The 57,671-nt window shown below is 46.8% G+C and carries 44 protein-coding genes (1 of these 44 running past the window's edge); 31 read left to right on the top strand and 13 right to left on the bottom strand.

What is annotated here, in order from left to right; translation table 11 throughout:
* The 3 genes in view from pheS to K0504_RS12890 are tightly spaced (at most 27 nt apart) and all read left to right on the top strand, a layout consistent with a single transcriptional unit that may run on beyond the window.
* Window positions 1–188 carry the final stretch of a phenylalanine--tRNA ligase subunit alpha gene (pheS, locus tag K0504_RS12900; protein ID WP_220104611.1) on the top strand. The gene continues 793 nt to the left of window position 1, outside the view, so 188 of the gene's 981 nt are visible here — the last part of the coding sequence; its start codon lies beyond the left edge, outside the window; its stop codon occupies window positions 186–188.
* Window positions 189–215: 27 nt separating this feature from the next.
* Window positions 216–2,597, top strand: coding sequence for a phenylalanine--tRNA ligase subunit beta (pheT, locus tag K0504_RS12895; protein WP_220104610.1), 2,382 nt, complete (start codon window positions 216–218; stop codon window positions 2,595–2,597).
* Window positions 2,598–2,599: 2 nt separating this feature from the next.
* The gene (locus K0504_RS12890; protein WP_220104609.1) at window positions 2,600–2,896 is read left to right on the top strand and encodes an integration host factor subunit alpha; all 297 of its coding nucleotides are present in this window, start codon (window positions 2,600–2,602) and stop codon (window positions 2,894–2,896) included.
* 15 nt (window positions 2,897–2,911) lie between these two features.
* Here the strand turns inward: K0504_RS12890 and K0504_RS12885 are convergent, their stop codons facing one another.
* Entirely contained in the window at window positions 2,912–3,787 is an 876-nt protein-coding gene (locus K0504_RS12885; protein ID WP_220104608.1) for a DUF1853 family protein, read from the bottom strand.
* Between the two features lie 137 nt (window positions 3,788–3,924).
* Between K0504_RS12885 and K0504_RS12880 the strand changes: the two genes are divergently transcribed.
* From K0504_RS12880 to phrB, 3 genes are all read left to right on the top strand, one after another.
* On the top strand, window positions 3,925–4,128 hold the full coding sequence (locus K0504_RS12880; RefSeq protein ID WP_220104607.1) for a DUF2517 family protein: 204 nt from the start codon (window positions 3,925–3,927) through the stop codon (window positions 4,126–4,128).
* A 93-nt stretch (window positions 4,129–4,221) separates the two neighbouring features.
* Window positions 4,222–5,196 carry a YbgA family protein gene (locus tag K0504_RS12875; protein WP_220104606.1) on the top strand — a complete coding sequence of 325 codons (975 nt, stop codon included), beginning with the start codon at window positions 4,222–4,224 and terminating at the stop codon, window positions 5,194–5,196.
* A 12-nt stretch (window positions 5,197–5,208) separates the two neighbouring features.
* Window positions 5,209–6,678, top strand: a complete 1,470-nt coding sequence (gene phrB, locus K0504_RS12870; RefSeq protein ID WP_220104605.1) for a deoxyribodipyrimidine photo-lyase — start codon at window positions 5,209–5,211, stop codon at window positions 6,676–6,678.
* 24 nt (window positions 6,679–6,702) lie between these two features.
* Here phrB and K0504_RS12865 read toward each other — a convergent pair whose 3' ends face one another.
* On the bottom strand, window positions 6,703–7,944 hold the full coding sequence (locus K0504_RS12865; RefSeq protein ID WP_220104604.1) for an Lcl C-terminal domain-containing protein: 1,242 nt from the start codon (window positions 7,942–7,944) through the stop codon (window positions 6,703–6,705).
* A 172-nt stretch (window positions 7,945–8,116) separates the two neighbouring features.
* Between K0504_RS12865 and K0504_RS12860 the strand changes: the two genes are divergently transcribed.
* Window positions 8,117–8,317 carry a hypothetical protein gene (locus K0504_RS12860; protein ID WP_220104603.1) on the top strand — a complete coding sequence of 67 codons (201 nt, stop codon included), beginning with the start codon at window positions 8,117–8,119 and terminating at the stop codon, window positions 8,315–8,317.
* 35 nt (window positions 8,318–8,352) lie between these two features.
* On the opposite strand, the gene K0504_RS12855 is transcribed toward K0504_RS12860, so the two are convergent.
* The gene (locus tag K0504_RS12855) at window positions 8,353–9,699 is read right to left on the bottom strand and encodes a GH1 family beta-glucosidase (RefSeq protein WP_220104602.1); all 1,347 of its coding nucleotides are present in this window, start codon (window positions 9,697–9,699) and stop codon (window positions 8,353–8,355) included.
* A 330-nt stretch (window positions 9,700–10,029) separates the two neighbouring features.
* Between K0504_RS12855 and K0504_RS12850 the strand changes: the two genes are divergently transcribed.
* The 8 genes from K0504_RS12850 to K0504_RS12815 all read left to right on the top strand — a co-directional run bounded on the left by K0504_RS12850 (window position 10,030) and on the right by K0504_RS12815 (window position 16,573).
* On the top strand, window positions 10,030–10,464 hold the full coding sequence (locus K0504_RS12850; RefSeq protein ID WP_220104601.1) for a nuclear transport factor 2 family protein: 435 nt from the start codon (window positions 10,030–10,032) through the stop codon (window positions 10,462–10,464).
* The gene (locus K0504_RS12845) at window positions 10,464–11,279 is read left to right on the top strand and encodes an SDR family NAD(P)-dependent oxidoreductase (RefSeq protein ID WP_220104600.1); all 816 of its coding nucleotides are present in this window, start codon (window positions 10,464–10,466) and stop codon (window positions 11,277–11,279) included. Before K0504_RS12850 ends, K0504_RS12845 begins: the two co-directional genes overlap by 1 nt.
* Window positions 11,276–12,562: an NAD(P)/FAD-dependent oxidoreductase gene (locus K0504_RS12840; RefSeq protein ID WP_220104599.1), complete on the top strand. Its 1,287-nt coding sequence runs from the start codon at window positions 11,276–11,278 to the stop codon at window positions 12,560–12,562. Before K0504_RS12845 ends, K0504_RS12840 begins: the two co-directional genes overlap by 4 nt.
* Complete coding sequence (locus K0504_RS12835; protein ID WP_220104598.1) at window positions 12,559–13,296, top strand: DUF1365 domain-containing protein; 738 nt, start codon at window positions 12,559–12,561, stop codon at window positions 13,294–13,296. Before K0504_RS12840 ends, K0504_RS12835 begins: the two co-directional genes overlap by 4 nt.
* 3 nt (window positions 13,297–13,299) lie before the next feature.
* The gene (locus K0504_RS12830) at window positions 13,300–14,571 is read left to right on the top strand and encodes an SAM-dependent methyltransferase (RefSeq protein WP_220104597.1); all 1,272 of its coding nucleotides are present in this window, start codon (window positions 13,300–13,302) and stop codon (window positions 14,569–14,571) included.
* An 82-nt stretch (window positions 14,572–14,653) separates the two neighbouring features.
* The gene (locus K0504_RS12825) at window positions 14,654–15,187 is read left to right on the top strand and encodes a DUF2878 domain-containing protein (RefSeq protein WP_220104596.1); all 534 of its coding nucleotides are present in this window, start codon (window positions 14,654–14,656) and stop codon (window positions 15,185–15,187) included.
* Between the two features lie 89 nt (window positions 15,188–15,276).
* Entirely contained in the window at window positions 15,277–16,002 is a 726-nt protein-coding gene (locus K0504_RS12820) for a chalcone isomerase family protein (RefSeq protein WP_220104595.1), read from the top strand.
* Window positions 15,989–16,573 carry a DUF3833 domain-containing protein gene (locus K0504_RS12815; RefSeq protein ID WP_220104594.1) on the top strand — a complete coding sequence of 195 codons (585 nt, stop codon included), beginning with the start codon at window positions 15,989–15,991 and terminating at the stop codon, window positions 16,571–16,573. The genes K0504_RS12820 and K0504_RS12815 overlap by 14 nt, the downstream gene beginning before the upstream one ends.
* Window positions 16,574–16,632: 59 nt before the next feature.
* Here K0504_RS12815 and K0504_RS18590 read toward each other — a convergent pair whose 3' ends face one another.
* Window positions 16,633–17,160 carry a type II secretion system protein gene (locus K0504_RS18590; RefSeq protein WP_220104593.1) on the bottom strand — a complete coding sequence of 176 codons (528 nt, stop codon included), beginning with the start codon at window positions 17,158–17,160 and terminating at the stop codon, window positions 16,633–16,635.
* Between the two features lie 1,216 nt (window positions 17,161–18,376).
* Between K0504_RS18590 and K0504_RS12805 the strand changes: the two genes are divergently transcribed.
* Window positions 18,377–21,415 carry a TonB-dependent receptor gene (locus K0504_RS12805; protein ID WP_220104592.1) on the top strand — a complete coding sequence of 1,013 codons (3,039 nt, stop codon included), beginning with the start codon at window positions 18,377–18,379 and terminating at the stop codon, window positions 21,413–21,415.
* Window positions 21,416–21,939: 524 nt separating this feature from the next.
* Here K0504_RS12805 and K0504_RS12800 read toward each other — a convergent pair.
* From K0504_RS12800 to K0504_RS12770, 7 genes are all read right to left on the bottom strand, one after another.
* Window positions 21,940–22,353, bottom strand: coding sequence for a type 2 periplasmic-binding domain-containing protein (locus K0504_RS12800; RefSeq protein ID WP_264082968.1), 414 nt, complete (start codon window positions 22,351–22,353; stop codon window positions 21,940–21,942).
* An 11-nt stretch (window positions 22,354–22,364) separates the two neighbouring features.
* Window positions 22,365–23,582 (bottom strand): hypothetical protein, encoded by a 1,218-nt coding sequence (locus K0504_RS12795; protein ID WP_220104590.1) that lies wholly within the window; start codon window positions 23,580–23,582, stop codon window positions 22,365–22,367.
* Window positions 23,583–23,642: 60 nt separating this feature from the next.
* Window positions 23,643–25,262, bottom strand: a complete 1,620-nt coding sequence (locus K0504_RS12790) for a methyl-accepting chemotaxis protein (RefSeq protein ID WP_220104589.1) — start codon at window positions 25,260–25,262, stop codon at window positions 23,643–23,645.
* 711 nt (window positions 25,263–25,973) lie between these two features.
* Window positions 25,974–27,434 (bottom strand): exodeoxyribonuclease I, encoded by a 1,461-nt coding sequence (sbcB, locus tag K0504_RS12785; protein WP_220104588.1) that lies wholly within the window; start codon window positions 27,432–27,434, stop codon window positions 25,974–25,976.
* 196 nt (window positions 27,435–27,630) lie between these two features.
* A complete protein-coding gene (locus tag K0504_RS12780) occupies window positions 27,631–28,113 on the bottom strand; it encodes a gluconokinase (protein ID WP_220104587.1) in 483 nt (160 codons plus the stop codon).
* Window positions 28,114–28,130: 17 nt separating this feature from the next.
* The gene (locus K0504_RS12775; RefSeq protein WP_220104586.1) at window positions 28,131–29,375 is read right to left on the bottom strand and encodes an NRAMP family divalent metal transporter; all 1,245 of its coding nucleotides are present in this window, start codon (window positions 29,373–29,375) and stop codon (window positions 28,131–28,133) included.
* 146 nt (window positions 29,376–29,521) lie between these two features.
* Window positions 29,522–30,286 (bottom strand): SDR family NAD(P)-dependent oxidoreductase, encoded by a 765-nt coding sequence (locus K0504_RS12770; RefSeq protein ID WP_220104585.1) that lies wholly within the window; start codon window positions 30,284–30,286, stop codon window positions 29,522–29,524.
* A 499-nt stretch (window positions 30,287–30,785) separates the two neighbouring features.
* Here K0504_RS12770 and K0504_RS12765 point away from each other — a divergent pair, with 499 nt between their 5' ends.
* From K0504_RS12765 to K0504_RS12735, 7 genes are all read left to right on the top strand, one after another.
* A complete protein-coding gene (locus tag K0504_RS12765; protein ID WP_220104584.1) occupies window positions 30,786–31,793 on the top strand; it encodes a substrate-binding domain-containing protein in 1,008 nt (335 codons plus the stop codon).
* 316 nt (window positions 31,794–32,109) lie between these two features.
* Entirely contained in the window at window positions 32,110–33,903 is a 1,794-nt protein-coding gene (edd, locus tag K0504_RS12760; protein WP_220104583.1) for a phosphogluconate dehydratase, read from the top strand.
* 97 nt (window positions 33,904–34,000) lie between these two features.
* The gene (locus K0504_RS12755; protein ID WP_225918130.1) at window positions 34,001–35,053 is read left to right on the top strand and encodes a polysaccharide lyase family 7 protein; all 1,053 of its coding nucleotides are present in this window, start codon (window positions 34,001–34,003) and stop codon (window positions 35,051–35,053) included.
* A gap of 189 nt (window positions 35,054–35,242) precedes the next feature.
* On the top strand, window positions 35,243–37,459 hold the full coding sequence (locus K0504_RS12750) for a polysaccharide lyase 6 family protein (protein ID WP_404823007.1): 2,217 nt from the start codon (window positions 35,243–35,245) through the stop codon (window positions 37,457–37,459).
* An 80-nt stretch (window positions 37,460–37,539) separates the two neighbouring features.
* Window positions 37,540–37,974 carry an RbsD/FucU family protein gene (locus tag K0504_RS12745; RefSeq protein WP_220104581.1) on the top strand — a complete coding sequence of 145 codons (435 nt, stop codon included), beginning with the start codon at window positions 37,540–37,542 and terminating at the stop codon, window positions 37,972–37,974.
* Between the two features lie 97 nt (window positions 37,975–38,071).
* Entirely contained in the window at window positions 38,072–39,199 is a 1,128-nt protein-coding gene (locus K0504_RS12740) for a polysaccharide lyase family 7 protein (protein WP_220104580.1), read from the top strand.
* A 114-nt stretch (window positions 39,200–39,313) separates the two neighbouring features.
* On the top strand, window positions 39,314–40,153 hold the full coding sequence (locus tag K0504_RS12735; RefSeq protein ID WP_220104579.1) for a hypothetical protein: 840 nt from the start codon (window positions 39,314–39,316) through the stop codon (window positions 40,151–40,153).
* A gap of 44 nt (window positions 40,154–40,197) precedes the next feature.
* Here the strand turns inward: K0504_RS12735 and K0504_RS12730 are convergent, their stop codons facing one another.
* Together K0504_RS12730 and K0504_RS12725 are read right to left on the bottom strand one after the other, a co-directional pair.
* Entirely contained in the window at window positions 40,198–42,561 is a 2,364-nt protein-coding gene (locus K0504_RS12730) for a putative bifunctional diguanylate cyclase/phosphodiesterase (protein WP_220104578.1), read from the bottom strand.
* A gap of 13 nt (window positions 42,562–42,574) precedes the next feature.
* Window positions 42,575–43,606: an ABC transporter substrate-binding protein gene (locus K0504_RS12725; protein ID WP_220104577.1), complete on the bottom strand. Its 1,032-nt coding sequence runs from the start codon at window positions 43,604–43,606 to the stop codon at window positions 42,575–42,577.
* Between the two features lie 487 nt (window positions 43,607–44,093).
* Here K0504_RS12725 and hrpA point away from each other — a divergent pair, with 487 nt between their 5' ends.
* The 8 genes from hrpA to K0504_RS12685 all read left to right on the top strand — a co-directional run bounded on the left by hrpA (window position 44,094) and on the right by K0504_RS12685 (window position 57,382).
* The gene (gene hrpA / locus K0504_RS12720; RefSeq protein WP_220104576.1) at window positions 44,094–47,972 is read left to right on the top strand and encodes an ATP-dependent RNA helicase HrpA; all 3,879 of its coding nucleotides are present in this window, start codon (window positions 44,094–44,096) and stop codon (window positions 47,970–47,972) included.
* 158 nt (window positions 47,973–48,130) lie between these two features.
* The gene (locus K0504_RS12715) at window positions 48,131–50,866 is read left to right on the top strand and encodes a GGDEF domain-containing protein (RefSeq protein ID WP_220104575.1); all 2,736 of its coding nucleotides are present in this window, start codon (window positions 48,131–48,133) and stop codon (window positions 50,864–50,866) included.
* A gap of 7 nt (window positions 50,867–50,873) precedes the next feature.
* The gene (locus K0504_RS12710) at window positions 50,874–53,276 is read left to right on the top strand and encodes a GGDEF domain-containing protein (RefSeq protein ID WP_220104574.1); all 2,403 of its coding nucleotides are present in this window, start codon (window positions 50,874–50,876) and stop codon (window positions 53,274–53,276) included.
* Window positions 53,277–53,328: 52 nt separating this feature from the next.
* Entirely contained in the window at window positions 53,329–53,601 is a 273-nt protein-coding gene (gene yccX, locus K0504_RS12705) for an acylphosphatase (protein ID WP_318837973.1), read from the top strand.
* A 114-nt stretch (window positions 53,602–53,715) separates the two neighbouring features.
* Window positions 53,716–54,621, top strand: a complete 906-nt coding sequence (locus tag K0504_RS12700) for a hypothetical protein (RefSeq protein ID WP_220104573.1) — start codon at window positions 53,716–53,718, stop codon at window positions 54,619–54,621.
* 27 nt (window positions 54,622–54,648) lie between these two features.
* Complete coding sequence (locus K0504_RS12695) at window positions 54,649–55,029, top strand: VOC family protein (RefSeq protein WP_220104572.1); 381 nt, start codon at window positions 54,649–54,651, stop codon at window positions 55,027–55,029.
* Between the two features lie 348 nt (window positions 55,030–55,377).
* Window positions 55,378–56,448 carry a polysaccharide lyase family 7 protein gene (locus K0504_RS12690; protein ID WP_220104571.1) on the top strand — a complete coding sequence of 357 codons (1,071 nt, stop codon included), beginning with the start codon at window positions 55,378–55,380 and terminating at the stop codon, window positions 56,446–56,448.
* A gap of 241 nt (window positions 56,449–56,689) precedes the next feature.
* Window positions 56,690–57,382 carry a type 2 periplasmic-binding domain-containing protein gene (locus tag K0504_RS12685; RefSeq protein ID WP_220104570.1) on the top strand — a complete coding sequence of 231 codons (693 nt, stop codon included), beginning with the start codon at window positions 56,690–56,692 and terminating at the stop codon, window positions 57,380–57,382.
* Window positions 57,383–57,671 lie beyond the last annotated feature (289 nt).

Genomic DNA, 57,671 nt, shown 5'->3' with positions numbered 1-57,671 from the left:
GGTTGGAAGTTTTAGGCTGCGGCATGGTGCATCCAAATGTACTGCGTAGCGTTGGCGTTGACCCAGAAAAATACACCGGTTTTGCATTTGGTATGGGCGTTGAGCGCCTCACCATGTTGCGTTATGGCGTGAATGATTTGCGGGCGTTTTTTGAAAACGATCTGCGTTTTCTGAAGCAATTTAACTAAGCCGGTAAGAAAGAGAGAACACAGACGATGAAATTCAGTGAATCTTGGGTCCGCGAATGGGTTAACCCCGCTATTAGCTCTGATGAGCTAGCTGAACAAATTACCATGGCCGGCTTAGAAGTAGACGGCGTTGAACGTGTGGCTGGTGAGTTTTCCGGCGTTGTGGTGGGTGAGGTTGTTGAATGCGGCCAACATCCTGATGCCGATAAATTGCGCGTTACTAAAGTGAATATTGGCGCCGATGAGCTGCTCGATATTGTGTGTGGCGCAGCTAATTGCCGCCAAGGATTAAAAGTTGTGGTGGCTACTGTTGGTGCAGTGCTACCGGGCAATTTCAAAATCAAAAAAGCAAAATTGCGCGGTCAGCCATCAATGGGCATGTTGTGTGCGGAAGCCGAGCTCGGCATGGCCGACGAATCAGACGGTATTATGGAATTAGCCGCTGATGCACCAATTGGCGTGGATATCCGCGAATACCTCAAACTAGACGACAACACCATTGAAGTGGATTTAACACCAAACCGCAGTGATTGCTTAGGCATAGCTGGGTTAGCACGTGAAATTGGTGTGTTGAACAATTGTCCGGTAACAGAACCAAGCTGGCAAAATGCCGAGGAGACGTTAACCGACACGGTTTCAGTCACTCTCGATGCGCCGCAAGCGTGCCCGCGTTATTTGGCGCGAGTGATCCGTGGCGTTGATGCCACGGTCAAATCACCGCTTTGGTTGGTTGAAAAACTACGTCGTTGTGGTGTTCGCAGTGTTGATCCTGTGGTTGATGTCACTCAGTACGTATTGCTTGAGTTTGGTCACCCGATGCATGCATTCGATCTCGATACCATCGAAGGCGGTATTGTGGTTCGTATGGCCAAGCCAGAAGAAAAACTGACTCTGCTTGATGGCAACGAAGCAACCTTGCGCGACGACACTCTGGTCATTGCCGATCACAACAAAGCACTGGCTATGGCTGGTATTTTTGGTGGTCAAGACAGCGGTGTAACGGCTGAGTCGAAAGATATTTTGCTTGAAAGTGCATTCTTTGCGCCGCTGGCAATTGCCGGTAAAGCACGTAGCTATGGCTTGCATACGGATGCATCGCACCGCTACGAGCGCGGCGTTGACTTTGAACTGCAACGCAAAGCGATGGAGCGAGCGACTGCATTGTTGCTTGAGATTGTTGGTGGTGAGGCTGGGCCGGTTGTTGAGGCTGTCAGTGAGCAACATTTGCCGCAAGTAGCGCCAATTACCTTACGCAAAGTTAAACTTGAAGGTCGAATTGGTATTCGCTTTGAAGACACGCAAGTTGTCGAAATTCTTACCCGTTTGGGCTTGAGCGTTACCACCATTGATGGTGGCTGGACAGCCACTGTGCCGTCTTACCGCTTTGACTTAGCCATTGAAGAAGATTTGATTGAAGAAGTGGCGCGTGTCTACGGCTACAACAATATTCCAAATGTTGCGCCTGTTGCATCGCTGGTGATGAATCGTCATCCAGAAGCGGATGTCACAGAAGATCAGCTCAAGGACACGCTAGTCAGCCGAGGTTATCAAGAAGCCATTACCTACAGCTTTGTTGACCCTAAAGTTCAAAAGGTGTTGTTCCCTGACGCCGATGATTTAATTTTGCCTCACCCGATCTCTGCCGATATGTCGGCGATGCGCGTGAGCTTGTTGCCAGGCCTTCTGCAAACGCTGAAGCACAACCAAAACCGCCAACAAAACCGTGTTCGGCTATTTGAACTCGGTTTACGTTTCCTACCTGAATCCGAAACTCAAGTTGCGCAGCATAAAATGCTTGCTGGGGTGATTGTCGGTAGCCGCTTTGACGAGCACTGGAGCGAAGGCGCTGGTGCGGTTGACTTCTATGATGCGAAAGGTGACGTAGAGGCTTTATTAGCTAATTTGGGCGGCCTAGAACCCTTTAGTTTTGTTGCAGATAGCCATCCTGCGCTGCATCCGGGCCAATGTGCTGCGGTTTATCGCGGTGACAATTTAGTTGGTCATGTAGGGGCATTGCACCCAAGTTCAATTAAATCACTCGGAATTAAAGGAAAAATCTTTGCTTTTGAGCTATTAATTGAAGCGCTGGGTGAAAAACTGATTCCAAAAGCACAGCCAGTTAGTAAGTTCCCTGCTAACCGCAGAGACTTTGCGTTTGTGCTTGAACAAGCTGTTGCAAGTCAAGATGTGATCGACTTAGTGAAAAAAGTTGGCGGGAATCAAGTCGTTAACGTAAACTTGTTCGATGTGTACCAAGGGGAAGGGGTTGCCGAGGGTCAAAAGAGCCTTGCGATCTCAATTACCGTACAAGATTTGGAACGAACACTTGAAGACAAGGAAATCAGCGTCTTAACTGATAATGTCATCACAGCGGTAACATCTGAGTTCAACGCGACACTAAGGGAGTGAATATGGCGCTCACTAAAGCGGACATGGCCGAAATGCTTTTTATGAAGCAAGGCATCAATAAAAAGCTGGCCAAAGAAATGGTGGAGAACTTCTTTGAAGAGATCCGTCAAAGTCTGGAAGAGGGTGAGCAGGTTAAATTATCAGGCTTTGGTAATTTTGATCTGCGAGTAAAAAATGAACGTCCGGGGCGCAACCCAAAAACCGGTGAAGATATTCCTATCTCATCGCGCCGCGTTGTGACCTTCCGGCCGGGACAAAAGCTAAAAGCCAGAGTTGAGAATGCTAAGCCGATTGACTAATTAGCTTATCAACTCTTACATCAAGCAGCCGCTAGCTAGCATTTCGGCTGCTTTTTTTTGTGCTTTTTCCGGCCAATCATCGGGTACGACGAAGCATTTTATATATCCGTCATCTTGATTTGCTGACCGTGCCGTCTGTGCTGCTAGGAACATAGGTTGACGAGGAGGCGAATCAATTATGCTATTGCTATCGCAAGACGTGGGCGACAGCCAATTTAATTTGTGTTGATGTTGCCAGTCATGGCTTGCTGCAATGGTTTGCCAATCGGAGTAGCGATACCAACAACCGTTCTGCACTCCTTCGCTCAGTGTTGCTGGGGCCTGCTGAAACACCAATCCTTGAGCAAGTATTCGCTTTCTAGCAATTTCGTTGATGCCGAGTTGAGTCAATAGCGCTTTTGAAGCCGGCTGATCACCAAGTGCAATTTGTCGGTTTAGTAATTTTTGTCGTTTGCTAAGCCAGTCATCATTTAAATTCGGCCCCAACCAAATCGCCTGTTCGATATCGGGTAATACAACGGCCAAATAGAATTTACATGCTAATTCCCAATGTTCAATGGTCTGGCTAGATTGGTGCTCAAGTAGAAAATCAAAGGCGCCGATTGTTTGGCCATGAGCTGAAACTTGGGTGTTATGACTAATTAGCCGGTAATCCGGGTGTACGTCGATGAGTGCTAACCAGAGCTGTTCAACGTAAAGGCCCAAACGAGAAGAAAGGGGGCGCTCAACTCGAGCTGCAATTTCGTGCCAGTCGATTTTGGTACTCGCAATCTGCTGCCCAAATGTTGTTAGCCAAGTGCTGTCCACTTGGTGGGGGAGCGTTTGATCTAGGATGGGAATGCGAGTCGTTAGCGCCTTAAGATCTCGAATAATTTCGTTATTTTCTTTCATATTTCAATATTTACGTGAGCCATGTCGACACCTAACTTAGTAGGCAGATCAAAAAGTAGGTAATAAAATATCATTTGTGATTGCCATCACAGTTTATCTGGTCTAACCTGTTTGTGTTTCAAACAGGAGGCAATGCTATGTTCAAGTTCTATTCACCTATCGTGGTTTTTTTACGTCGTGTTGTTCTATTAATTGCAGGCATCGTTGTTATGCCTGTTGCTGTTATTTGCAACAAATCTGCTCAAGTTGGTAGCTTCTTTCACCGAGCTTGGGTCAAAAGTGGCGACAAGCCAGTTTGGTTGCAATGCCAAGAAAAAGCGTCAGGCTTTATCCAATTCTGATAGCTGGCAATACAGCTAAAGAACAAACGAACTGATCTATTTACAATCGGTTGGCGTATGCTGAGTTAATGCAATTTAACCGGCGAGCCACGGATGAAAATAGTTCAAACTCAATTTAAGCCAAACACGATTCAGTTGGGCATTAGCGCATGCGTTGTTGGTCAAGGCGTGCGTTTCGACGGCGGTCACAAGCGACTTGGTTTCGCCGATCGAGAGTTGAGAGAGTACGTGTCTTACGTGCCCGTGTGCCCTGAAGTTGCTATTGGCCTGAGCGTTCCCCGCCCAACCATTCGTCAAGTCGAAGCTGATAACCAAATTCGTGTCGTCGGCTCCACCGACAAATCAATCGATGTCACCGACGATCTTCACCAATACAGTGAACAGCAAGCGAAACAGCTAAGTGGCCTGAGTGGCTTTATTGTGTGTGCCAAATCGCCTAGCTGCGGAATGGAACGCATCAAAGTATATCACCCTGAGGGTCATACCTTGCGCCATGATTCAGTTGGCGTATTCACCAAAGCTCTGATGGAAAAGCACCCGCTGTTGCCGGTCGAAGAAAATGGTCGCCTGTGTGATCCCGTGCTTCGCGAAAACTTTGTGACCCGTGTTTTTGCCTATCATGCCTGGCAGCAGCTCGTCGCGTCCGGCCTCACATCTGACAAACTTATTAAATTTCATTCGCGCTACAAGTTTCTGGTCATGGCCAACCATCAAACGTCGTACCGTACGTTAGGTCAGCTAATCTCTGATTTGAGTAGTAATAGCCTTGATGATGTGGCCGATGAATACATTACTGGCTTGATGTATGCGCTGAAACAGCGAGCTGGGCGCAAAGGCCATACCAATGCCTTGATGCACTTACAGGGCTACTTTAAACGCTCAATTGGTACTAATGAGCGACAAGCTTTGGCGGATGTGATTGATAAATACCGCCAGGGCATATTGCCGCTGATGGCGCCGATGACTTTAATCCAACATTTACTGGTGAAGTTCCCAAACGAATACCTGAGCCAACAGGTATACATTAAACCGCATCCGGAAAAGCTGGCATTACGGCAACAGTTGTAACGGGGCGAACGAATGACAACTAAAACATTTAAACGAGCATTGGTGTGGTTTCGGCGAGACTTGCGGGTACTCGATAACCCAGCACTAAGCCAAGCGTGCGAGCTTTCTAAGTCGGTAGTGGCTGTATTCGTTGTATCGCCAGTGCAATGGCAGAAACACCACAAGAGCGCTATTCAAATTGATTTCACTCGGCGCCGCTTGCTGGCATTGAAATCAGAATTGAGTGAGTTGAATATTGATTTGAAGGTGTTGATTGCTGACGACTTTAATCAACAACTAGACTGTGTGCTTGATTGCGTTGAGAGTTGGCAAATTGATGCCGTGTTTAGTAATCGAGAGTATGAAGTCGATGAAGTAAATCGCGATCAGCAATTTTTGAAATTGTTACGCCAAACTCCGGCCAAGCCAGCCTGTTACTCCTATGAAGAGCGCTGCATCATTCCGCCGGGGCAGATCGTAAATGGCAGTCATGCGCCTTACAAAGTGTTTACGCCGTTCAGCAAAAATTGGCTTAAGCAGCTTGCCACGATGGGTTGGCACTGTTTGGCCAAACCCAACAAATTAGCCATTCATTCCAATACCTTTGCTAGTGCTGCTGAGCTGGCTGAACACTGGCATTGCTCATTAGCTGCAGAAGACTGGCCAGCCGCAGAGGGGCTTAGTAAAGACTATGCGGTAGCAACGCCGGATATTCTTGCTCAACTTAGAACCTTTGCCCGCGAACAGTCGCAAGATTATCAGCAACAACGCGACTTTCCGGCACTTGATAATACGTCGAAGCTTTCGCCGCATTTGGCAATTGGTAGCTTGTCAGCAAAGCAATGTTTAGCTCGGTTATGCCATGAACACGGCGCGCCATGGGAGTTGGCCGAGGGACCGAAAACTTGGTTGAATGAGTTGATTTGGCGCGAATTTTATTGCCACGTGATGGTCGCTTGGCCTCACGTGTGTATGAATCAAGCATTTAATCCAAGGTATCAGCAGATCCAATGGCCAAACGACAGCCTGTTGTTTGATAAATGGTGCCAAGGAAAAACTGGGTTTCCGCTGGTGGACGCGGCGATGCGCCAGCTCAATCAAACTGGCTGGATGCATAACCGTTTACGGATGATTGTGGCTTCATTTTTGTCAAAAGATTTAATGATCGACTGGCGTTGGGGCGAGCAGTATTTTATGTCGCGCCTTATCGACGGTGATTTGTCGGCCAATAATGGTGGCTGGCAATGGGCGGCCTCGACAGGCACAGACGCCGCGCCTTACTTCCGAATTTTTAACCCAGAAACACAATCAAAACGATTTGATGGATCAGGCCTGTTTATACGCCGCTTCATTCCCGAGTTGGCCGATTGCCCAACGGCGCTATTGCATAAAGCCGGTGCTGGCGGTCATTACATTGCCCCGATTGTGGATCATGGTGAACGTCGCCAGATGAGCTTAGCGCTCTACAAAGATCACCATGAGCAATTGGCTCAAGCGGGTTAGCGGTTAGCGGTTAGCGGTTAGCGGTTAGGGAATATCAATTTGGCGCACGGCTCTGGCAAAATTATAAATACGCTCGGCATCAGCCCCCATTGGTCCGTTGGCTTGTTTGGTATCGTATCGCACGGCGCCAGCGCCATGGGTGTCTTTACCGTCTGGGCCTACAGCGTAGCCAAATGCGACATACCAAGCCCAATAGGGTTTACGCTTTTCCTCAGGGCCAAATTTGGAAAAGTATGCCGAGGTACTCGACCAGAAATAGGCGTCATTATCCGTGGTATTAAAGACACTCGAATCGATGGCAGGGTAAACGCCAGAGTAATCAACAATACTCTGTAATTCTTTAATGTTGGGGAGCTTCCAGTCGGTGTAACCGGCAACCATGAGATCTTCGGCATAATCCAGTGCTTGTTGCCAATCGAGCGCTTGTCCAGAATCTTGTTTCATCCACATCAACCCAGTTGCTAAATCTGTCACGGTGCCGTCGTGGTTATCAACAAATTGATTGACGCCATATTCATCACCTTGCACGCAACGAACTAACTTATAGGCTGGGTTCCCTCGAGGTTTGCGGCGTTGATGTGCACTATTACCTTTATCGCTACTGTCGCCCGTCGTCTCGCCATCTGCGCCTTTTAATGCAACCTCGCCTGAAGCGCGTTCACGTTTGGGTGGCGGTGGCATTCGTTGATTATCGCCGTCACCGGTTGGGTATCCTTTGACATGACCGGTACCAAAATTCACACCAAAGGCTGTTTCTGCTCCACCATGAGTGGTGCCAATGTGATAAAAGTTACTCGACCAAAACTGTAAGTGCTTACCTATTTCTTGATCACCAAGGCTAAATACGTCGGTATTGAGGTAGGGCCAGCCCTCGGAAAAATCTTCGATGGACACTAACTCTTTTACCGTTGGCAAGCGCCAGTCTGACTTATCGGCCAGCGTCAGGCCCTGACAATAATCGCCCGCTTGTTGCCACGACATGCGCTGTTCGGCTGGCACGCGTTGCCACGTCAAATTGGTGTTGGTATCAACAACGGTTTGTTGTTGGTTGCTAATCGCGAATGAAAAGGGCGCGCCTTGATAGTGCGCATCTTGGCCCCATAGCGTTAAACCCTGTTGGGTGGTGAGTAAAACGCCTTGAGGCGTATAGGCTTGGTGTTGCCCAGTATCAACTAACACTGATGTCGCGTGCATCGATGTATCGTCAGAATGCGCATGGCAGCCGCTAAGCACGACAATCAAAACAGACAACACGAGTGGTTTCATAGAAACAGTCCTAGCTCATCATTATTTCATTATTGTTAATATGGGTATTATGCCGTTGAAAATGTGCAGAAGTTGCAAGCAGCCGAGATGCAATTGTGGAGAAAATGAGAAATTTATGATTGCCAGCGACTAATTATTGATTAAAGTGCTAATACAAGAGAGGAGATGAACAATGTTTGCACAAATAGCATTTGCTGCACTGGGCTGCGCCATGCTGTATATCGGTGTGATTGAACAGGACTGGTTCAATTTGTTGCTTGGCGTACTGTTGTTATTGTCTGCTCTGTCTCGTTTTTATGCTGTCAGAACCGGCAATACGGTTGGTGATTGGTGCCTCAATTGGATGAAAAGCCGAACCGGTAACAAGTCCTGACGCTCGGCTTTTCTGGTTCATGATATATGCCGTACTTATAACACCGAGTTAGACGCCATCACGGCTTTGTAATAGTGGCCGGACTCTTTCACGATGCGTTTCTGTGTATCGTACTCAACACGAATAATGCCAAAGCGTTTGGTGTAACCAAATGCCCATTCAAAATTGTCGAATAGTGACCAGACATAATAGCCTTTGAGCGGCACACCTTCGGCAATGGCTTGGTGACAAGCTCGCAGGTGCGTGCGTAAAAACTCAATCCGATCCATATCTTGTACTGTGCCGTCACGCTCAACCTTGTCGGCCGCAGCCATACCATTTTCAGTAATGTAAATCGGCAGATCACCAAAGTAATCTTGGGTAAACTTCAGTAACCAATACATGGCATCTGGTGTGATCGGCCAGCCCATGTCTGTGCGTGGATAAGCATCAGGCATGTCGATAACTTCAAACCCTTGCTCGTTGTCGCTCGGGCGCACTGGTGGGTGGTTGTAGAAGTTGTAGCCGATGTAGTCCAGCGGCTGACTGATGATCGCCATGTCTTCATCAGTATATTGTGGTAAATCACCAAAATGGCGTTGATACGCTTGCTCGTCATATTTCCCGGTTAACAGCGGAAACAAGATCTGCGCATTGCGATCTTTAAAGGCTTTGCGCGCAGCGGCGATATGAGCTTCGTCACGGTGCAGTGGCCACGGCGCATAAAGATTATCAACAATACCTACTGTTGCGTCTGGAATGTTTTGTCGAATCACTTGGGTTGCCAAGCCATGACCGAGCAGTGCGTGGTGCACGGTTTGGTTGGTAATCGCGTCGGGCTCAAGGCCGCCTGGAGCGTGTTGATCGAGTTTATGGGCCATGGTGGTGAAGCACATGATTTCATTAATCGTGCTCCATTTCTTGACGCGATCGCCTAATGCTTTGGTTACAACGTCGGTGTATTCAGCAAACAGCTCCGCAACACGGCGCGACTTCCAGCCGCCATAATTATCTTGTAAAGCCTGTGGCAGATCCCAGTGGAATAGGGTGATCAGAGGTTCAATACCCGCGGCAATTAAGTCATCAACGAGTTGGCTGTAAAAATCCAAGCCTGCTTGATTAACGGCACCTTCACCGGTTGGCAGAATGCGCGGCCATGCAATTGAAAAGCGATAGTGCTTAAGGCCCAATTGCTTCATCAATTCGATGTCTTGTTTGGTTCTGTGGTAGTGATCGCACGCCACATCACCAGTGTCGCCATCTAAGGTACGACCGGGTAACCGGCTGAAGGTATCCCAAGTCGACATGCCGCGACCATCTTCGTTATAAGCGCCCTCAATCTGGTAAGCCGCGGTGGCAGCTCCCCATTCAAAGTCGGCTGGAAATTGATAGCTTGACGCCATGATTAAACCTCTGAGTGTTAATTATCTGGCGCCATTTAACCATAAATGCGAAAAAATGAAAGCGTTTTCATTTTGTTTTTCACGCCGAATTACAATTTTTAATATGGCTCACGGAAACGCCATGTGGACGGGCCCTTTAAAAGATATACCTGTGCCACGGTTTTGAGCGTGGTGACTAAAATCGATAACGAATTGATCCGAGTTAGAAATTTCTACGTTTTTAAGGGCATTAGGCGAGATGCTGTTAGACTCAAAAGGTCAGTTTTTCGCGTTTTTTCACGTGCTTTCACGTGGTGTCAGCAACTTTGGTTTGCATTAAAGGCGGCATCAATGAAATGGATTGAACAATTCAAGGCTATGTACCAAAACCTCAATGCCAGTAACTTGGCGTCGTTGGATCAGTTTTATGCGCCTCAGGCGGTATTTATTGACCCTTTTCATCAGGTTGATGGCTTGGCAGCCATCCGAAGCTATTTTAGTAATCTCTATGCCAACGTCGACAGCATTGGCTTTGACTATAACTGGCAGTTGGTTGAAGCCAATCAAGCGGTTATAGGCTGGACGATGCGCTACCGTCACCCGCGTGTGAATCGCGGCCGCACAGTGCAACTAGAAGGCGTCAGTCGTATTGAAATTGCCGAACAATTGATTGTGCGCCATCAGGATTATTTCGATGGCGGCGCCATGCTGTATGAACACCTACCATTACTCGGATCAGCCGTCCGCTATCTCAAGCACCGTATGGTGGACTCGGAGGTATCCTAGTGCCCCTTAATAAACCTCAATCGCGCCAACTGACAGTGCTTATCACTGGGGCAACCTCTGGTGTCGGCTATCAGTTAACGCTGGACTACTTAGCCTCAGGCGCCAACGTGATTGCCATTGGCCGTAACGTTGCCCAATTGGTGGACTTGCAGCAGCTAGGTGCCGACACCATCTGTTGTGATTTGACCGATGAGCGCGCGGTCGCAACCAGTTGTTTAGAGTTGGCGCGTCGTTATGCCGCCATTGATGTCTTAATTCTCAATGCGGGCGTTTGCCACTATGTCGATGATGGTCAGCTCAAAACGAGTGTTTTGCAGCAGACGCTAGATATTAATGTGGTGGCGCCGGTTCGGTTGTTGGAGAACCTATCCGACTTATTAAGCAGCTCACCGGACGCGAAAGTTGCCTTCATTGGCAGTGCGTCGGTGTATCTACCATTTGCCCGTGCCGAGTTTTATGGCGCCTCGAAAGCAGCACTACAATACCTAGCGCACGTGCTTCACAACACCTTGGCCCCGCGCGAGATTAAAGTCACCAACGTCATGCTTGGCTTTATTGATACCCCTCTGACCCAGAAAAATGATTTTGATATGCCAATGCTGGCGTCAACGCAAGCGGCCAGTGCAGCAATTCGAGCCGGTGTTGAAAAAGGAAAAGCAGAAGTGCATTTTCCTCGTTTGTTTTGTGGCGTGCTCCGACTTATCCATAAGCTGCCGGTCTCAGCCCGATTATGGCTAGCTAGCAAGCTGAATCAGCCAAGTCGCCGATCGAATGGTCATCAAACGCCCCAACACAAGGATTTATCGAATCTATGAAAATCGCGGTTATCGGAAGTGGAATTTCAGGGCTCGTTGCAAGTTATTTGTTGCGCAAACATCATCAGATCACGCTGTTTGAAAAAAATGATTACTTAGGCGGCCATACCGCGACGAAAGAACTTGATGGCGAACATGCTGGCCGCGCCATTGATACGGGCTTCATTGTATTTAATGACCGGACATACCCAAACTTCCAAGCATTTTTAGCGGCGCTAAAGGTACCGTTTCAAGAAACGGACATGAGCTATAGCGTGAGTAATCAAGCGGCCAACCTAGAGTACAATGGCCACTCTTTGTCGAGCTTGTTTGCGCAGCGCCGCAATTGGTTAAATCCAAAGTTTTATCGATTACTGTACGACATTAATCGCTTTAACAAACTGGCCAAGCAGAGCTTTGATGAAGGCGAATTAGATGAATCCATGAGCCTGGCTGATTATTTAGATCAACATGGTTTCAACGAGTACTTCCGTGTCAATTATCTAATGTCGATGGGCGCCGCGATTTGGTCGTCGTCGATTAAAGAGATGAATGAATTTCCGGCGTTGTTTTTTGTTCGCTTTTTCATTAACCATGGCTTGCTCGATGTCGTTAATCGGCCGCAATGGTATGTCATAACGGGCGGCTCTCATCAATATGTCAAAGCATGGCGAAACTGTGTGGAAGGAGAAGTTGCATTTGCTTCAGGCGCCGTTGCTGTGTCTCGTCATTACGACGGCAACGAATTAGCCCATGTAAGTGTTGAACACGCCAATGGCAAAGACGATTTTGATGCCGTTATTTTTGCTTGCCATAGCGATGAAGCGTTGCGCTTATTGGGCCAGCACGCGTCAGAGCAAGAACGACAGGTGTTAGATGATATTCCGTTTCAGGCCAATGACGTGATTTTACATACCGACATTTCACGGCTACCTAAACGCCAAGCGGCCTGGGCTGCATGGAATTACATGCTTGATGACAGTGACGATCCGCAAGCAACGCTAACCTACAACATGAATATTTTGCAGGGGTTAAGCGGTGATACGACCTACTGCGTGAGCCTGAATCAGGCCGATCAAATCGATCCGCAGCATGTGATTGGTCGTTACGAATATCATCACCCCGTATTCAACCGAACGAGCTTTAAAGCGCAACAACAACGGCAACTGATTAATGGCCAAGACGGCTGCTTCTTTTGCGGTGCCTATTGGTACAACGGCTTTCACGAAGATGGTGTTCGTTCGGCACAAGATGTATCGAAACTGCTTGGAGGCGATGTGCTAGTCGCTGGAGCCGGCCGATGAATTCAAGCCTCTACCAAGGCGTTGTTCGCCATCGTCGAACCCGACCCAAGCAGAATAGTTTTTGCTACCCAATGTTTATGCTCGCAATTGATCTGGATGAGCTGTCGGAGCTTCACCAATCGATGCGCTGGTTCTCTGTTGATAGCTTTAATTGGGCGCAATTAAAGCAAGCCGATTACTTTCCAGCGAAAGGCAATATGGGCATTAAACAAGCGGCTGTTGAAACGTTAAAGGAGCTAACGGGCTATGAGTGCGATGGCCGTATCGTGATGGTGGGGCAGCTTCGTTATTTGGGGATCTATTTCAGCCCCATCAATTGTTTTTATTGCTACGACGCGAGCGGAACATTGCGCTATTTGCTTGCCGAAGTCAGTAATACCCCTTGGTTACAAAAACACTATTACGCAGTGAATTGCCGTAATGAAGAATACCAGCAACGCAAGTCCTTCCATGTGTCGCCGTTTATGGATTTGGCGATGACGTATCACTGGCGTATTAAAGAGCCTGCGAGCAAATTAAATCTCCATATCGAAAATCATGATGAGCAGGGCAAATTGTTTGATGCCACGCTGGCGATGATCCAACAACCGCTCAACTCTCGTAACTTAACTCGAGCCTTGATAAAAACGCCCATTATGACGGTCAGCGTCGTGGTGAAAATATACTGGCAGGCGCTCAAGTTATGGTTAAAAGGGGTGCCTTACGTGCCTCATAAAATGGACAACAGGAGTTAAGGCATGGCAAACGATTCCACTCTAGCTGATGCGACCAAGTCACTGAATAGCGATGGGTCGGTGATCCAAAATCAACATGATGAGATAGCACCTTCGCTACTAACTCGGTTGTTATTGAAGCCTCTTCAACAGCTACGCCATGGACGTTTGTTACTGCGCGACTGTCACGGCTGGCAATGTGAATTCGGCGATCCGTCATCGGCGCTGAGTGCAGAAATTCATGTGCGTGACGAACGTTTCTACAAAGCGGTGATGCGCGGTGGCAGTATTGGAGGTGCGGAAGCTTACATGGATGGCTGGTGGGATAGTCCTGATCTTACAGCGGTAGTGCGCGTGTTAGCGGCTAATATGGCAGCGCTCGATGCCATTGAATCACAGGCAAGCCCGCTCAAGCGACTGTTCCTAAAACTGCTCCATAAGTTCAACAGTAATAGCGTGACGGGATCGCAGCGAAATATTGCCCACCACTACGATTTGAGTAACGCCTTTTACCAATTGTTTTTAGACGACACCATGATGTATTCAAGTGGTGTTTACCCTCATCAAGGCGCATCGCTGCAACAAGCGAGTGAGCACAAACTCAAGTTGTTGTGCGACGACTTGCAGCTAACGGCTGATGATCATCTGTTGGAAATTGGCACCGGCTGGGGTGGGTTGGCGTTGTTTGCGGCGCAACATTACGGTTGCCAAGTCACCACCACAACCATTAGTGATGCCCAGTATCAGTTTGCTAAACAACGTGTTGAGCAATCAGACGTCAGCGATCAAATTACAGTGCTGAAACAAGACTACCGTCAATTAGAAGGGCAATACTCCAAAATCATCTCGATTGAAATGATTGAAGCTGTTGGTTATGAGCATCTATCGACGTTTTTCAAACGATGCACTTCGTTGTTAGCAGACAGTGGCAAAATGGTCTTGCAGGCAATTACCATAGCTGACCAACGCGAGCCCAGTTACCGCAAGAATGTTGACTTCATTCAACGCTATATTTTCCCCGGTGGTTATCTACCATCGGTCGCCGTATTGTCTGATCAGGCGGCTAAATATAGCGACATGGTGATTCGACAAGTACGTGATATCGGCATAGATTACGCCCAGACATTAGCCGATTGGCGAGAGAACTTTGAAGCCAAGCTCGACCAAGTTGAGCAACTCGGATTTGACGAGCGCTTTATACGGATGTGGCGCTTTTACTTATGCTACTGTGAAGGCGGTTTTCGTGAGCGTTCCATTAGTACCGTCCAGCTAACCTTAGACAAACCTCTGAGATAATGTAATGTGTGGGCTCTGTTCGAGCCCTTTCCTCGCTGAATAGGGCCGATCTAATGTTTACGCCGTCATAATGGAGCCGCACTTGTCGCAACAGTCTGGATCGCCCGCACCCAAACAGTCTGTCTGGTGGTTGTTACTTAACGTCGCTTCATTTCAGCTGTGTTGGTTTAGCTTATTACTGATTGGTGATCAGGCCGTCCCTTGGGTGATTGCTTGGTTGATTGGTCATTGGTCATTATCTTCGTCGGCTCGCTCTGATCGTTATTTAATGGGTGTTTTCGCTGCCCTCGGGCTTGTTGCTGAAAGCTTCCATTTACACAGTGGCGTATTAATCTTACCGAATCACGCAGGGCCCGTTCCGCCGCTTTGGCTTATTGCATTTTGGCCGTTGTTTGCCACGTTGCTTAACCACAGTTTGCGTTGGCTGGTGGCAAAACCGCTGTTGGGTTCTGCTTTGGCGGGGGCTGGCGGTTGGGCAAGTTATTATGCGGGCGCTCAAATTGCAGGAGGCGAGCTCACATCATCCACGTCATTTATTATCGCCATTGAATGGGCCATTCTGTTTTACTTAAGTGCCACATGGTTGGTGCCTAAATCATTTCAATTCACTCGTTAACAACGCTTTGCTAGCCACATAAATTGACCGACAAACTGATCGCCTTGGCGTTGTTCTGCTTATAAACAGAACAACACAGGAGATTGGTTATGACTGCAATACCGAGCGGAACAAGTGCACAGTTCATTGAAAAAAGGCCGTTAATCAACGCGCGGTGGCGCGGTGTGTTCATCGCAAGTTGCCTTTGGTTAAGCAGCTTTAACGCATTGAGCGATGAACCTACGGCATCGCCAATCCCCTCTGAAACAAAACACACCAAGCACCTTGTCTTGGCTGAATCGCATTTAGTGGGGCAGGCTGCCTTCAGTTGGTTGTGGTGGACCGTCTATGAAGCTCGGTTATATCACCCGTCAGGACAGTTTCAATTTGAACAACTACCCGGTACTGCGCTGGCTTTGACTTACCAATTGGATATTGAGCGCGATGACTTAATTGAAAGAACAGCAGAGCAATGGCAAGGCATGGGGCTAGGAGAGGATCCGCAGCAAGGTTTATGGCTCAAACAGCTGGCGGCTATTTGGCCAGAGAAAATTCATGAAGGTGACAGTTTGACCGTTACCGTTGGGCAAAATAATAGTGCCAAATTTTGGCTTAAAGAGGCGCATTCAACAGCCGGTTATCACTACTTAGGGGAAGTCCCATCTGGCGAATTCAGCAACCAATTTCTGTCGATTTGGTTACAAGAGCGAGATGAGCACCAAGCCTTCCGATTAGCCCTACTGGGAAAGCACCGTAACAGCGCGTTTAGCCAATCTAAACATCACGCTAAGCTCGGTCATACTATTGTGGAGACGAACGCCAATGGAGCACTGTAAGCGAGCTGTTAAGCTGATGCATGATTACACCAGCATCTTTATAAATTCGATTAGAACGATTGTTTCAGTCATTGCTTTAAGTTTTTTGATTGCAGGCTGTTCGCAGTCATTATCTGACTATAAACAAACGACACCAGCTTTCGACTTGAAACAATATTTTGATGGCGACATTAAGGCGTGGGGGCTTGTTACCGATCGCAACGGTTTGGTCAAACGTCGTTTTACCGCAACCATCAATGCGAGCTGGCAAGGCGATCAGGGCGTCTTAGATGAATCTTTTGAATTTGATGACGGTGAACGCCAGCATCGGCTGTGGCGGTTGACAAAGATTGGTGATCAGTACACCGGTAGTGCAGGCGATGTGGTTGGCGAAGCCGCTGGTAGCGTGGTTGGATTTGCCATGAATTGGCAATATCAGTTAATGATTGAGGTTGATGGTGAGCCGTGGACTGTTGGGGTAAACGACTGGCTCTATCAGCTAGATGATGACGTGGTCATCAATATCGGAAAATTAACGAAGTTTGGGATTGAAGTAGGGCAGATCACCCTATTTATGCAAAAACAATCATAGGGGCCTAACAAGGCCCCAATTTCTAGTGCAACAAGTACAGCAATAAAAGCCGCGTTACGTTAGCAACCGTCGGTTTCAATCAGAATAATTGGTCCGGCTGCATCAACCCACGAACTGCCATCGAATTCAGAGGCGGTGGTATAGGTAACAAAACAGTTCTCATCGGTGGTGGTGTAACCCATCGGCATGTAATGGAACATGTTCGATTCAACCACGCCATACCATTCTGCATTCGTATCGCTCTGACACGAGGCTTCAATTTTAAGGTCCACCCAGTAGTCCATATCGCTGATAAAGCGCGTGCAGTTGTTGGCCACTCGCGGATAGCCAGAGCGAACCAAAATGTCATCAACGCCATCACCGTCAATATCCAGCTCATCTGAGCCCGTTTCAACACCATTGATCACCGATTTTGAGTACACCAAGTCTGCACCAGACTGCAACGCGCCCTTTAGACCTTGCAGCGTAGAAGCTCGAGCGTCAGAAGATATATCAATAAAGCGGGGGCTTGCAGTGACCGCAAGGATGCCGAGTATCACGATCACTACGACTAATTCAATTAGGGTAAATCCACGTTGCTTATTCACTGCTTCATAATCCTTGTTAACTAACCCTTCTCTTTGGCGTCTATATAAAGGAATTGGTTATCCATCGTTTGTTAATACAAACCTACTATGAATTGAGCGAAGCGGCTAGCCCCTTTGCGCATGCATGATGATGGTCACGTGATGATTCAAATTATCGTAGGCAGGCGCTCACAATGACGCCTTGGTAAGGCTGTCATATGGGGGTGCTGATGTACGAATCGTCAAACGGTCAGTAACGGTATGACCAACAAATTGGTTTAATTGTATGACCGAATGTACAGATTAAAATTGCTATGACCAATTATTAAACATTACTGATTTAAGTGGCATTTCTCTTGTTGATCTGCCAGTGCCACAATTATCGACCAATCGGGCTGTCGACTGCATAAGGCTTGGTCTGCCTTCACCTTAATTGTGCAAATGTTACGCATAACGGTCTTGGTGCACGATTGGTAATAAGTGGCGCAATAGGTTTAAAAAAAATTGGTGAGCTTTAGTCTGTAGATGTTGGTCACAAACTGGATATAAACAGCATTGTGTTTTGGAGAATCGCGAATTATGTGATCTTTAGCCAGAATGGATACTTTTTTCAGCATATCAGGAACTAATTCGGATCACCTGTTGTCGGTCTTTGTTTTATTGAAATTCGTTAAAAAACAATAGGTAATATTGTTATGAATTTTTCTTTGCGATGCTGGTCAAATATTTTTTTAACTTAAATTAAAACAACGTGTAAATGCGATTATTGGGATGACCGAATTTACGTTTCTTGCTTACCAATCCCCGCCTTGTTAGCAAAATGTTGCTGTTCGGTTTATTTGTTGATGAAATATTTTTGTAAAAACAACCCCTCTGAATCCTTGCTGTTTAATCGTTGGGTGATGGTCTGCAGGGCGCAGTTTGTGGATACTTTGTGCAAACTTTGTGTAACGGGCACATGAATGTGCAGCAAATGTGTATTACCAAATTATTTGTGCCTGGGCCGGTTTTTTGGGCGCCCAATATTGCAGGTATTGGTAATACCATATTGTTTCAGTCGTTCTGAAGTGGCTGATGTTATTGATAAGACCTGTTGGTTGAACATTTGTGAGGCCTATGGAAGCATGCCTACGCATCTGTTAACGATTGGTTAGCAGTTCGCAACACACTTATTAATTGAAAGTGGCTTAAACAGATTTAGCAGTACAAATAAAGCCACTCAGCAAGGGGAAAAGGAATGCAATTTAAACTTTCTAAAATTGCAGCATCAGTGCTTTCAGCATCTACACTAACTCTCGTTTCTGCTGCCTATGCAGCTGACGCTCAGCCTGAGCAACCAAATGAAGATGTTGAAATCATTCAAGTTAAAGGTATCGCTGGTAGTTTGGCCGAGTCTGCTCGCCAAAAACGTTTCTCTGATCAAATCGTTGATGCCATTGTCGCTGAAGACATTGGTAAGCTTCCAGATAACAACATCGCTGAAGCATTGCAACGTATTACCGGTGTTTCTATTAAGTCTGACTTCGGTGTCGGTGAAGAAGTAACGATTCGTGGTATTGATGAAAACCGCGTTGAATTGAATGGCCGTTCTACTTCTGGTACTGGCCGTGGTGGTATTTCGCTAAGCGACTTCCCATCAAGCTTCCTTAAAACTGTTTCTGTTGTTAAGTCGCCAACGGCTGACATGATTGAAGGTGCCTTGGGTGGTACCGTCAGCATGGAAACCATTCGTCCGCTAGAGCTTCAAGAGACACTGATTGCAGTTACTCTTGATGCTGAGTATGCAGACAAAACAGAAAACTGGGCGCCTAAAGTTACTGCTGCACTAGGTTCTAATTGGGATCTAGGTGATAACGGTACCTTCGGTGCTAGCTTCGTATTCTCTTATCTTGATCGTGAAATTCGTCAAGATGAATTCCAAACCAAAATGAATTCATACACCGAAATCGACGGTTTTGATGAAGTTGGTAACGGTCCAAACGATACCTTCACTGTTCGCAGTGAAAACACTGTTCGTATGAAAGAAGAGACTCGTGAGCGTACAGCATACGGCTTGTCTTTGCAGTGGGCTCCAGAGTCAAACGAAGGTAATGTTTACTTAGACTTAAGCTTCTCTGAGCTTTCAGGTGATCAACAGGCGCATGACGTACTTGGTGCGATTACCAGCCCTGTAGCGAATGCCAATACATACCAAAGCAGCTCTGGTCAGCTAATGGAATACACGCTGACAAACAACATCGTTCTTAATAAAACTGAGAGTGATTTTGCTGAAAACGACAGCTATTCACATGCCTTAGGCGCCGAATGGCAGTTAACCGATCAGTTGCGTGTTTCTGGTGAAGTTGCAATTACTGGTTCTGACGAAGATGCGATTGATTCACAGTTGAACTTGCGTCCTGTAGACCGTGAAGATTACGAGGCAGCTTACGCGTTAGACCCAAGCGTTAGCCCTGGTAGCTACTTTAACCGTTTTTCAGCAGACGTTAGCTATAAGAGTGACAAGCTTCCAGGTATCGTTTTCTCAGATCCTGATGCTTTGACGAGTGTAAGCGATCAAGCCATTCGTGAAATGTTCTACGACAAGACTAAAACCGAGAACGACGAAACAGCTGTTCGTTTCGATTTGGAATACTCTGAGCCAATGGGTTTGGATTGGGTCTCTACAGTTAAAACTGGTGTTCGTGTAACGACTCGTGAATACGAGTACAACACTGCAGAGCTGCAAAACGACAACGGTAGCACCTTCAAAGATGCTTATAAGAAAGCGAAGTATGTTGGTGGTGACCAAGACGGTGAATACGTAACTCCAATGTGGATCGACGATCCAGTTTGGGCCGATGCAATTCACCATGTGACCTACAAAAACCAGTTCGATCAAATTGATGGTTATGGCGCAAATGCGTTAACTGGTCCTTTCGCTGCGTATAAAGCGAGCTTGTTAAGCAATGATGCAGAAGGCACTTTCGCCAGAATGCAACAGTGGTTAGCTGGTACTGATTATGCGACGACTGGTTCTCTAGCTGACAACATGACAGACCTAGAAGATGAGTGGAAAGAAATTGAAGAAGATACCCGTGCGGTATACTTGCAGTTCCACTTAGACTTCGATGAAATCACTGCAGTTGTTGGTGCTCGTTACATCGAAACTGATTTAGATTCTACTATTATCCACAGCTACTCTGATGAAGAACTTCAAACCATCTTGGAGCAGGATAAGGACCTTTCAGTTAAAGGTAACAAGTTAACAGGTACAAATGAGTACTCTGATTTCTTGCCTAGCTTGAACGTTAACTGGAATGTGACTGACGAAACCATCGTACGTTTTGCTGCTGCTAAAGTTATGCGTCGTGCTGACTTCGGTGATTTGAGCCCTGCCTTCGATATCGGTATGACTCTGATTGACGGTACTCAAGGTTCTTACGACTTAGATCCAAAACGTGTGACTCAGTATGACTTGTCTGTTGAGCACTACTTTGGTGACGGTGGTTTAGTATCTGCAGCTGTCTTCTACAAAGATGTTGAGTCGTTCACTGTTCCAACAACTAGCTGTGAAGCCAACCCAAGAACGGTTTCAGATCAGTCTGTAGGTGAAGAGTGGAAAAACATCTGTATTCTTGATGTTGCTGGCGAAAGCCAAAGTGACGTGAACATCGCTGATCCAAGCATGGATAACGGTGAAGAGTACATTGAAGGTCTACGTGACGCAGGCCGCACCGGTATTACTATTAGCCGTGAAACTAATGGCGGTAGTGGTGAGGTAACTGGTCTTGAGCTGGCTTATCAGCAACAGTTCAACTTCTTGCCAGGCGCATGGTCAGGTTTAGGTGTTAGCACCAACTATACATATGCCGATAGTGAGCAGCCTAACGACTTGCCACTGGAAAACATCTCTGAAAATGCCTTTAACTTCCAAGTTTACTGGGAGTGGGAAGGTTTCCAAACTCGTTTAGCTTACAACTGGCGTGACGAGTACTTGGACGAAGAAGATTACGGTAAGCGTACATGGCAAGGTGGTAAAGAAGGTTACGGTTCAGACTTCGACCGTACCGACGAAACTGCCGACAACTATGACCCAACTGCGGGTAACGTGTACCGCGAAGCACGTGGTCAGTGGGACTACTCTGCTAGCTACGACATTAACGAAAACTGGACCGTTATTGGTAACATCGTTAACTTGACTGGCGAGCCGTTAATCTACACCACAGCTCAAGGTCATGACTTCCGTAACACTGAAGCTGACCGTCGTTACACCGTTGGTGTACGCGCTAAGTTCTAAACACTATTTAGACATTAGCTAAATAGCTAAAAGCTTAAATCTGAATTGGCAGTCTCCTTTGGTTGAGTGGGGCTGCCAACCTCCGGTTTAAGCTTTTTTATTGCCTGATTGTTCGTTAGTCTTTTCAAGACCTGATGCTCTTCATTAACTTCCCTAACTTCTTTGACGACAAGCTGCTCTGCTCTGAGCATTAAACCAACTCTTGCTCTATCGATTTTTAACTTCTCTACGTTGCACCTTTGAGTGCCTTTTTGTGCTTTTTTATGCGTTAGTGCGCGGTAGACGTGTTTAAAACTCCCCGTTTTGTTAACGCCCGGCTTATTGCTGCACATCTATTGGTAATGACATGTCGTAGGCTCAGTTCACTTATGGCTGGTTGCTCGATGCGAATCGGCAAGAGAAAAGCTCAGACAGATAACAGGCACAAAAAAAGCCCGCCAATTGGCGGGCTTTTGTTCACTTTTACTACAACGAGGTGCTGGAACTATCGTTTAAACAATATACCCATAACCTCAATAACGCGGCTAGGGCTTGAACAATACCGCGACTGAGCCATCTACATCGGCTTCGTCAATGTATCCGACTGCGCCTGGAGTCGATGCTACAGCAGCCTTAAGCGCGGTCGCCGAGCCATGCTCTGCCGGTGCTGCCGCTTTACCTGTAAACACGAGACGAGACCAATACGATTTCAGCTGAGCATCGGATTTACCGGTGACTTTTTCGTGAAACTCGCTTCGAATTGGATCGCCAGGGCTTAGCTCATTGATGACCACTGAAGCGCCACTTGGCAGTTTTTTCGACTTCGCCAAGTAAATAGATTGCGCTTGTTTCTTAGTCAATTGATCGGCCGTTGCCGGATTACCAATCATCACGACGGCAGCCAAGCTGACTTGAGTAAACGATGCCAAGGAGATTGCTAATAATGTGCGTTTCAACATTTTCATTCTCCTTAGAAAATTACGTCAAAGACGACAGAATAAAGAACGGCATCTTCGAATTGCTGATCGACGTACGGCAGAGCCGAATCGCCTATAAATACATAATTCGTATTTTCTGAGAAGTTACCATTGGTGCTGCCAAAATCATCCAGCAAGGTAGCATCGAATTTGACTGCCATAGAATCCGCAAAATCCCAACGAAGGCCGACTGAATATGCAGTGCGCTCAGAGTCAAGTGCGCTACGCAATCCCAGCTCTTCTGGGTATGCGCGTTCTTCGTTATCGGTTGACTCAGTGTTTGCATACATAATGTAAGGTGTTAATGCATTATATCTGTAAGCAAGTGATACATAGTAAGAGTCAAAATCGGGGTAGGCACCATCAGTATCGGCACGGGTCCACTCACTCAGAACGAGCCAGTCGCCATTATCCCAGTTAACGCCAAAACCGATGAAGTTGCCATCTTCCCCATCGAGCACATCTGAATTGGACTCGAGTGTTGTGTTGGCTGCCGATGTACGGAATGTAAAGTTTTCATAGGACAAGGTTGCTGCAGCACCAAATAACTCTGTGAATTCAGTGTTGGTATCGCCAGGTACATCTGTTTGACCAACAAAGGGTTGCAAGGTGAGCGTAGTCTCGCCAAGGTCAAATGATGTTTGTAAATCAAAGCCCTCATAAGTAGAGCTTGGTACATTGCCATACACCTCAACGGAGGGGCGAGCGAACGGGTAGGCGTATCCTACTTCTAGGTAATCAGACAGCATGAAGATGGGTAAACGTAAGCGGCCACCTCGAACGGTGACGTCGTTGTCAAACGTATAAGATACGTAAGCCCACTCAATTTCTGGGTCCCAATCATCGTTGCCGCGTCCAACCAATTGTACGACCGCTTGAGCTTTGTCGTTGATGGCAAATGACATTTGCAGTGCCAGCATGCTTTCAGGGGAAAAGTCTACAGAATCATCAGTGTAGCCAGCATAGCCGTCAGTTTCTGAGCCATTGAAATATTCGAGCTCTTCCGTCGCAATACCAACGCCAACAGAAGCAAAGCCATTGATCGTAAAGCGATCTAATAGGTCGCTTGAGTTTTGCTGGGCCTGTAACACGGCAATCTTTTGTTCAAGGGCGGATATGCGCTCTTCGTCTGTTTGCTCTGCAGCTCCAGCTTGCAAAGTTGCCAACGCCAGAGGGGTTGCCAAGGCTGCGATTAGTTGTGTTTTTTTCATAAGATTTCTCGTCTTTTGTGTTTTATAAAAGCCCAAATAAAGCAATGGGCTCAATATTCGTTACACCTTAAATTGGCTAGTTACTGCACTTAGCTCTTGTGTCACAGTGCGAATGGACTGGCTAATTTGATCCAACTCAGAGGTGCTTGTTGTGGCTTGTTGTGCCATTTGATGGATTTCGTGAACGTAATCTTGAATAAGTTGCGATGTTTGATTTTGCTCTTCGGTTGCGGTGGCAATTTGATCATTGACTACAGTAATAGCGGCAACCTTTTCGGTAATTGTGGCAAGCGATTGGCCGGCAGAAGAAGATTGCTCAACACTTTTTTGGGCCATGGTGTTGCCTCGGTCCATTGCGCCAACGGCTGATTTTGCCGTTGTTTGCAGCTCTTCTAGCACCGCTTGAATTTCAGTGGTTGATTCTTGTGTACGTGATGCCAATGTCCGCACCTCGTCTGCTACAACAGCAAAACCACGACCTTGTTCGCCGGCTCGAGCGGCTTCAATGGCGGCATTCAACGCAAGCAAGTTGGTTTGATCGGCAATGCTGCGAATGGCTTCAAGAATATCGCCAACGTTATTGGTGTAGTTTTCTAAATCGGTAATAACTGCTGCCGTTGACTTCATTTCTTCGGCTAATTCATTGATCGAAGCAATGGTGTGATTCACCACGTCGCTTCCTGAAACGGCTTCTACATCGGCGCTTCCTGCGGCTTCCGATGCTTCGGATGCATGCTCAGCAATATGTTTCACAGAGCCGAACAACTCGTTGAGCGCTTGTGTTGTTTGCTCAATCGCATTGCCTTGAGAACCAATTTGCTGGCTTGTTTCGGTGCTTGCTTCGGCCAGTTGGTCGGCTACGTGCCGCAATTCTTCGATAGTTGCCAACGTGCCACTTAGGCTTTGCTGCATTTTGTCGAGGAAGATATTAAAAAAGTGAACCAGTTTTGCAAATTCGTCTCGGCCAACGTATTCGATGCGCACGGTCAGATCGCCATCACCTTCAGCGATGTCTCTAAGAGACTGGGTAACCTGGCCGATGTTACGAGATATTTGCCCACTAATAATAATGGTTACGGCAACAATAACGACGATGGCGATAATGCCGGTCGCTAGGGTCATTTGTAAGCTGGATTCCCCTTGTGTATTTAACTCGGTAATAAGGGTGTCGAACTTATTTTGACTTTGCTGTTGGAATTCATTGATGGTGCTTTTTAGAGTGTTCAATTGATCCGCTGTGGCAGCGGCTTTTGCGCCAATAGTGGCAAAGTCGGCCGTTCCGTCAATCATCGAAAGCGCAATGGCTCTTGATGCTTGATAATAGTTACCGGACAAGTTTTCTATTTGAGAAATTTCGCTTGCCTGGCCAGGTAACAGTTTCTTTTGAGTGGCAAATGAGTCGGATAACGCTCGATATTGAGCATCTGTTACTTGCAAAGACTCTTCATCGCCAATAGTAACGGCGGTATTCAGGCCTTCGGCGATACGCTCTAATTGCACATTATTAAAGGTGGCGCGCTCAAGTACTGGGTAATATACGTTCTGTACTTCTTCTAGGGTTAAATTAGCGCGGTTTGCAGCGGTTGCGCTTACCAGCATTAAAATAATAAATCCCACTAGCGCAAAAATGCTGATAAAAAATATTTTTTGTCGAACAGATAGGTAATTCAGGAATGTCATTCCATACTCCAAACCGTGAACTTAACATCCTTGTGTTTATATGTTGTTTATTTCCTTAAACAAAATTTGAGCGGAGAGTACCACGTATTAACAGATGTTGCGCGTTAACATTTGGTCAAATCGACGTTGTACTTTTGTATGTTGATTTGCGCGCTTGACGTTGTCTGTTAGACAAAGCTAAAACGCTTCCCCACTGAAGAAGATAGTCGGTTATTTGATATTTTGTCGAATTAAAACAGTATGGTTAGCTGTGTTTTTGGGGGCTAGAGCACTTAATGTTGGTGAACGCCAAACTTTTGGCCAACTGAAAGACGTATTTGTTAATGCAATTGAAAATGTTTCGCGTTAGCAAATAAGAACCCCTGTTCTCATTGTTACACAAACACGCTGTTGAACTTGACGATAAGCAAGTCAACTCGTCATTGAATTTAACCGTGGCGCCAAGCATTTATGGTTTGTGTTTAATTTCTGCAAAAACGATATTTCTGCCTTTGGTTATTGTCTCTCGATAAAAACAGGCCGCCCACCGAGAATGTCACGAATTGAAGCGCACATATTGTTGAGCATATTAGCGCTATAACTCGCGTCTGTGGCTAAGGCAAGGGCTAGAGCATCGAAGTAGCTTAAACTTATTAGCCCTATACCAATGGCGTGGTTGTATTTCGCATTTCAAATGCTGTTGCATTACAAGGCAGATAAAATGCTTTTATCTTAGCCATAAGTTTGAGCAGCGTAGTCATAACATTGCTTCAAAATACGAATCGCTCGACTGTCTTCAGAACGTTGCTCGCTGAGTGATTGAATTCGCGTCATCATTTGTTCGAGGGTTAGCCAGTTTGAATCGGACTCAAATAATCGCTGACGACAAAACTGCAGCCATTGCTGTTGTTCTATGTCGGATAACGTTGACGGATAATTACGTGCCTTAAAGCGAAATAGAAGGGTGTTGAGGCGCGGATCATCAAACAGATTATCGATTCCCGTTAATTGACTTGGCTCTTGTTGATGTAACCAATCCATTTGTTGTTTGTCGTTGCCGCCAATAAACCCATCGTAAAGCGCGGTGTCGGCATCATTGGGTTCGCGCTCTAATTGTTGTTTGTGCTCTAAATCGGTCCATTCGGTTAATTTGGCAAGCAGTAGGTGCCAGTTTTGCTGCAACAACTTTAAACGCTCTAAGCAGGCGTTTCGATCAATACCAATGCGCTCAGCATCCTCGGGGCGAAGTGTTTTAGCTGGCGCGACAATAGGACATTTATTACTTTGCACCCACTTTAATGGAATCGCCTGTAATCCTTGTGCCGCCAGCTCTGCTCGCGGTGTGTATAAGCGCTCTTTGATGGTGGCTGCATCAAGCTCTAACAGGGGCGTAATGTCCATGGTTAGATTGATCATCAGGAACTTGGTTTTCTGACGACTATCTTGCAGTACAGGCAATACCCAAGCACAACAGCCTTGTGCCGGTGAAATACGGCCACTAATGTGCATCAGCGGCTGTGGTCCATTGGCGTTGGTTAATGCCTCGTTGATAATGGCTTCAATGGCCTTTTTGCCGCGATTATCAAAAAAGTATTGATATAACTTTGGCTGTTTCTGCTTGATGAGTTTGGCCATGGCGATGGTGGCATGAACATCTGACAGTGCATCGTGTGCGTTTTCGTGCGCAAGGCCGTTGGCTTGGGTCAACAACTCCAATTTAAAGGTGACATTGCCTTCATCATTGCGGGGCCATTCAATTCCTTCTGGCCTTAATGCATAAGTCGTCCTCACCAGATCGATCAAATCCCAACGGCTGTTTCCGTTCTGCCACTCTCTGCCATAGGGCTCAAGTAGATTGCGATAAAGACTATGGCGGGTCACTTCATCATCAAATCGAATGGTGTTATAGCCCAACGAACAGGTATTTGGCACGCTCATTTCTTGCTGGATTTTGCGCATGAATTCACATTCCGGCATACCTTTCTGATTGGCAATTTGCGGCGTGATGCCAGTGACTAAGCAGGCTTCTGGCGCAGGCAAATAATCAGGGGCCAATTGCGCAAATAATTCGATAGGGCGGCCAATGGGGTTAAAGTCCTCATCGGTACGAATGGCTGCAAATTGAACGGGGCGATCGCGGCGCGGATCAACACCCCAGGTTTCATAATCGTGAAACAGAAAGGTTTGGCTCATAACAGGATTCGTTTGATGCTCATTGTGATTTCAATAACAAGGGGTCAGTGTATCACGCTGCTGCGGGCTGACGCAGACGCAAATAATAAGGTGATAGAGCAGATGAGATCCGTTACGGAAATTTGGCGAGGATTGAGCAAAAAAAACGCCCGAAATCGGGCGTTACCTATGAATCAGAAGGTAAAAATCACAAACGCTATGGGAGTTGCTTAAGGGTATGGCTGACCACCTCATCAAGGCGTGGGGACACGTCGATGATATGGCCGTAATCAGGTAGTTCTAATGTGGCGAGCTGCGATTGCAATAAGGTGCCGTCAAAGAAATGATCTTGGCGCTCTGACATACGTTGCTTGAGCAGATCATAGTCGCCATTGAGCGTGATCCATTGAATGTTGTCACTGCACTCGGACATCAACCGCTGGCGGTATTTTTCTTTCAGCGCAGAGCAGGCTAACACTGCGCCGCCAGTGGTTTCACACTCTGCCAATAACGTCGCCAGCCGGTCAAGCCAAGGCCAACGATCATCATCGGTTAACGGGGTTCCACCTCGCATTTTATCGACATTGCACTGCGGGTGAAAATCGTCAGCGTCATAAAAAGGTAGCGCTAATGCATGGGCAACCCGTTCGCCTACAGTCGATTTTCCAGTGCCAGAAACGCCAGCTACAATCACGATCATGTTAAACCCCAGGTTTCTTAAAATTGGCCAGCTAGGGCAATCACGCCATTCACTGAAATGGCGATAGCAAACAGCAATGCGAAGCCCAGAATAATATTCAAGGTTTTGCCGGCTGCGTAATCCTTCATTAATTTACGATTATTAATGATGAACAAGATGCCAACGATCACCAGCGGCAACACAAACACGTTGAATACTTGGGTTAGGATTTGCCCCTTGACCGGGTTGAAGCCAAAGATAGGAATAGCCAAAGCAAGCAGGGCAGCAAAACCAGTAATGATGCGGAATTGCTTGGAATTGGTATCTAGCTGACCTGAGCGATAATCTTCAATCAGTAACGGTGCAATAAGCATGCATGGGAACACCGATGATAAGCCTGCAGCTAAGGTGCCGAAGAAAAATACGGTGAGCGCAGCTTTGCCTGCTATGGGTTCAAGTGCATTGACCATGTCTAACACATGGGTGATGCGTTTACCTTCGTGATATAGCGCGCCGTGGGCAACCGCCATGACCGAACCACTAATCACAAATACCAGCACCGCAGCAACAATGGCGTCTTTACGCTGTTGCGCGCGGTTTTTCATGGTCCAGCCTTTGCCTTGAATGAATAGCGGACGCGATAAAAACGTTGCTGCAGCCATGGTCGTGCCAACGAATGCCGCAACCATCATTTTGCCGCCAGCAATTTCTGGAATTTTGGGAATAAAACCGGCTGCAACTTCTGCAGGCATGGGGTGAACCACCAACAGCGACAGCACGAACGAAATGCCCATGCAAGACACGAACATCACCAGAATCTTTTCGAACAGTGAGTATTTGCCGATCAGCAAGATTGAATACATGGTGCCAATGATCACCACGGCAATGGCTAAAACAATTTCGTATTTATGCTCGGCAGCGGAAGGCACATAAAGGGAAATCATCTCAAAGATAATATTGGAGGAGATCCCAAGAATACCGATGAGCGAATTCCATTGGCCAAAGGTCACGCCAACAATAATCATCAAAGCAATGGGCTTGCCAAACCTCAAATGCTTTTTAAAGCTATATAAGGCTGTTTGGCCGGTCACAATGGCAAAATTACCATAGGCATAAATGAGGGCGCCGGAGAATAAACAGCTAAGAAACAGTACCCAGAGTAATTGCATACCATAGGTACTGCCAGCAACGATCATCGAGGTGACGCTACCAGTGCCAATGGTGTAGCCAATGGCAAAGAATGCTGGACCAAAGTTCATGATCTTTCTTAACAGTGCTGACATTGGAAGTTTCCTGTTATTGGTTTTTTATAATGTTGGAATGCTGATCGGTATTCGATTTGTACTTGCTTGTCTTAAGCAGCCCAATGCAGTGAACTCCATGTAAAACTGCACTGGGCTAAGGCGAAACCTTGTGACACGAGCAACGACTACATGCGATATACGCCGCCGTTAATGTCTAGCGTTGCACCTGAGATAAAGCCGTCGTATTCAGACGCTAAAAAGGTAATTGCACGAGCAACATCTTCAGATGTACCGGCACGACCAAGTGGAATCCCTTTTACCGTTTCATCGGCAGAAGCCTGGGTCGTATGTTGGTTATGAAAACGCGTACCGAGGATAAGGCCTGGGGCTACGGCATTAACTCGAATACCAAACTCACCTAGCTCCGCCGACAACGAACGAGTCCATGTCAAGACTGCACCTTTGGTCATGGAATAGGAGAGGGAACCTGCGTGACCACCAGAACGGCCTGCTAGCGATGCGAGGTTAACAATGCTGGCGCCGTCAGATGCGGCTTTCAAATAAGGCAACGCCGATTGCGTCACGTTGAGCATGGTCGTCATGTTAACGTCGATGACCGTTTGCCAGTAATCCGGTTCGATTTCACCTAACCATTTACGGGCAATAATGCCACCCACATTGTTGATTAAAATATCGATCCCACCAAGAAACTCGGCTGCGTCATTAACACACTGCGTGGTTTCGTCTCGATCAGTTAAGTTGGCGTAACCAAACTCTGCTCGCTGTCCTAGCGATTTAGCCAAGGCAACCAATTCTTCTGGCCCTTCGGTACCGCTAAAATAATGGATGTAAATATCACAGCCCGCTTCGATCAACGTTTTTGCGGTGTGAAAACCAATGCCTTGCTCTGCACCGGTGATAAATACTTTTTTGTTTTTTAACTGACCCATGTTTCCAATCCTCCTAGTAAATATGAGCGCAACAACTGCCATGACCCACGCTGGGCGAACCAACCACGTTTTGCTCGTGTGAGATAGTGCCGAGCAGGCCCATCAAAGGCCTTTAGTTTGCGTTGGATGATACCAGAGCCATGTTACTGAATTATGTTACCAGTAACGTTTGAGGTTTTGAGTCTATAGAAAATCAAAAGCAAGACCAATGCACCTTGGCAAAAATGTGCTCTTGATCAATGAATGAAAACGAGATGTAAAATTTTGAGGTAAGTTGGATATTCAGCTTTATTCTTACTTAAGTGTCTTTTTTATATGAGTTTTACTGGCTGTTTTGGGTGATCGTAAAAGCTGATATTTATAAGAAAAAAATTTTTAGGAAACAGTCTTTTCATATTTATCCATAAAGTTTGATGTCACCCCCTAAAAGCAGTGGTTGTGTCCGTACGCTACATGTTACAGTAACAGTTGCTATGGATGCCGTATTAAGACAAGACAAATGACTCGAGAAAAACGAAACACTCGCACTTCACTAAAAGATATTGCCGATCGCGTTGGCGTCACCAAAATGACGGTGAGTCGTTTCATGAGAAATCCAGAGCTTGTTTCGGCGCAAACGCGAGACAAAATTTCGAAAGCAGTGGATGAGTTGGGCTACATACATAACCGCGCGCCAGCCATGCTTTCTAAAGCATCTAGTAAAGCAATTGGCGTATTGCTACCTTCACTATCAAACCAAGTGTTTGCAAACTTCACTCAGGGCATTGAGTCGGTCACCAACAAACGCGGCTACGAAGTACTTCTCGCCCACTATGGCTACAACCAAGAGACCGAAGAGCGTAAGGTTGCGACCTTGCTGTCTTATCACGTTGACGGCATCATTTTGACCAGCACCAAGCACTCAGAAAACACACTGAAAATGCTCAAGACGGCTAATGTGCCAGTGGTTGAATCCATGGAGCTTACCGATCACCCCATTGATATGGTTGTTGGCCTCGATCACCAAGAAGCGGCATATTCTGCCGTTCAATCGATGTTGGCAAAGGGCCGAACAAAAATTGCCTATTTTGGCGCCCGACTCGACAACCGTACCAAGTACAGAATGGAAGGGTATGATCGAGCGATTGTCGATGCGGGCGCTCAGAAATATCATTTTCTTACCCCGAATCACTCAAGCTTTACACTTGGCCGCGAGTTGTTAGCCCGCGCGTTAGTGGAGTGCCCAAATTTAGATGGCATTTTTTGCACGAACGATGATATTGCCATCGGGACGATTTTGGCGTGTCAGGAGAAGGGCATTCGGATCCCGGAAGACATCAGCATTATCGGCTATAACGCGTTAGATATCGGGCAAGCTATTTCGCCGAAGTTAACGAGTGTTTACACCCCGCGGTACGAAATGGGGGAGACCAGTGCTGATATTTTACTCGACCGAATTGAAGGTCTACCAAATAAGAAGAAGATCTACGATTTGAGCTTTACCATAACTAAAGGTGAAAGCTCTTAGTATTCACTTGGTTACTGGCTAAATTTGGAGTTCATACAGCCGCTAAAACTGCGCCATAAATAAAGCATGATGGAGCGTTTTAACGCTTGGCGTTGCACAACTCATCGCGATCTAACATTTGATCCACCCCTCATTTTTCCAATTCTTAAGCGCCACCAGATTCTGCACTATTCACTCTTGCGTAAGTTACGCGTATCATGTTCCCCGTAACATTGACTTGTAAGTATTAGCTTTTGGGCGCGATTACGCCACTCAAGCACAGTCATAGCTTTGTAAGCATCATGCTTATCTATTAACTATCAGAGGCGGTAAGTTCATGAATAAGGTTGTTGAAACGATCACCAACCGTTTAATTGAACGGAGCGAATCTTCACGCTCCCAATTCTTAGCGAACTGCCAAGAGCAGGCGGCGACGGGTAAAAGCCGAACGAATATCTCGTGTGGCAATTTAGCCCATGCGGTTGCCGCTAGCGATCCAAATGAAAAGCTGAAAATATTAAATTTCACCCATGCAAACGTTGCCTTGGTGACCTCTTACAATGACATGGTATCTGCCCATCAGCCTTACCATGCTTACCCTGCAGCCATTAAAAAACACCTGCATACCTTTGGCCATACCGCTCAAGTCGCCGGAGGAGTTCCTGCAATGTGTGATGGTGTAACGCAAGGGCAAGATGGCATGGACATGTCGTTGTTTTCACGCGATCTCATTGCCCAATCAACGGCATTGTCACTCAGTCATAATGTTTATGACGCAACGTTACTGTTAGGCGTGTGCGACAAAATTGCACCAGGCATGCTGATGGGGGCGTTAGCTTACGCTCATTTGCCGACAGCGTTTGTGCCTACGGGCTTAATGCCAACCGGCATTAGTAATGATGAAAAAGTCGCTGTGCGTCAGCAATTCATCGCCAATCAAGTTGACGAACAAGCGTTGCAGCGTATGGAGTGCCAAGCCTATCACTCCGCTGGAACTTGTACGTTTTATGGTACCGCCAATACCAACCAGTTAATTTTTGAGACCATGGGCTTGATGTTGCCAGGATCTGCGTTTGTGCCGCCTGATAGTCTGCTCAGAACCAAGCTAACGGAAGAGGTGGCAACCCGAATCAGCGCGGCAACGCAAACATCACCCGGTTATCGACCGTTGTTCGAAGTCGTCACCGAAAAGTGCATCATCAATGGTGTCATTGCGTTGTTAGCATCCGGCGGTAGTACGAATCATACGATTCACTTGCTCGCTATTGCGCGGGCTGCTGGCATCCAACTCTCATGGCAGGACATCAGTGAGCTTTCAAGTGAGGTGCCGCTGCTTGTGAATGTTTACCCAAATGGCGCGGCTGATATGAATGCGTTTCAAGAAGCAGGTGGCGTGCCGGCGTTACTCAAACGGCTTGATGCCGACGATTTATTGCATCGTGATGTGGTGTCAACATTTGGCGATTTTAGCCGCCAACTGACAACCCCATATTTGGATGATGATCAACTAAAGTGGCGTGAAACTGAAGGCTCCACCAACCCAGATGTGATTGCTCCGATTGGTCAATCATTCCAGACCAGCGGCGGGATCCAAATGCTTGCTGGGAATATTGGCCGAAGTGTTATTAAAGTCTCAGCGATTGCACCAGAGCGCCGTTATATTAAAGCGCCAGCCAAAGTTTTTCGCTGCCAACATGCAGTAGAACAAGCCTATTTGGATGGCGAACTGAACCAAGATTGTGTGGTTGTGGTTAGCCATAATGGCCCTTCAGCCAACGGCATGCCTGAGCTACACAAGCTGATGCCGATCTTGGCCAATCTCCAAAAGAAAGGCTTAAAAACAGCCTTGGTTACCGATGGCCGCTTGTCTGGCGCGTCTGGCAAAGTGCCTTCGGCCATCCATATGTCACCCGAAGCGAGCCGAGGAGGCAGCATCGGATTGATTCAAGATGGTGATGTGATTTGTTTAGATTGTGAGAGTGGCACCATTAACAACCTCAGTGATACTCAAGGGCGAGAGCCCATCAATTTAGATACCGAAGCCTCGCAGGCAACGTGGGGGCGCGCGTTATTTAAAACTGCGCGCCAATCTGTAACGTCAGCAGAGCAAGGCGCCAGCTTCATTTTGTAATAACAAGTGCACCAACAAGCATGCGCTTATACCGCGAGATTTGGTTGAGTTGTGTTGGTGTAATTTAGTTTGTGTTGAGAAAAGTTTTAGGAAAATAATGATGAGCGTTAAAACGGTTAGTTTGCTAGCAGGAATGTCTCTTTTGTGCGCCAATGCGGCGATCGCGGCAGAGTCGGTACCTGCAGATTATTTTGACTTAACTCACTGGTACCTACAGGTGCCTGAAGATCTGAATAACGACCATCGGGCCGACACCATCCATCCAAATGAACTTGGTAAGTACTCCCATCCAGAATACTTTTATCTCGATGAGCTAAATCGTTTGGTGTTTAGTAGTCCAAATAAAGCGGCAACCTCTAAAACATCAACGAATACGCGAAGTGAAATGCGCTACCTATTAAACGGTAGCAATGAGGCGGCCAACCCATCTTATGATCGAAACTTTTCATTAGCGGCTCATCCTGAGGCTGCCAAGTTTGCTGCGATAGGCGGCAGAATGGAAGCGACGTTACACGTTGATCATGCGCCGACTCGGGCCGGCTATCCTGACAAACCAACGGCATATTCGGTAGTCATTGGACAAATTCATGCCGCCAAGATGGATCAGAAAACGGGTGGTTTCGGCTACGGAAACGAGCCGCTCAAAATCTACTACAAAAAGTGGCCTAACCACGAAACCGGTTCTGTTCTGTGGGTTTATGAGCGTAACTTGGAAACCAACAACCCAAATCGTATCGATATTGACTACCCCGTATGGGGCAACCACTGGGATGATGCAACCGATCCGGGTGACAAAGGTTTAGCGTTAGGTGAAGAGTTTAGTTATGTGGTTAATGTCCATGAAGACACCATGTACCTGACCTTTACCTCACCCAAACACGGTGACGTTAACTTCAGTATCAACTTGGCCGATAACCGCGATGCCCACGGCAACGTCGACAAGTTCGACCACCCGCAAGGTTACGCTGGTGATCCGTTATATTTCAAAGCCGGGGTCTACAACCAGTGCAGTACCAAAGATGATCCAAGCTGGCGCTACCCAGCATGTCCGGGTACGGGTGATTGGTTAACAGATCGTTCAAAAGGTGATTACGCCGAGGCAACATTCTCGAGATTGGTCGTGACCGAGCCAACAAAACCTGGTCAGTAGCGCAGTAACTAATTTCGATATCAGCATAATAGCCCCGCACTTCTTTCCTGGTTTGTTGGGGCTTTGATTACAAGGTGAGTAGGGCACAAACCTTTAGGTTTCACGTTTTAGCTTAGTTGGCCCTGACAAGCGATGTAGTATCAAAACCGGAGTAAATACCGAATGATAAAAAGAACGATACGTCACCTGATGACGTTGGCTGTTATGGCCGCGCTTATTTCATGCGCACATACCAGCAACAACGCCAAGGTGGTCAATAATATTGAAGAATTTAATCAGGCCGTAACAAACTTAAAGCCGGGCGATAAAATCGTCATGGCCAATGGCGTTTGGTCCGATGTGGAGCTGCGCTTCTCTGGCGTTGGTACCAAAGAACAGCCTATTGTGTTAACAGCAGAAACAGCCGGTAAAGTGATCATTTCTGGTCGATCAAATCTGGCTTTTTCCGGTGAATTCATCGAAATTTCTGATTTGGTGTTTAAAAACGGTCATACACCAACTGGCGAAGTGATTTCGTTCCGTACTTCAATCGAAGATTTAGCCAACAACTCACGTGTTACCAATGTTGTGATTGACGATTTTAGTAACCCGCTGCGCAAACTGGCCGACTTGTGGGTTGCCATGTACGGTAAAAACAACCGTTTCGACCACAACACGCTAGTTAACAAGCGCAATCGCGGTGTGACCATGGCAGTGCGGATGAATACCGAAGCCAGTCGCAACAACAACCACGTGATTGAGTACAACTACTTTGGCCCGCGCCAAGTACTTGGTTCAAACGGTGGTGAAACACTGCGTATTGGCACCAGCCACTTCGCTCGCGACGTTTCTGCCACCTTGGTTCAGTACAACTACCTTGATCGCACTAACGGCGAGCACGAAATCATTTCCAACAAGTCTGGTGGCAACACCTTCTTGAACAACGTGTTCTTTGAGACGCAAGGCACCTTGACCATGCGTCACGGCCACTACACCACGGTCGAGAACAACTACTTCTTAGGTAACCGTAAGCCAAATACCGGTGGTATTCGCATCATCAATGAGAATCAAACCGTTAAGAACAACTACATGTACGGTTTGACCGGTCACCGCTTCCGCGGCGCCTTGGTCATTATGAATGGTGTGCCGAATTCACCACCAAACCGCTACGATCCAGTCGTTGACGCCATCATGAATAACAACATTGTGATTGACAGCGACTACATTCAGTTATGTGCCGGCGCTGACGAAGAGCGCTCGCAACCACCAACAGGCTCACAACTACAAAACAACATCATTTTGGGTAAAGACAACCTAGACCCATTCACTCTCTACGATGATGTCTCTGGTATCAGCTTTGCTGGTAACTACTTGAACGAAGAAGTAAGCACGCCAATTAAATCAGGCTTTACCAGTACCCCGTATGAGGTCACTGTTAATGAACATGGTTTGCGCGTACCAAGCCAAGAGTTATTAGACAAAATTGGTTTTGGTGAAGTGAAGCTGCCAGTGACCAAAGAGGAAGTGGGCGCGAGCTACTACCCCAAAACTGACGCCTTGATTGCCTTCCAAAGCGGTAAAACAACCACAGTAAAAGCCGGCACTGATACCTTATTAGATGCTTTGGCAAACAGTAGTGCAGGTGATGTGTTGGTATTGGAAAATGGTGGTCAATATTTATTGACTAAGTTTGCCGAAATTCACCACCCAGTCAGTATTGTGGCAAAGGACGGTGACAAGCCGGTGATCCTTTCCCAAAAACCTCATTTCATTGTGATTGAAAATGGCGGCGCGCTGGAGTTAGAAAATCTTTGGTTTGATGGTGCAGAGTCACCAGATTACAAAGGCAATTCAGTGATCAGCACTAGCGGCACCTCAATGAACATCAACTACTCGTTGTTTGTTCGCAACATTAAGGTGACTGACCTCAACGTCAATGGCTACTTTGATTTCTTAAAAGCGAATGCCAGTACGTTTGCCGATACCATTGAAATTGTGGATTCAGAAATGAGCAATATCTCTGGCTCAATTTTAGTTCTTAACAAAGAAACTGACGATTTGGGCGTGTACAGCGTTGAGAATCTAACGCTTCGTGGTAACACCTTCACCAACGTTAAAGGTGAGGTAGCAACGGTTTATCGTGGCGGGTTTGATGAGAGTACCTTTGGCCCAATCGTAACGGTTGCCGACAACACCTTTACCAACACCGGTAAAGGCTCTACGCACCGCTCTGGCGCTTCACTGTATTTCCACGGTGTGCAGAAACTCAACATTTCTAACTCAACGTGGGACAAGAGCGCACCGCTCAAACTTTACCTAACCAATGGTGACCCAATTACCGTAATCGACAATGTGGTAATGAAGGACACAGGTAAGATTGAAGCAAACAACGATGGCTATAAAGCCAGCAAGGTTGTTTACCAGTAACGTTACTCCCTAGCACCTTGATTCCAGCCCAATCGTTCATTGGGCTCGGAGCAGGGTGCTTCTCTTATGCGGACCGCATTATGCTAAATTCAAAACTTATCCATCCCGAGATCCTCGCGGCACTCGGCAAGTCCGGCCATTTCTCACAAATTTTGATTGCTGATGGCAACTTCCCGATGGCCGGTAACGTTGGCCCCAATGCCAAGCAGGTTTACCTCAATCTAGCGCCCGGCATGGTCGATAGCGTCACTGTGCTGCAGGCATTAATCTCAGCCACGCCATTTCAAGCGGCCACAGTCATGGAGCCGCCAGCTGACTATCAACCTGAAATCCATACCGAATTTAAATCCATTCTGGGAGCCGATGTGAGCTGGCAGCACATGGAGCGCTGGTCGTTCTACGACAAGATTAAAAGTCCGGCAACCACATTGATGATCGCGACGGGCGAGCAGCGCCGGTTCGCTAATTTATTGCTGGAAGTTGGTGTCGTGAAGCTGCCATCGGAAAGTTTTTAAGTTAATCATTTGACCGTTTTAGAGACGTGGCATGTTGGTTTGGACCGTGTGATTTACCAAACACACAAAGGCCGTGTCTAATCGTAAGGGAATCGTTATGTCACATCGTGCTCAAAACCCACTTCTAAAATACGGCGCAATTGCAGTTGCCACCCTGGCGTGTGTCGGCTGTATCGACAAACCAAGTTCAACCCATACAGAAGTTCACGTTTCGAAGAACAAACAAAGCGGTGTTGCCGATTCAAACTTGGTACCAGCCGACAAGTTTGACCTTACGCACTGGTCGCTCACATTACCGGTTGATGACAATAAAAATGGCAAAGCCGATGTGATCCAAGTGCCGCAATTGCAAAGCTACACGCATTCGGATTATTTCTATTTGAATAGCGCCGGTCACTTGGTGTTCATGAGCCCTAACAAGGCCGCGACCGAAGTCACTTCAACTAATACGCGCAGTGAGCTGCGCTATGAAAGTCGCGGAGCCGAGCAGTCGATTGACGAGGCCGATCCTAAAAACAACTGGGCACTTGCTGCAAAAAGCGACGCAGCAAGCTTCGACGCAATTGGCGGCAAGCTAAAAGCGACGCTGGCTGTCGATCACGTGTCACTGAATGCGGGCTACCCCAATAAGCCGCCAGCTTATTCGGTGGTGATTGCTCAAATTCACGCCTATCAATTTGCTAGTCAAGAGGGTGGGTTTGGTTGGGGCAATGAGCCGCTAAAACTGTCTTATAAAAAGTGGCCGAATCATGAAACTGGCTCTGTGTATTGGACCTATGAACGTAACTTAGATTTTGATGATCCGAATCGAATCGACATCGAATACCCAGTATGGGGACGTTCGTGGGAAGATCCATCCGATCCGGGCGAGCAAGGAATCGCGTTAGGTGAAGCGTTTAGTTATACGGTTAATGTGCACGAAAATATCATGTACTTAACCTTTGAAAGTGAGCGCCTCGGTACTGTGAAACACCAAATTGACTTATCAAACAACATCGATGCCAATGGTCATGTTGATGAATTGGATAACCCTAAGGGGTACCGCGATGATTATCTTTATTTCAAAGCGGGCAACTACAATCAATGCAGCACTAAAGATGCGCCGTCTTTTCGTTATCCAGCTTGCCCAGGAAGTGGCGAACTCGCCAAAGATATTGCCGATGGCAATTATACCAAGGTGACATTTTTTGAGCTTGTTGTGAGTGCGTCAGAGGCGCCAAACTAGCGCATTACGGCAGGCCGTTTGGCTTGCCCAAACCTGCTGGCAGGATGGTGGAAATCTCGATAAGCTAACCTTTGTGCTCGTTTGCTCACCTGAACATTTTAGGAAATTTTGGTCATGAAGAATGTAATTCGTTTAGCGTTCGTTGTTATCAGTGCTGCATTGCCGAGCGCTGTGTTTGCCAATGCCAATGCCAATGCCAATGCCAATGCCAACTGGCAATTGATTGATAATTTCGAAAATGGCGCATCAATGGCCCATTGGCAGAAAGCCGATACCGACAACGAAACTGATCCCCATGTGCCAAACCCGCAAATTACCGAGCGACGCCAACAAGATGGTAATTACTATTTACTGAAAAAGCCTGCCGCAGATGGCATCGTCGGCAATCGCAAAGCGCTGACTTATTTTAAATTGCCTCAGCCCGTCCCTGTCGGTGAAACCTATACTTTGTATGCACGTTTCAACGTAGAAAGCTTTCCTAATAATCACATCTTTGGTTTATCTGACTTAGCACCAGAAGGCATTGAAAAGCATGCTTACAATGCCTTTGAACCGAGTCTTCGCATTACTGATAAGTCTGAATCCAGTGGCCTTAAAAACGATGGCACCTTAATGGTCAAACTTGGCAAAGGCTACGACAAAATCCAAAACCCTGTGACAGGTAAGCCCGCCAAGCCACTGCAGCCTGGCGTTTGGTATCAAGTTTGGATGGTGATGAATAACGCGCCGTTAGCGGAAGGCGGGCAACGCTATGATGTGTACATCAAAGGTGGCGAATTTTCCGAACAAACCAAAGTCTATGCTGGCGCCGAATACCGCATGAAACGCGAGCAGCCGCTGATTTATTTCTTTGCCAACTGCAATACCGGTCAGAAGAAAAATCCGTATGGAAATGGCGGCGTAAAGTATGACGACTTATACCTCACCGAAGGTCAAAATCTGACTCAACCATAGGGCAAGCGTTAAACGAAAGCATCTCAGGCTAATCGGAGCTCCAATTAGCCTGCTGCTAACTTCCCTGGCTCTAGCTTCTGGCAAAAATCGTCAAAAGGAATTGGTTTACTGAACAAGTACCCTTGGCCATATTGACACCCTTGCTCTGCTAAATAGGCCGCTTGTTCTTGTGTTTCAACACCTTCTGCAACGACGTTTAGCTCATAAACGTTGGCCAATGCCAAAATGATTTCAACCATCTTCACTTTCTGAGGATTGTCGCAGTAGCCGATAAAACTGCGGTCAATTTTCAGTCCCGAAACTGGGTAATGCATCAATTGGTTAAACGCGGTGTAGCCTGTGCCAAAATCATCCAGCACAAGTTGAAAGCCTAACTGTTGTAAATCTTCTAATACTGCAACAGCATCTTGATCGGGCGAGATCAAGCGAGTTTCGGTCAACTCTAAATGGATTTTATGAGCCGGCACTCGATAGTGCGCCAGTAGTTCACACAACTGACCAACAAATTTTTCATTACGCAGCTCAACGGCTGAAATATTCACCGCAACGTACCCTTCGAATCCGCGCGACTTCAATTGCAAGTAGTCAACAAAGGCTTGTTCAATGACGCGCAGATCAATTTTCTTAATGAGCCCTGTAGATTCTGCAATGGGGATAAATACATCAGGGCCGATGCCTTGCTGTTGCAACGATGGGCAGCGCAGTAATGCTTCGCAGCCAACAATGTCGCCGTTATCCAAGTCAACAATCGGCATGTATGCCAATTCAAAAGTCTTGTCAGAGAGGGCATCCTTCAGCAGCACTTCAATCATGTCGCGTTGGCGAATGCTTTCGGCAATTTCTTTGGTAAAAAATTCATAGCGATTGCGGCCATTTGCCTTGGCTTGATACATGGCCACATCAGCGTGTTTGAGTAACGTACTGGCGTCGTGACCATCTTCGGGCATCATTGCAATACCAATACTGGCTTGAACATCATGGGTGATCCCGTCCACCCAAAAGCCTGATTCAAATAACTTAATCACTCGAGTGGCTACCGCACAGGCAGCCTCTGGACCCTGCACGTCACTGAGCACTACGGCAAATTCATCGCCTGCTAGCCGCGCAATACTCTCGTGCGACACAAAGGCTGTCATATCAGAGGTGCGGGTTATTTCGCGCAGGCGAGCGCCAAACTCACGCAATAAGCGGTCGCCCACAGCATGCCCGTAATGGTCGTTAACCCACTTAAATTTATCTAAGTCGATAAATAGCAGGGCTACTTTGTTTTGCTGTTGCGCTTGGCGGGCTAAATGACGTTCAAGCCAAATTTCAAAACTGCGGCGATTCGCCAATCCTGTCAGTGAGTCAAACGAAGCGATCTGTTGAATACTGCCGAGCAATTGGAAATACGCATTATTGAGCTCTGAGACTTCATCATCGCCGTCCATCATCTTTAATTCAGAGCCATCTAACTCATCGGTTTGCTTAACGCGCGAGGCAAGCTCATTAATGGGTTTGACGATCACTTGGCGGATTGCCAACCACAGTAGGACGTATGAAATGAGCGACGCGACTACAACAAAGAAGATGATGTGCGCTTTGGAATCTTGCAGTGATTTAACAATACTGGATTCAGGTACTTTAACGCTCGCCGTGTAATAGTCGGTGTTGATGGTGGCAACTATGGCGGAATCGTCATTAACCTGCATGGTAACTTCTTGTGGGGCGTAGGGTTTATTGGAGATCACAGGGTCAAAGCTAAATTGTAAATCAGTACCAAGATCGCCAATCAATTCATATTTGTAGTGGTTAAAGCTTTCGATATTGACGATGATCATCGCCACCATATAGTCCGATTTAGCTTGGCCAAAAACATCATGTTGCAGCCGGCGGGGTGAAAAGCTCCGCGCCAATACGTAGTGAAATGTTTCTGGATTCGGCTTAAAGAAAAGCCCCAAATCATCAAACTTGGTTGAATCATTGAAGAATTTTAACGCCGACTCTGTAAAGCCGCTTAACTGCTCTGGTAATGCTGGCTCGTCAAATGGGCCACTATCATCGCGAGACAATAAAATACGGCCTTGTTGGTCAGTTAGGTAGATGCTGACAACATTGGTGCCTTTCACCGTCCGATCAATCATTCCATAAGCGGCTGCGCCGAGTGTAAAGGCTTGGTACTGACTATCGCGTTCAATCGAGAAACGAACAAATTCGTTGCTGTTGAGTATTTCAGACAGGTACGACTTCATTGACCGAAGCTCTAGGCCAATTTCGTTGTGCATGGAATTGATATCGCGTCTTAGTAATTGCTCATATTGCACATAGCGGCGCTCTTTAAGCACGCCATAAGACGTTAACCCGCCAGCCAAAAAGATCACCACAATGAATGGCAATAGAATGTAGTGAACGCGCCGTTCTAGTCGCATGGATTAAACAGCCTTATTTCAGCGACGTCATCATTTTGAATCGGGTGAGTTGTCCTTCTGCATCAATAACTTTATATAAGTGGCTTCGTTCCAGTATCTGTTCACTTGGAAACAAGGCATCATCCGATTGGTATTCTTCGCTAGTCAGCTCAACGGCACTTGGGATTGGGCTGGCCATCCAAACCGATTCGGCATTTTGAGCGGCAATCTCAGGTTGGCTTAGAAACTTCACAAAATCTAATGTGGCTTGGTTGATCGGGTTGTCTATCGGAAATGCCCAGCATTCCACCCATAAAACAGTACCTTCTTGCGGCACAACATAAACCCAATCATCTTGCTCGGTATTTTCTGAAATAGAGTACTCATCGCCGGAATAACCCATGGTCATCGTCATGGTGCTGGCGCTGCCATGCTCCTCGGCGTATGCGTCGCCGTACTGATAGGTCATAACATGCGGGCGTTGTGCTTTAAGGTGTGTGTAGGCCAATTTCAGCGCCTGGATATCCGATGTAAATGGATCGGCGCCATCAACCAACAAAGCCGCTACGGGCGCATCCACTGCATCATCGTACATGGCGATATGACCACTGTGGCCAGCTGGTGGATGAAATAACTGCCGCCAAGATGTTATCGGCGTTTTAGAAATGGATTCACGGTGCATAATGCCCATGGTGCCCCAGCTATAAGGGATGCCGTAGTCGCCGCAAGCTTCTTGCCAGCGCGGATCAATATGCGTTGATAGTTCTTTGGTTAATTCTGACACCTTATGAAACAGTTGCTTTTCGCTCATCAAGCTCAGGCTCCAACCGTCGACTAAAATCAAGTCGAAAGCACCACCTCGGCCGCTGTTAATCAGCTCGTCACGCAAACTTTCTGTATCGAAATAGTCTTCAGTAACATCATGGCCAGAAGCCGCTTTGAATGCTTCCGTGACAGATGGTTCAAGGTAATCAGTCCAATTGTAGAGTCGAACTTCATCAGCGTATGCGTGGCTGGATAAAAGAATGGCAATCAAGGTGTTAGCAAGAGCTAAGTACTTAGGCATAAAGAGGTCTCTTGGTTAGTCAAACCGGTTAATGTTGAACGTTGGCCTCCTTGCTCAAGTGCTAATGCTTTTGTTATCAGCGGCGGATAATAGCTTGAAATTTAGTCTGATGAAACGATTTTCACAAGGTTTGTAACCTGTTTCTAACGATTCGACGTATGGTGGGGGTATTTCAAAACTATCAGTTAATTTTACTTTTAGTACAACTAATTAATAAGTCCTGCAAAAAATTTACAGAGCCGAGCTATTGGTAACCTAGCGGTAGCCAAGTGCCATATTTCTGACAATGAACGCCATTTAACCTCGTTGCCATGGTTTGATATTTATCATTGATGCATCACGTGATGGGGCGGTTATTTAATGGTACTCATGGCTGTTTTTTTGCTAGTCACGGCGGTGTTTTGGTAGCATGCGCGACTAATTTACTTGTTCGATTTTAAGCCTATTCAATAAGGGCTGTTCGCGTTTCACCAAAGGTACCCCTGTAATGGCAAATTCCGGCCACATTTTGAACCAACAACTTGCCCTATGTATGCTCGCCGATCAGGGTAAATTGCGTGGCCGTTGGCATGGGTTAAAGAAAATCCGTGATGAACAAAAACGCGAACAAGTTAGCCAAAAGATTCAGCAATCCATTGAAGCCTCGCAGAGTAGACGTCAGGCCCGAGCGAATAATTTGCCGACGGTCAGTTACCCCGAACAATTACCGGTTAGCCAAAAACGCGATGAAATTGCGCAAGCCATTGTTGATCATCAAGTGGTCATCGTGGCCGGTGAAACCGGCTCCGGTAAAACCACTCAGCTACCTAAAATTTGTTTGGAATTAGGCCGTGGCATTGGCGGGTTAATTGGTCACACCCAACCACGGCGTTTAGCGGCTCGTAGCGTCGCTAGCCGTATCGCCGATGAAATGGATAGCAAGATTGGCGAGCATGTAGGCTTTAAAGTTCGCTTCTCGGATCACACCAGCCCCAACAGCTACATCAAGTTGATGACGGATGGCATCTTGCTTAACGAGATCCAACAAGACCGACTGCTGCGCCAATATGACACCATTATCATTGATGAAGCGCACGAGCGTAGTCTCAATATTGATTTTATTTTGGGTTACCTGCGGGAGTTGCTACCCAAGCGCCCCGATCTAAAAGTGGTGATCACGTCGGCAACCATTGACCCGGAACGTTTTTCAAAACATTTTGATGGTGCGCCCATCATTGAAGTTTCGGGGCGCACTTATCCGGTTGAAATGCGCTATCGGCCGCTGGCAGAAGACGATCAGAGCCAAGATTTGCACGATGCCATTGTGGCGGCAGTCGATGAACTGAGTGCCGAAGGGCCGGGCGACATTCTTATCTTTATGAATGGCGAGCGCGAAATTCGAGATTTGGCCGACACCTTATCCAAACAGAATTATCGTTCAACGGAGATCTTGCCGCTTTATGCGCGTTTGGCGGCGTCAGAGCAGCAGCGGGTGTTCAAGCCAGCGGCAGGCCGACGTTTGGTGATTAGTACCAACGTGGCAGAAACCTCGCTAACCGTTCCGGGAATCCGTTACGTGGTAGATCCTGGCACCGCTCGTATTAGCCGTTACTCGGTTCGCTCTAAAGTGCAACGTTTGCCCATAGAAGCCATTTCTCAGGCGAGTGCTAACCAGCGGTCGGGTCGTTGTGGTCGGGTTGCTGAAGGGATCTGTATTCGCCTTTATAGCGAAGAAGATTTCAATGCGCGGCCAGAATTCACTGAGCCCGAAATTCTAAGAACTAATTTGGCATCGGTTATTTTGCAAATGGCGATGCTTAATTTCGGCGACATTGAAGCCTTTCCGTTTGTAGAAAAACCGGACACCAAGACCGTTCGTGATGGTATTCGGTTATTGGAAGAAATTGGTGCGGCACAGTTTTCCGGCCGAGGCTCAGTGACCTTAACTGCGCTTGGTAATAAATTGGCCCGTTTCCCCGTCGATCCGCGATTGTCACGTATGTTGCTACACGGGGCCGAGCATGGCGCCGGCAAAGAGCTTGCGGTGATTTGTGCGGCATTAGGAACCCAAGATGTGCGCGAGCGGCCGCTTGAAAAGCGCAGTCAGTCTGACCAATGCCATGCTCAATGGAATGACAAAAGTTCCGACTTTATGGCGATGCTAAATTTGTGGCAAGGCATCGAAGCGCAGCAACAAGAACTCAGCAATAGCCAATTCCGAAAATGGTGTCGTAGCCAGTTCATTAATTACCTGCGTGTGCGTGAATGGCAAGATGTTTATCAACAGCTGACATCCCATTTAGCAGAGTTGGATATAAAGCTTAACGAAGAGGGCGCCAACTACGCCCAAATTCACCAATCAATTTTATCGGGCATGCTGAGCCATGTTGGCCAACTCAACAAAGACCGCGATTATCAAGGCGCTCGCAACCGAGTGTTCACCATGTTCCCCGGCTCTAGTTTGGGGCGCAAACGCCCTAAATGGTTAGTTGCTGCCGAGCTGGTGGAGACATCCAAGTTATTTGCTCGTTATGTTGCTGACATTGATGTGAGCTGGCTAGAGCCGTTGTCGCAGCACTTGGTCAAGCGTAGCTATTCTGAGCCGGTATTTGAGGAAAAGCGTCAGGATGTGGTGGCTAGCGAGAAACAAACCTTGTTTGGTTTGACGATTGTGCCCGCCCGCAAAGTCAGCTTTGGCCGCATCGATCCTGTGGCGGCCCGCAACCTATTTATCAAAGAAGCGCTGGTGGCCGGTAAACTGCGCTTAAACGCACCGTTTTTTCAAAAAAATCAGCAGCTAGTTAACGAAATTCATCAGCAAGAAGCCAAGATCCGCCGCCGTGATTTATTGATTCACGATGATGAACACGCGGAATTGTACGCAGAACGTTTGCCAACTCAGATCTATAACAAAGTCGGCTTGGCGCAATGGTTAAAGCTCGAGTCGAAAGCTAACAACAAAACACTGATGCTCACTCGCGAGCAATTGCTAGCTCGTAACGAAGATGACCTCAACGATTCGCAATACCCGCAACAGTGGCAGTTTGGCAATGTCAGTTTGCGGATGGACTACCAGTTTGAGCCGGGACAAGAGCATGATGGCGTCATTGTGCGCGTACCGCTATCGCTGCTCAATCAAGTGGAGGAGCGCAGTTTCGACTGGCACATTCCAGCCATGCGCGAAGAGTTGATCACCGCAATGATCAAAAGCTTGCCGAAGCAGTTGCGCAAACAGTTTGTACCGGCGCCAGATTATGCCCGCAAGGTCATCAATGAAATTGACGAGCAAGAAGATTTTGTTGGTGAAGTCACTCGAGCGCTGCGGAAATTTAGCGGTCAGCGTTTGGATGAATCGATTTGGGAGCAAAATGATGTGCCCGATCATCTCCGCATGAAGTTTCAGGTGGTGGATGACAAAGGGCAACAGGTTGCTATTGGCACCGATTTGACGAAATTGCGAGAACAACTGCAAGAACGTATTCAGGCCAGTCTGAAAAAAGTTGAAGCCGAACAAGTGAAACAAAGCTCCAGCGAGCAATGGTGTTTTGGGGCATTGCCAGAAATGCAGAGTATTCGCCGGGATGGTTATCAGGTCGAGTTACACCCAAGTTTGGTGGATGAAGGCAAAGAAGTGAGCTTGCAGCAGTTTGATGAGTTAGCTCAAGCTATAAGCCAGCACCACGCTGGTGTTCGTCGTCTGGTGTTGTTGAGTATTCCGTCACCACGCAGTTACTTGGTAAAAAATCTACCCAACAAAGCGAAGCTCGCGATGTATTACAACCCGCTTGGGCAAGTCAATGATTTGGTGGGTGATTTAGTTGATGCCGCTGCAGATGCGCTGATTGATGATAGTTGGGCCGTGCGTGATGAGAGTTCATTCAACGCGTTGCGTGAACATGTCCGAGCAGAACTCAATGAAACGGCGGGTACTATTGCGCTGCAAGTTGAGCAGATCCTAACGATCGCCCATAAGCTAAATAAAGGATTAAAAGGGCGAATGCCATTTGAGTTGGTGAACTCCTATCAAGATATTCAACAGTGTTTAAATGACCTAGTATTTAAAGGGTTCGTCTCTGCAAATGGGGTCGCTAAGTTGGATGATGTCGAGCGCTATATGAAAGCGTTACTGCGCCGATTTGAAAAGCTGGCAGAAAACCCCACCAAAGATCGTCAGAGTATTCTATTGGTTGAAAAGCTAACCGGGCGTTACCAAAAGCTAGCTGAAAAATCGGCCGTCAAACGCAAAGCCGCAGCTGAATTAGAGTCCGTGAAGTGGCAAATTGAAGAGCTAAAAGTGTCTATTCATGCTCAGCAATTAGGCACGAGTGGCCCAGTTTCTGAAAAGCGAGTGAGTGCCGCGTTAGCTGAGTTAGAAAAAGTACGTTAAATACATCCCATATTTTGAGGCTTATTACCTCTTAATGCCTTAAAAGCGCTATTGTTTTTAAGGTTTAACTGATAGTTATATATTAAATGAGTTGCACATTATTTTGCAGCCATGGAATTCCTTCTACCGGAGGCTGGCGAAGTTTATTGCGGTTAGGATTGCGCACAAATCAACGATTAAACTTTGCAGGCAAAGCATTGCGGGCCTTCTGTATTACCTTGTCGTTAATTTTTGCCTGTCATAGCCTCGCTGCTGAAGGGAGTTCGGACATTCGAACCCGGCAGTCTGCTGCGCCTAAAGTAACCTCATTAAGCTTGTTGAAGCAGGCTAAAGCCTCCCGCCATCAAGATCCTAAAGCAAGCGCTGAATTTGCCCAGCAAGCATTGAAACTCGCGCAGGCCGCGAATGAACCTCGTGTCGAAGCACAAGCCCATGAATTACTTGCCAAACTCGCCAAAAAAGCGAAAGAGGCGGGATTGGCAAAATTCCATTTTCGTCGTGCCGCGGAAGTGTTTGAAGCTTTGGTTGATCCGCGCAAGCAGATTGAAAACACCATTGATTACATCAAACTGCTCTACCACGATAAGAGCTACCAAGAAGGCACGGTTCTAGCGGCTGAACTGTTAGCGGTGGCACAACAACTTGGCAATGAACGATTGCTCGGCTTGGTGTACTTCACCAAAGGCAATGGGCTTTTCAAGCAAAAAGACGATCAAGCCGCAGTTGCTGCCTATAAAAATGCTGTTGTTCACCTGAACGGTGATGACAGCGACTCCCACGCATTATTAGCATCAGTTCATTATCAACTTGCGCAAAGCAGCGAGCATTTACATGATGACGAGCAAGCCAAACATTCGTTCTTTCAGGCTGCATCGTTATTTGAGAAAGTCCGCGATGCTGACAATCGAATGAAAGCGGTTCTTGGCTACGTTGACTTACTTTACGAAGAGCAAGATTTTGCGCAAGGCATTGCTGAGATTACAAAGGCTCTCGACGGCGCCGAGCAATTGCCTGATGAACGTTTGCTTGCGTTAGCAAAAGCAGCCAAAGGTGATGGCTTTTATAATCTAGGTAAGTTTCAAAACGCGATTGATGAACTCACCCAAGCTGCGACGCTGCTGACCAACGAGAATTCGAAAACCAACAAAAGATTGGCTTCAATTTATCGCCAAATTGGCCAGTCCTTTAAACAACTGAACGAAACAGACAAGTCGCTGTTCTATTTCAGAAAGTCGCTTGATATTTATCAAACAATTCATGATCCCAAAGCCATTGCGCGATTACTAAAAAACATCGCGACCGGCGAGAACCGACTGCGCAATTACATTGCAGCCTTAAGCTATGCCAATCGCAGTTTGGCGTTGCAGCAAGGTTTGCACGATACCAAGGGCAATGCCGAGTTGTTGATGTTGATTGGGATGATTTACCGCAACATCGGGCACTATGAAAAGTCTTTGGATAGCCTTCAAAAAGCACTGCAGATCTATGAGCAAGAAGGCGATATTAGCAATGTGGCCTCGACTTGGAATCAGATTGGCTTGATCTACTCTCGGCTCGAACAATTTGATAACGCGCGCTCTTTTTATCAAAAATCCATCGATCAGGAAAATCATCATATTTCGCAGGAAACACGCGCTGCCGCCTTTCGCGAAATTGCGGTCATCGATTACGAAGCAGGTGCTTATGATGACGCCATGGCAATGCTCAGCAAGGCTGAGGCCATTTATCGCTCGATTAATGACCCGATAAAATCAGCCTTGGTGAATATTCTATTTGGTAAGGTTTATCTCGCCAACGGGCGTGATGCACTAGCGAAGGTGCACTTTGAACAATCGCTTGCGCTATCGATTGAGGTTGGCGATTTGGTCATGCAAACTCGAGCGTTGATCTTTTTAGGTCGGCTGACGATAGAAACGGATACCGACAAGTCGATCAGGCTATTAAAGCAAGCTCTTGAGTTGGCCAGTCAAAGCGACGCCAAGGATGAGCTGCGAACCAGCTACTCGTTACTTAAAGAAGCAGAAAAGGTGCGGGGCCATTTGGCATCAGCACTCTATTATGCCGAGCAGGAAATCGCGGTGTCTAAACTCATTCACCGTGAACAAGAAGAAGCAGAATTCGTTCGTGCCAAGGCCAAACTCGATTCCCATAAGATGGAAATGGATCTGAGTATTTTGCGTGAGAAGGTCAAATTAGATGCCCTTAAAATCACGCAGAAAAACAATGAAATTGAGATTGTTCGGCAGGCTAATAAGATTTCAGAACTTGAGTTGACCAAAAACCAATACGCAAACCTGCTGCTCGCTATTTTGCTTGTCATTTGTTTGTTGGTTGCCGTTGTTATTTATCGCAGCTTCGTGGCTTCACGTCGGCGCAATCGAGAGCTTGATTATTTAGCCGCACGCGACCCATTGACGGATTGCTACAATCGCAGAGTACTGTTTGAGCGCTTAAATCGAGACTTTGAAGATTTGGCGCTTATCGAAAATTATTCCATTATTCTTGCCGATGTTGACCACTTTAAAACGGTCAACGACACCTATGGTCATAGTGCCGGCGATGGCGTGTTGCGCGCCGTGGCTCAAACGCTTCGTGACTGTACTCGAAAGAATGACACAGTAGCGCGCTTTGGCGGCGAGGAATTTTGTATTTTGTTGCCTAGCGCAACCGCTGATCAGGCCATGCGAATCGCCGAGCAAATGCGAGAGCGCCTCGAAAAACAACAGATTGATCACATCAATGTGACCTGTAGCTTTGGTGTGTCTGCACTTGGAACCGATCCGACAACGCCAGCTAAACTGATCGATGAGGCTGACTTGGCCTTGTATAGGTCGAAGAGCGAAGGCCGCAATCAAGTGACGTTGTGGCAGTCATCATTCAAAGGGTTGGGGTAGGGCATTGATGATGTTGAAGTACTGTCTAGCCCAAATCTGCAGCGTCCGATTGCCGGTGCGCTACTTTGGGCTGGTTTTCATCGTGCTTTCCGGAGTGATGAGTGCAGGAGCCAGCGCCAAGCAGGAGCCTACGGGTGAGCCAATATCAGCTAATGATGCAACGTTTAGTAAGTGGCAACAATTTACAGCGGCTGAGTTATTGCATCAGGCCCGATTATTTAAAGATACCAACCAGCCGTTAAGCGCGGAACTTGCGCGCAGCGCGTTGCTGAGTGCCGAGCACAACAATGAGCAATCGATTGTTGTGCAAAGTCATGCCTTTCTAGCTTCGTTAGCCGTTAAATCAAACGAGACTGAACAAGGTCAATATCACTTTGACCAAGCCTTTGAACTGTATGGCCGAGCAAGCGAAACGGCCAAACAAATCACGCTGTCGCTTGATTATGCCAATGCGCTAGTTTCAGCAAAGTACTACCAGCAAGCAGAGACAATCATCGACGATGTGTTGCCATTGGTTCAGGAACATGGCGAACCGTACCTGTCAGCATTGTTGTTGTCAGCCAAAGGGCTCAGTTACCACAAGCAAAAGCGGTTTGACCAAGCCATTGTGGAATTCACAAAGGCGGTCAATTATTTAACGGGGAAAAGCGACAAAATTAAACAGCAGCTGGCCGTTACGTTTCACAACATTGCCCAATCCTACAAACATTTGAAGGATGCGCCTCGCGCTATCAGCTTTTATCAAAAAGCATTGGATGTTCAAACGAGTCGCCACGATCAGCCTGCCATTGCAAAGGCGCTAAAGAACATTGCGATGGCAGAAAATAAGCGGGGCGGGTACTTAGTTGCGCTCGATCATGCGCTGCATAGCTTGGAGATCCAAAAAACGCTCAATAACACCGCAAATTATGCAGAGCTGTTGTTATTGACGGGCATTATCTACCGCCAAATTGGGGATTTTGAAAAGTCGCTGAGCTATATTCAAAAAGCAGAAACGCTATATGAACAAGACGATGATATTGCCCACTTAGCGGAAGCGTCTAACCAAACAGGCCTCATTTATTCGAGCCTTAAGCAATTTGATAATTCCCGCTCATTCTATTTACACACCATCGAATTACCCGAAGATCGCGTTAAGCCAGAAACGCGCGCGGCGGCTTATCGTGAAATTGGTGTGATTGATTATGAGGCCGGTCGCTATGACGTAGCATTAGTCATGGCGTCTAAATCAGACGCGATATATCGCTCCATTAATGCAACCTTGAAAACGGCTCAAGTTGATCTGTTGTTGGGAAAAATCCAACTGGCCCAACAAAATAATACTTTGGCAACTCATCACTTCCAGCAATCTCTCGTGTTGGCCACGCAAGTAAACAACATTGAATTACAAGCTCAGGCATTTAATTACTTGGGCCGAATCATGATTTCAAAAGATGTGGAAGGGGGCATAGAGCTACTCAAGCGGGGTTTGAAACTAGCAGAGCAAGCCGATTTAAAAATTGACCAACTGATGAGTTACGAATGGCTTAAACAAGCCGAGAAGCAACGCGGCAATACGATTCAGGCGTTGAATTTTGCTGAGCAAGAAATAGCCATGGCTCTAGCTATTCATCAAGAGCGAGAAGCTGCCGAGCTAATGCGCGCTAAGGCAAAGCTCGATTCTCATAAAATGGAGCTGGAGCTAACGGCATTACAAGAAAAAATAAAGCTAGATGGCCTCAAACTGGCGCAAAAAAATAATGAAATCGAAATTGTTCGGCAATCAAGTCAAATTGCTGAATTGGAGTTAACCAAAGAGCGCTATTTCAACCTGTTATTAGTTGTGTTGCTAGCGATGAGCTTGATAACTGCATTGTTGATTTACCGACGCTTTGCTGCTGCTCGAGTTCGTCACAAAGAACTCGACTTTCTGGCTGCGCACGATCCTCTCACCGGGTGTTTTAATCGTCGCATTCTATTCGACCGCATGAATAAAGATTTTGAAGGGCTTGAATACATTCAGGAGTATTCAATTATTCTTGCAGATATCGATTTGTTTAAAGACGTTAATGATACTTACGGCCACTCTGTTGGCGATATTGTACTCAGAGGCGTGGCCGATATTATGCAAGTAAATACTCGTAAAATTGACACCGTAGCGCGCTTTGGCGGGGAAGAATTCTGCATTATTTTGCCCGGTGCGGGGGAGAAGCAAGCCGTACGTTTAGCCGAAGATATGCGGCGAAAAATTGAAACCTGCCGTTTTAATGATGTGAGCGTCACCTGTAGCTTTGGCGTGACCTCTTTGCAAGATCATAACCAAACACCGAGTGATTTAATTGATAAAGCCGATTATGCGCTCTATCAATCGAAAAAGCAGGGGCGTAATCAGGTCACGGTATGGCATCAAGCGATTGAGGAAACTGGATAATCCGGCATCTCTATCTACACTTGAGCAACATACCCATTGGCGGAGATAGCCCGTGTCGCAGGCAGCGTTTAAAGGTTATATATCTGGCATGGTACAAGGTGTTGGATTTCGTTTTCATACCATGCAAAAAGCACAACAATTGTATTTAACTGGTTATGCCGAAAACCTAGCTGATGGTCGCGTTTGTGTTTATGCCGAAGGTGAAATGAATCATTTGCAAAACTTGGTGGACTGGCTTGAAGAAGGGCCGCCGAGTGCCAATGTTTCCAGCATTACGGTTGAGTGGCAGGATTATACGGGCATGAATGATTTCACTATTCGCTGATCATTGAATCCAGTTGGCCTCTATCGCTATCAAAATACGAACCCAACTAGTTGATACTTTCTTCTTTCTGCATTGCAGTGAAATACCTCGGTGGTCGCGGATGGCAAATATTATATGCGCATGAAAACTTTGTTAGGCAACACCCTGTTGTTTGTATTGTTGCTATCTTGGTCGGCCATGTCGTTTAGTGCAGATATCGTCAGGCTCTCTAGCCCCTCCTATGGTAAAAAAAGTACTGATCATAAACTCCATGTTCTGAAACGTGCTCTGGAACTGACAGAAGACGAATTTGGTGAATACCAAATTGAGCTTTCCCACCTATCTATGAAACCTCATCGTGCGTTGGCAGCATTACAAGGTGGCGAGACCATCAATGTGTCGGTGTTTGCCGCAGGCGCCAAGCGAGATAAGCAGGCTACCCCAATCAGAGTGCCAATTCGCGGTGGCATGTTGAGTTATCGACTGCTGTTGGTTAATCAAAATAGCTTGCAAGAATTTCAACACATTAAAACGGCTCGTGCGCTTCGTCGACTGACTGCGGGACTACAAAACGATTGGACGACCACGGCAGTGTTAAAAGCGGATAACTTTAACGGAACCGCAGTCCATAATCTCAAAGGTGTTTTTGAGATGCTACGCAGCGAACGCGTGGATTATATTCCACGCGCCATTTACGAAATATATGATGAGTATCAAGCGTTATCGCAAGTTAATGATGCCATTGCTATCGAACCGTCTATTACCCTATTTATTCCTATGGTTAGCTATGTCTATGTCTCTCCGGCAAAGCCACGATTAGCGCGCAGGCTTGAAAAAGGATTGCAGAAACTAAGCGATAGCGGGGAGCTGAAACAGATTTTTAGCGACTACTACCAACCAGAATTTAGCCGTCTTAAACTTGATAATCGTGTGTTAATTAAAGTGCATGATGACTACTTCGAGAGTCAATTGCCCGAGCTTTCGGATAATATGCTTTGGTCACTTGAATCCTTTGGCCAAGCCATTTCGCCGGAGAGTTGACCGTTATTCAACTGTATTGGAATCCTTATGAGCAACAGAGAACTCACACACCACTCGATAAATTATGTCGAATTACCGGCCGCCGATTTAGCGGCAACTAAGCTATTTTTCAGTGGTGTATTCAACTGGCAGTTCACTGACTATGGGCCGGATTACACCGCCTTTTCGAATGCCACCATCAACGGTGGTTTTTACCATGCGCCATTGGTTTCAGACGCTGCTGTGGGCGCCGCTCTTGTTGTTATTTATAGTGCGGATCTTGAGCAGACCCAGCACGCTGTAGAACAAGCGGGTGGTCAGGTTTGCAAAGCTATTTTCTCTTTTCCTGGTGGCCGTCGGTTTCATTTTAAAGAACCGAGTGGCAATGAATTTGCCGTTTGGTCTGACAAGGGCAGCGCTGAAATATAACGGAAAAACCTGGCGCGAAACTGATACTAAATAGGGCCTGAATGAGATATGAAGTGGCGATGAATTCGCCATTTATGTTACGTATTTGCGGTTTTTCTCATAATAATTGGTCTGACACTACGGGTTTTTACGGTCATACCTGTTTTTATGAATATTTTCTGCGATAATTTCCCGTTAACGTGTTCAATTTGTGGCAGGCTAGCGTGCCACAATAGACTTCAGGATGGGGCACGCGGCTGTAATGGATGACGCTAAAGCGCAGGTTACAGTTGCCTTTCACAACAATTAACCTCCAACGATGATTCACAACGCTCTAGTTAGAGCTTGTACTAGACAAGGGCTTTTTACATGTACCGATTTTCATCACCGACATACTTGGTAGCCGCATTAGGGCTTACTGCTTGTGTTTCTACAAGTGTACTGGCTTCTGCTGTGCCTGCTGATAAATTCGATTTGAGCCAGTGGAAAATCACCTTGCCAATGGACGCTGACGGCAACGGTAAAGTTGACGAAATCGATGTCCGAGAAATTCAAAATTACCAGCACCCGGATTACTTCTACCTTGATGCTGATGGCAACATGGTGTTCACGGTTCCAAATAAGGCATCAACGACCAGTGGTTCATCGAACACGCGTAGCGAATTACGCCAAATGATCCGCGGAACCAACAAGAAAATTAAAACTAAAGCACCGGCCAATAACTTTGCGCTGGCTGCTCATCCGAATGCCAAAGAGTTTGGAGCGATCGGTGGCAAGATGGAAGCAACACTGAAAGTAAACCATGTTGCCGTTGAAGCTGGATACCCAGAAAAATTCCCTGCTTATTCTGTTGTTGTTGGCCAAATTCACGCCGGTAAAGATAAAAAGCTAATTGCTGAAGGTAATGGTTTTGGTTGGGGTAATGAGCCCATCAAAATTTACTACAAGAAATTTCCAAACCATGACAAAGGCTCTGTTTTTTGGAACTACGAGCGTAACTTAGAGAAAGATAATCCTGTTCGTATGGATATTGCTCATCCTGTTTGGGGTAACACGTGGGAAAATCCTGCAAACCCAGGCGATAAAGGCATTTCGTTAGGCGAAGAGTTCAGCTATGTAATCAATGTGCATGAAAACACCATGTACCTGACATTCACAGCGGAAGGTCACCCAACGGTCGAATATGAAATTGATCTGAGCAACAATGTTGATCCTAATGGCAAGGTTGATGATAAAGACCATCCAAAAGGGTACACCGGCGATTGGAACTATTTCAAAGCTGGCGCTTACAACCAGTGTTCTACGAAAGACGACCCAGGCTTCTGGTACACCAAATGCCCAGGTACGGGTAACTGGAAAGAAGACAAAGCCGCAGGCCACTATACGAGCGTTACATTTAGCAAACTAGAGCTGAGCCCATCGGAGAAGCCTGCTAAGTAATTGCTACTTGCAAACCTATTTTGAAAGCCACCTTCGGGTGGCTTTTTTGTTATTTGTCACAAGATTAGGCTATCAATGGCGGATTCATGTGAGGTCTGTTCTAGTTGCGCAGCAAAGCTTACCGCAGCTGATAAACTTTAGTGGGTATGAGCAAAATAGGCCTGTTTTTTCTATGAGTTGTTGCCGGACTTTACTCGTGTTCCTTGTCAGCTTCGCGGCGCTGGTTTGGATAAATCCAGCCGTGGCTAAGCCCAAACAAACAAGCACCATCTACCTCGCGATCCCTGCCCCTGATACATCACATGGTTTTAAGTTCTTTGGTTTGGTGTACCGAGAACTCTTTGCTCGGGTTGGCTACAAGGCTGAGTTAGTGAGCATGTCGGGCGAGAGAGCGCGATTTGAAGGCCAAATAAACCTAGATGGTCAAGTGGGGCGTGTTGCAGAATACCAGCAGCAGGCCGTTAACCAGCTCAAAGTACCCGAAGTTATTGTGCCAATATACTTTGCTGCTTATGGCAATCTTACCGTCGATAGAGAGGGGATCTCTGATTGGCAAAGTTTGTCAGGCTTCGAACGAACCATCGCCTATAAACATGGCTCCATTATTCCCGCGCTAAAGTTGTCGGCGTTAGTGGCTGACGACTACCTAGATCCCGTCACTCATATTTCTCAGGGGCTTAAAAAATTAAAAGCTGGTCGAGCCGACTTGGTCGTTGGTTTAATTACAGAAATAGAGCCATATCTACAATCTGATGAATTCGCGACCATCTCACGTATTTCGGTACTGAGCCGAGAGCCAATATATTTGTACCTGCATCAACGCCATAGCCGATTGATACCGAGTTTAGTGATGGCATTGCGGAACATGAAGCAAGAGCATTTGATCAAATCCTACTGGCGTGAAGCAGGGCTACCAGACGCGCTGTTCTACTAGGTAACGCATCCGAGAAGTTCATTAAAAGCCAGTACGGCACGCCGATAACAAGCAATATTGCTGTTTGTTAATGGCCGATTGGAATTTAAAGGTTCGTTTTTTTACTGTCAGTTAGCCAAATCGTCAGCGATGTCAGTAGCGAATGGTTGTGCCGCTCGATAGTTCCTTGCTTGGCTCATTCGATAAGTGCTCTATATATGCATGGAAAGCTATGTGCCGTCCTAAAATAAGTTGACGGTTTTTGATTAAGCCAGCGTTCCTTCAACGCTGGCTTTTTTGTGCACTTGTT

This window comes from Neiella holothuriorum, assembly GCF_019457915.1.
In the GTDB taxonomy this organism is placed as follows: domain Bacteria; phylum Pseudomonadota; class Gammaproteobacteria; order Enterobacterales; family Neiellaceae; genus Neiella; species Neiella holothuriorum.
The sequence above is the reverse complement of the archived record's forward strand: the minus strand, read 5'-3'. Positions and strand labels throughout refer to the sequence as shown.

Bases quoted from the DNA above. Each gene is read 5' to 3' on its own strand.
- K0504_RS12880 (WP_220104607.1), top strand. From the start codon at position 3,925: ATGTTCAAGTTCTATTCACCTATCGTGGTTTTTTTACGTCGTGTTGTT.
- K0504_RS12865 (WP_220104604.1), bottom strand. From the start codon at position 7,944: ATGAAACCACTCGTGTTGTCTGTTTTGATTGTCGTGCTTAGCGGCTGC.
- K0504_RS12890 (WP_220104609.1), top strand. From the start codon at position 2,600: ATGGCGCTCACTAAAGCGGACATGGCCGAAATGCTTTTTATGAAGCAA.
- K0504_RS12770 (WP_220104585.1), bottom strand. From the start codon at position 30,286: ATGGGTCAGTTAAAAAACAAAAAAGTATTTATCACCGGTGCAGAGCAA.
- K0504_RS12745 (WP_220104581.1), top strand. From the start codon at position 37,540: ATGCTAAATTCAAAACTTATCCATCCCGAGATCCTCGCGGCACTCGGC.
- hrpA (WP_220104576.1), top strand. From the start codon at position 44,094: ATGGCAAATTCCGGCCACATTTTGAACCAACAACTTGCCCTATGTATG.
- K0504_RS12885 (WP_220104608.1), bottom strand. From the start codon at position 3,787: ATGAAAGAAAATAACGAAATTATTCGAGATCTTAAGGCGCTAACGACT.
- K0504_RS12700 (WP_220104573.1), top strand. From the start codon at position 53,716: ATGCGCATGAAAACTTTGTTAGGCAACACCCTGTTGTTTGTATTGTTG.
- K0504_RS12710 (WP_220104574.1), top strand. From the start codon at position 50,874: ATGATGTTGAAGTACTGTCTAGCCCAAATCTGCAGCGTCCGATTGCCG.
- K0504_RS12860 (WP_220104603.1), top strand. From the start codon at position 8,117: ATGTTTGCACAAATAGCATTTGCTGCACTGGGCTGCGCCATGCTGTAT.
- K0504_RS12795 (WP_220104590.1), bottom strand. From the start codon at position 23,582: ATGAAAAAAACACAACTAATCGCAGCCTTGGCAACCCCTCTGGCGTTG.
- K0504_RS12800 (WP_264082968.1), bottom strand. From the start codon at position 22,353: ATGTTGAAACGCACATTATTAGCAATCTCCTTGGCATCGTTTACTCAA.
- K0504_RS12820 (WP_220104595.1), top strand. From the start codon at position 15,277: ATGACTGCAATACCGAGCGGAACAAGTGCACAGTTCATTGAAAAAAGG.
- K0504_RS12835 (WP_220104598.1), top strand. From the start codon at position 12,559: ATGAATTCAAGCCTCTACCAAGGCGTTGTTCGCCATCGTCGAACCCGA.
- K0504_RS12690 (WP_220104571.1), top strand. From the start codon at position 55,378: ATGTACCGATTTTCATCACCGACATACTTGGTAGCCGCATTAGGGCTT.
- K0504_RS12830 (WP_220104597.1), top strand. From the start codon at position 13,300: ATGGCAAACGATTCCACTCTAGCTGATGCGACCAAGTCACTGAATAGC.
- K0504_RS12735 (WP_220104579.1), top strand. From the start codon at position 39,314: ATGAAGAATGTAATTCGTTTAGCGTTCGTTGTTATCAGTGCTGCATTG.
- K0504_RS12775 (WP_220104586.1), bottom strand. From the start codon at position 29,375: ATGTCAGCACTGTTAAGAAAGATCATGAACTTTGGTCCAGCATTCTTT.
- edd (WP_220104583.1), top strand. From the start codon at position 32,110: ATGAATAAGGTTGTTGAAACGATCACCAACCGTTTAATTGAACGGAGC.
- sbcB (WP_220104588.1), bottom strand. From the start codon at position 27,434: ATGAGCCAAACCTTTCTGTTTCACGATTATGAAACCTGGGGTGTTGAT.
- phrB (WP_220104605.1), top strand. From the start codon at position 5,209: ATGACAACTAAAACATTTAAACGAGCATTGGTGTGGTTTCGGCGAGAC.
- K0504_RS12855 (WP_220104602.1), bottom strand. From the start codon at position 9,699: ATGGCGTCAAGCTATCAATTTCCAGCCGACTTTGAATGGGGAGCTGCC.
- K0504_RS12755 (WP_225918130.1), top strand. From the start codon at position 34,001: ATGATGAGCGTTAAAACGGTTAGTTTGCTAGCAGGAATGTCTCTTTTG.
- K0504_RS12805 (WP_220104592.1), top strand. From the start codon at position 18,377: ATGCAATTTAAACTTTCTAAAATTGCAGCATCAGTGCTTTCAGCATCT.
- K0504_RS12850 (WP_220104601.1), top strand. From the start codon at position 10,030: ATGAAATGGATTGAACAATTCAAGGCTATGTACCAAAACCTCAATGCC.
- K0504_RS12725 (WP_220104577.1), bottom strand. From the start codon at position 43,606: ATGCCTAAGTACTTAGCTCTTGCTAACACCTTGATTGCCATTCTTTTA.
- K0504_RS12730 (WP_220104578.1), bottom strand. From the start codon at position 42,561: ATGCGACTAGAACGGCGCGTTCACTACATTCTATTGCCATTCATTGTG.
- K0504_RS12780 (WP_220104587.1), bottom strand. From the start codon at position 28,113: ATGATCGTGATTGTAGCTGGCGTTTCTGGCACTGGAAAATCGACTGTA.
- K0504_RS12740 (WP_220104580.1), top strand. From the start codon at position 38,072: ATGTCACATCGTGCTCAAAACCCACTTCTAAAATACGGCGCAATTGCA.
- K0504_RS12790 (WP_220104589.1), bottom strand. From the start codon at position 25,262: ATGACATTCCTGAATTACCTATCTGTTCGACAAAAAATATTTTTTATC.
- K0504_RS12875 (WP_220104606.1), top strand. From the start codon at position 4,222: ATGAAAATAGTTCAAACTCAATTTAAGCCAAACACGATTCAGTTGGGC.
- K0504_RS12695 (WP_220104572.1), top strand. From the start codon at position 54,649: ATGAGCAACAGAGAACTCACACACCACTCGATAAATTATGTCGAATTA.
- pheT (WP_220104610.1), top strand. From the start codon at position 216: ATGAAATTCAGTGAATCTTGGGTCCGCGAATGGGTTAACCCCGCTATT.
- K0504_RS12765 (WP_220104584.1), top strand. From the start codon at position 30,786: ATGACTCGAGAAAAACGAAACACTCGCACTTCACTAAAAGATATTGCC.
- K0504_RS12750 (WP_404823007.1), top strand. From the start codon at position 35,243: ATGACGTTGGCTGTTATGGCCGCGCTTATTTCATGCGCACATACCAGC.
- K0504_RS12840 (WP_220104599.1), top strand. From the start codon at position 11,276: ATGAAAATCGCGGTTATCGGAAGTGGAATTTCAGGGCTCGTTGCAAGT.
- K0504_RS12815 (WP_220104594.1), top strand. From the start codon at position 15,989: ATGGAGCACTGTAAGCGAGCTGTTAAGCTGATGCATGATTACACCAGC.